The sequence below is a fragment of the Pseudomonas sp. NFACC37-1 genome (assembly GCF_900101575.1).
In the GTDB taxonomy this organism is placed as follows: Bacteria; Pseudomonadota; Gammaproteobacteria; order Pseudomonadales; family Pseudomonadaceae; genus Aquipseudomonas; species Aquipseudomonas fluorescens_AA.
The window spans coordinates 1-47,782 of record NZ_FMUZ01000038.1 but is presented as its reverse complement, the minus strand read 5'-3'; the positions used below and the strand labels follow the sequence as shown (position 1 = coordinate 47,782).

Annotated in this window: 42 protein-coding genes; 15 read left to right on the top strand and 27 right to left on the bottom strand. The window is 62.0% G+C overall.

From position 1 onward, the window contains the following. Positions 1-392: 392 nt before the first annotated feature. Positions 393-1,061 carry a polysaccharide lyase family 7 protein gene (locus BLP82_RS26190; RefSeq protein WP_092175176.1) on the bottom strand — a complete coding sequence of 223 codons (669 nt, stop codon included), beginning with the start codon at positions 1,059-1,061 and terminating at the stop codon, positions 393-395. A 332-nt stretch (positions 1,062-1,393) separates the two neighbouring features. After that, on the bottom strand, positions 1,394-2,062 hold the full coding sequence (locus tag BLP82_RS26185) for a polysaccharide lyase family 7 protein (protein WP_060740254.1): 669 nt from the start codon (positions 2,060-2,062) through the stop codon (positions 1,394-1,396). Between the two features lie 321 nt (positions 2,063-2,383). Here BLP82_RS26185 and BLP82_RS26180 point away from each other — a divergent pair, with 321 nt between their 5' ends. The 3 genes from BLP82_RS26180 to BLP82_RS26170 are packed head-to-tail and all read left to right on the top strand — an operon-like array spanning position 2,384 to position 5,354. Continuing rightward, a complete protein-coding gene (locus tag BLP82_RS26180) occupies positions 2,384-4,507 on the top strand; it encodes a putative bifunctional diguanylate cyclase/phosphodiesterase (RefSeq protein WP_092175172.1) in 2,124 nt (707 codons plus the stop codon). A gap of 42 nt (positions 4,508-4,549) precedes the next feature. After that, positions 4,550-5,053: a M48 metallopeptidase family protein gene (locus BLP82_RS26175; protein WP_092175168.1), complete on the top strand. Its 504-nt coding sequence runs from the start codon at positions 4,550-4,552 to the stop codon at positions 5,051-5,053. Positions 5,054-5,057: 4 nt separating this feature from the next. After that, positions 5,058-5,354 carry a winged helix-turn-helix domain-containing protein gene (locus tag BLP82_RS26170; protein WP_092175162.1) on the top strand — a complete coding sequence of 99 codons (297 nt, stop codon included), beginning with the start codon at positions 5,058-5,060 and terminating at the stop codon, positions 5,352-5,354. 105 nt (positions 5,355-5,459) lie between these two features. Here the strand turns inward: BLP82_RS26170 and BLP82_RS26165 are convergent, their stop codons facing one another. After that, positions 5,460-5,912 (bottom strand): GNAT family N-acetyltransferase, encoded by a 453-nt coding sequence (locus BLP82_RS26165; RefSeq protein ID WP_092175159.1) that lies wholly within the window; start codon positions 5,910-5,912, stop codon positions 5,460-5,462. Positions 5,913-6,173: 261 nt separating this feature from the next. On the opposite strand from BLP82_RS26165, the gene BLP82_RS26160 reads away from it, so the two are divergent. Then, on the top strand, positions 6,174-6,911 hold the full coding sequence (locus tag BLP82_RS26160) for a substrate-binding periplasmic protein (RefSeq protein WP_092175155.1): 738 nt from the start codon (positions 6,174-6,176) through the stop codon (positions 6,909-6,911). A gap of 129 nt (positions 6,912-7,040) precedes the next feature. Here the strand turns inward: BLP82_RS26160 and yccS are convergent, their stop codons facing one another. The 12 genes from yccS to BLP82_RS26100 all read right to left on the bottom strand — a co-directional run bounded on the left by yccS (position 7,041) and on the right by BLP82_RS26100 (position 24,845). Then, a complete protein-coding gene (yccS, locus tag BLP82_RS26155; protein WP_092175151.1) occupies positions 7,041-9,224 on the bottom strand; it encodes a YccS family putative transporter in 2,184 nt (727 codons plus the stop codon). Between the two features lie 232 nt (positions 9,225-9,456). Further along, the gene (locus BLP82_RS26150; protein WP_092175148.1) at positions 9,457-10,635 is read right to left on the bottom strand and encodes a BaiN/RdsA family NAD(P)/FAD-dependent oxidoreductase; all 1,179 of its coding nucleotides are present in this window, start codon (positions 10,633-10,635) and stop codon (positions 9,457-9,459) included. Between the two features lie 143 nt (positions 10,636-10,778). Next, positions 10,779-12,116, bottom strand: coding sequence for an ATP-dependent RNA helicase DbpA (dbpA, locus tag BLP82_RS26145; protein WP_237140825.1), 1,338 nt, complete (start codon positions 12,114-12,116; stop codon positions 10,779-10,781). Positions 12,117-12,455: 339 nt separating this feature from the next. After that, entirely contained in the window at positions 12,456-13,883 is a 1,428-nt protein-coding gene (gene mdtD, locus BLP82_RS26140; protein ID WP_092175145.1) for a multidrug transporter subunit MdtD, read from the bottom strand. Positions 13,884-14,076: 193 nt separating this feature from the next. Next, positions 14,077-15,414: a TldD/PmbA family protein gene (locus BLP82_RS26135; protein ID WP_092175141.1), complete on the bottom strand. Its 1,338-nt coding sequence runs from the start codon at positions 15,412-15,414 to the stop codon at positions 14,077-14,079. Beyond that, entirely contained in the window at positions 15,414-16,856 is a 1,443-nt protein-coding gene (locus BLP82_RS26130; RefSeq protein ID WP_092175137.1) for a TldD/PmbA family protein, read from the bottom strand. The genes BLP82_RS26135 and BLP82_RS26130 overlap by 1 nt, the downstream gene beginning before the upstream one ends. Positions 16,857-17,227: 371 nt before the next feature. Then, on the bottom strand, positions 17,228-18,931 hold the full coding sequence (gene betA / locus BLP82_RS26125; RefSeq protein ID WP_092175133.1) for a choline dehydrogenase: 1,704 nt from the start codon (positions 18,929-18,931) through the stop codon (positions 17,228-17,230). Between the two features lie 207 nt (positions 18,932-19,138). Then, positions 19,139-20,611 carry a betaine-aldehyde dehydrogenase gene (gene betB, locus BLP82_RS26120; protein ID WP_092175129.1) on the bottom strand — a complete coding sequence of 491 codons (1,473 nt, stop codon included), beginning with the start codon at positions 20,609-20,611 and terminating at the stop codon, positions 19,139-19,141. A 79-nt stretch (positions 20,612-20,690) separates the two neighbouring features. Continuing rightward, a complete protein-coding gene (betI, locus tag BLP82_RS26115) occupies positions 20,691-21,311 on the bottom strand; it encodes a transcriptional regulator BetI (protein ID WP_092175126.1) in 621 nt (206 codons plus the stop codon). Between the two features lie 494 nt (positions 21,312-21,805). Then, positions 21,806-22,984: a choline ABC transporter ATP-binding protein gene (gene choV / locus BLP82_RS26110; protein ID WP_072405847.1), complete on the bottom strand. Its 1,179-nt coding sequence runs from the start codon at positions 22,982-22,984 to the stop codon at positions 21,806-21,808. Then, positions 22,981-23,826 carry a choline ABC transporter permease subunit gene (gene choW, locus BLP82_RS26105; protein WP_014340605.1) on the bottom strand — a complete coding sequence of 282 codons (846 nt, stop codon included), beginning with the start codon at positions 23,824-23,826 and terminating at the stop codon, positions 22,981-22,983. The genes choV and choW overlap by 4 nt, the downstream gene beginning before the upstream one ends. Before the next feature lie 71 nt (positions 23,827-23,897). Beyond that, a complete protein-coding gene (locus BLP82_RS26100; protein ID WP_072405846.1) occupies positions 23,898-24,845 on the bottom strand; it encodes a choline ABC transporter substrate-binding protein in 948 nt (315 codons plus the stop codon). A gap of 425 nt (positions 24,846-25,270) precedes the next feature. On the opposite strand from BLP82_RS26100, the gene BLP82_RS26095 reads away from it, so the two are divergent. Both BLP82_RS26095 and BLP82_RS26090 read left to right on the top strand, forming a co-directional pair. Then, positions 25,271-26,647 (top strand): L-serine ammonia-lyase, encoded by a 1,377-nt coding sequence (locus BLP82_RS26095; RefSeq protein ID WP_092175123.1) that lies wholly within the window; start codon positions 25,271-25,273, stop codon positions 26,645-26,647. A gap of 567 nt (positions 26,648-27,214) precedes the next feature. Then, complete coding sequence (locus BLP82_RS26090; RefSeq protein WP_060740272.1) at positions 27,215-28,318, top strand: choline metabolism transcriptional regulator GbdR; 1,104 nt, start codon at positions 27,215-27,217, stop codon at positions 28,316-28,318. 143 nt (positions 28,319-28,461) lie between these two features. On the opposite strand, the gene BLP82_RS26085 is transcribed toward BLP82_RS26090, so the two are convergent. The 6 genes from BLP82_RS26085 to BLP82_RS26060 form a co-directional block, all read right to left on the bottom strand. Continuing rightward, positions 28,462-28,722, bottom strand: coding sequence for a hypothetical protein (locus tag BLP82_RS26085; RefSeq protein ID WP_092175120.1), 261 nt, complete (start codon positions 28,720-28,722; stop codon positions 28,462-28,464). A gap of 327 nt (positions 28,723-29,049) precedes the next feature. After that, positions 29,050-30,213 (bottom strand): gamma-butyrobetaine dioxygenase, encoded by a 1,164-nt coding sequence (locus BLP82_RS26080; RefSeq protein WP_092175117.1) that lies wholly within the window; start codon positions 30,211-30,213, stop codon positions 29,050-29,052. A gap of 19 nt (positions 30,214-30,232) precedes the next feature. Next, positions 30,233-30,709, bottom strand: coding sequence for a thioesterase family protein (locus BLP82_RS26075; protein WP_092175113.1), 477 nt, complete (start codon positions 30,707-30,709; stop codon positions 30,233-30,235). Between the two features lie 162 nt (positions 30,710-30,871). Continuing rightward, positions 30,872-31,837, bottom strand: a complete 966-nt coding sequence (locus BLP82_RS26070) for an L-carnitine dehydrogenase (RefSeq protein ID WP_092175109.1) — start codon at positions 31,835-31,837, stop codon at positions 30,872-30,874. Positions 31,838-32,019: 182 nt separating this feature from the next. Beyond that, positions 32,020-32,907 carry a 3-dehydrocarnitine:acetyl-CoA trimethylamine transferase CdhC gene (locus BLP82_RS26065; RefSeq protein ID WP_060740277.1) on the bottom strand — a complete coding sequence of 296 codons (888 nt, stop codon included), beginning with the start codon at positions 32,905-32,907 and terminating at the stop codon, positions 32,020-32,022. A 71-nt stretch (positions 32,908-32,978) separates the two neighbouring features. Continuing rightward, positions 32,979-33,923, bottom strand: a complete 945-nt coding sequence (locus tag BLP82_RS26060; RefSeq protein ID WP_072405839.1) for a choline ABC transporter substrate-binding protein — start codon at positions 33,921-33,923, stop codon at positions 32,979-32,981. 192 nt (positions 33,924-34,115) lie between these two features. Here BLP82_RS26060 and BLP82_RS26055 point away from each other — a divergent pair, with 192 nt between their 5' ends. Next, positions 34,116-35,075: a GlxA family transcriptional regulator gene (locus tag BLP82_RS26055; protein WP_072405838.1), complete on the top strand. Its 960-nt coding sequence runs from the start codon at positions 34,116-34,118 to the stop codon at positions 35,073-35,075. A gap of 68 nt (positions 35,076-35,143) precedes the next feature. Next, a complete protein-coding gene (locus tag BLP82_RS26050) occupies positions 35,144-36,322 on the top strand; it encodes an AAA family ATPase (protein WP_092175106.1) in 1,179 nt (392 codons plus the stop codon). A gap of 183 nt (positions 36,323-36,505) precedes the next feature. On the opposite strand, the gene BLP82_RS26045 is transcribed toward BLP82_RS26050, so the two are convergent. The 5 genes from BLP82_RS26045 to BLP82_RS26025 form a co-directional block, all read right to left on the bottom strand. Further along, the gene (locus BLP82_RS26045) at positions 36,506-36,922 is read right to left on the bottom strand and encodes a DUF3010 family protein (protein WP_092175102.1); all 417 of its coding nucleotides are present in this window, start codon (positions 36,920-36,922) and stop codon (positions 36,506-36,508) included. An 87-nt stretch (positions 36,923-37,009) separates the two neighbouring features. Then, on the bottom strand, positions 37,010-37,288 hold the full coding sequence (locus BLP82_RS26040) for a hypothetical protein (RefSeq protein ID WP_256576680.1): 279 nt from the start codon (positions 37,286-37,288) through the stop codon (positions 37,010-37,012). Positions 37,289-37,489: 201 nt separating this feature from the next. Beyond that, positions 37,490-37,813, bottom strand: coding sequence for a helix-turn-helix domain-containing protein (locus BLP82_RS26035; RefSeq protein WP_060740283.1), 324 nt, complete (start codon positions 37,811-37,813; stop codon positions 37,490-37,492). After that, entirely contained in the window at positions 37,797-38,051 is a 255-nt protein-coding gene (locus BLP82_RS26030; RefSeq protein WP_060740284.1) for a type II toxin-antitoxin system RelE family toxin, read from the bottom strand. The genes BLP82_RS26035 and BLP82_RS26030 overlap by 17 nt, the downstream gene beginning before the upstream one ends. Positions 38,052-38,153: 102 nt before the next feature. Continuing rightward, a complete protein-coding gene (locus BLP82_RS26025) occupies positions 38,154-38,555 on the bottom strand; it encodes a lysozyme inhibitor LprI family protein (protein WP_092175099.1) in 402 nt (133 codons plus the stop codon). A 235-nt stretch (positions 38,556-38,790) separates the two neighbouring features. On the opposite strand from BLP82_RS26025, the gene BLP82_RS26015 reads away from it, so the two are divergent. From BLP82_RS26015 to BLP82_RS25985, 7 genes are all read left to right on the top strand, one after another. Then, a complete protein-coding gene (locus BLP82_RS26015; protein ID WP_030139307.1) occupies positions 38,791-39,768 on the top strand; it encodes a dipeptidase in 978 nt (325 codons plus the stop codon). 79 nt (positions 39,769-39,847) lie between these two features. Next, the gene (locus tag BLP82_RS26010) at positions 39,848-40,378 is read left to right on the top strand and encodes a DUF5943 domain-containing protein (RefSeq protein ID WP_025215877.1); all 531 of its coding nucleotides are present in this window, start codon (positions 39,848-39,850) and stop codon (positions 40,376-40,378) included. A 15-nt stretch (positions 40,379-40,393) separates the two neighbouring features. Further along, entirely contained in the window at positions 40,394-42,454 is a 2,061-nt protein-coding gene (gene dgcA / locus BLP82_RS26005) for a dimethylglycine demethylation protein DgcA (RefSeq protein WP_092175091.1), read from the top strand. A 157-nt stretch (positions 42,455-42,611) separates the two neighbouring features. Next, positions 42,612-44,561 carry a dimethylglycine demethylation protein DgcB gene (gene dgcB / locus BLP82_RS26000; RefSeq protein ID WP_092175087.1) on the top strand — a complete coding sequence of 650 codons (1,950 nt, stop codon included), beginning with the start codon at positions 42,612-42,614 and terminating at the stop codon, positions 44,559-44,561. Then, the gene (locus BLP82_RS25995; protein WP_092175082.1) at positions 44,561-45,781 is read left to right on the top strand and encodes an electron transfer flavoprotein subunit alpha; all 1,221 of its coding nucleotides are present in this window, start codon (positions 44,561-44,563) and stop codon (positions 45,779-45,781) included. The genes dgcB and BLP82_RS25995 overlap by 1 nt, the downstream gene beginning before the upstream one ends. 13 nt (positions 45,782-45,794) lie before the next feature. Beyond that, positions 45,795-46,565 (top strand): electron transfer flavoprotein subunit beta, encoded by a 771-nt coding sequence (locus BLP82_RS25990; RefSeq protein WP_092175078.1) that lies wholly within the window; start codon positions 45,795-45,797, stop codon positions 46,563-46,565. A gap of 313 nt (positions 46,566-46,878) precedes the next feature. After that, positions 46,879-47,445, top strand: a complete 567-nt coding sequence (locus BLP82_RS25985; protein WP_092175074.1) for a GNAT family N-acetyltransferase — start codon at positions 46,879-46,881, stop codon at positions 47,443-47,445. Positions 47,446-47,499: 54 nt separating this feature from the next. Here BLP82_RS25985 and BLP82_RS25980 read toward each other — a convergent pair. After that, positions 47,500-47,782: transposase (locus BLP82_RS25980; RefSeq protein ID WP_139197923.1), on the bottom strand; the 283-nt coding region annotated here is incomplete at its 5' end.

Below are 47,782 nucleotides of genomic sequence, written 5' to 3'. Positions count from 1 at the left end.
CGGAATTATTAGGCCAGTTCAAGCTCGCTCCCACAATTGGATCGGAGTACGACCGTGAGAGCCAGGCCGGCTGGCAGGCCGCCTCGCGGTGGACGTTGATCTCGGCGCCCCGTTAACCACGCTGGCCGAACGCAGGCATTGTGGAGTGGGCATCCCGGCATGGATGCCGGGATAGCCGCGCTGGGCCATGGATGGCCCTTCGCGGCGGGCCCACGGAGCAATGCCGGAGTGAGGGCACACCGAGCCTAGGCGAGGTGCCGAGTGGTGGGGCATAAAGCGTTTTGGTTACTTTTGCGCTTCTCAAAAGTGACCCGCCGTAAGGGCGGAACCGTAAGCCGCCGTTACCGCAGCAACGGATATACACACGGTATCTCTCTATCGAAAGCCCACAATCAAGTGTTGTGATCGATATCCAACTTGCTGAACGTCACCTTCCCACCCTCGCTGGTATAGCCACTGTTGTCCTGCACATACACACCAGCCTTGAAGTACAACGGCTTGACCTTCCATTTGGAGCTGATGGTGGTGTACCAACTACGACCCGCCGCAGTAATACCCAAGTCACCCGTACGATCAAGGTGGAGCCGATAACTGAAGGATTGAGCCAGCTTCACGCCGGACGCGACGGTGATAACCCGACCCTCATCGTCATCGGGGCGCATGCGGACCTTGGCAACGATGTCGCCAGTCTTGCCGTCATCCTTGTACTGGTACTCCAGTTTCACCATGGGTTTGCTGCTGTCCTTGGCATGAATCTGCCCGATCACGATCTTGCCACTGCTGGGCACCTGGTTGACCACCAGGGTCGCGCTCAATTTATTGTCGGCGTCAGGGTAGACCCAGTTGCGCAAGGTGCCGTCCTTGTAGGTTTCCCGTAATTCACTGCGCGGGTAGATCGCGTTTTCAGTCTTGGTGCCGGTGACAGGCGACCAGAAGTACACCGTGCTGCCTTCTGAGTTGAAGTACTTATCCTTGAACCCATTCACCAGTCGAGGCGTTTCGATGGTTTTTGGTGGGCTGCCTTCGGGGATGCTCAGGTTCCAGGTTGCAAGATCGACCATGTTCGGATCCTTTCTGAGAAGAAGAAATGATTTACGCCACAGCCGGAGGGCTCTAAGACGCGCTTTTGCTGAGGCCAAAAGGGGGCGCGAACGCGTATTTGGCACGTTCGTACGGCAGAGGGTTGGCGTCAACAGTCCGTCAGAGTTGCGTTTGCCGGTTTGGTGCCCGAGATAGACGACCGTTAGTCGGCTAGTAGGAATTTTTCGGGAACATGGCGATATGGCATCTGTCTATGGCGCCCTGTTGTAGGGCGTCAAGCAGCGGATAGGGGGTTTTTGTCGCACGAGCCAAGCAGCGTTCCCTGCCGCTATGGCGCTACTAGAGGGCGCAATCACAGGTTGTGATCGATATCCAGCATGCTGAAGGTCACTTTCCCGCCTTCGGTGACGTAGCCGGTGTTGTCTTGCACATATACGCCGGCCTTGAAGTACAGCGGCTTGTCGCTCCAGGTGTTGCTGATGTTGGTATTCCATTGGTACCCGGCGCCGTTGATGGTCAGGACGCCGGCGGGGCTGAGGTGAATCAGGTAGGAGAACGACTGGTTCAGCTTGATGCCCGTGGCGATGGTGATGACCTGGCCCGATTCGTCATCGGGGCGTATGCGGACCTTGGCGACGATGTTGCCGGTGGAGCTGTAGGTCTTGTACTGGTACTCCAGCTTCACCATGGGGCTGGTGCTGTCCTTGGCGTGGATCTGGCCGATCACGATCTTGCCGCTGCTGGGCACCTGGCTGACGGTCAGGGTCGCGGCCAGTTTGTTGTCCGCCGCCGAATACAGCCAGTTGCGCAATGTACCGTTGCTGTAGGTCTCCCGCAGTTCGCTGCGCGGGTAGATCGCGTTTTCCGTCTTGGCGCCGGTCACCGGTGCCCAGAAGAACAGGGTCCCGGTTTCGGAGTTGAAGTATTGGTCCTTGAACCCCTGTACCAGTAGCGGGGTTGAAATGGTTGCCGGTGGGCTGCCCTCGGGGATGCTCAAGTTCCAGGTGGCGAGATCGATCATGTCCGGATCCTACGTAACGAAGCGAAAAAAGTTGGAGCCCTGGCGCGGGCTCTAACTCGCGCGTTGTGGGCGTGTTGATCACGCAGGATGGGTGTTTTTCGACAGCCGCCCGGCGGATGATTGACGTCAATTGTTCGTCGCTGGTGTCTTTGCAGTTTTTGTGCCCGAGGTGGGTGACCGTTAGTCGGCTATTTCGAGCTTTGTCTGGGTGATGGCTTGATGACACCTACTGCTTTTCAAAATCCCGGTCTAGAGTGAGGGGACAGTATTTGTCCGCTTTGCTACGTAAAAACGGACGTGGCGCCCGATAAGAGAAGCAGCATGGAATGCGCGCAACCAACGCCCGGCGAAGACAGCTCTGTCCTTTTGATTGTTGATGATTACCCTGAAAACCTGCTCAGCATGAGGGCCTTGTTGCAGCGGCAGGATTGGCAGGTGATGACCGCGTCCTCGGGGGTCGAGGCGCTTACCCTGCTGCTCGAACACGACATCGACCTGGTGCTGCTGGATGTGCAGATGCCCGACATGGACGGTTTCGAAGTGGCGCGCCTGATGCGTGGCAGCCAGCGCACGCGACTCACGCCGATCATTTTCCTGACCGCCAACGAGCAATCCCAGGACGCGGTCATCAAGGGCTACGCCAGTGGCGCCGTGGATTACCTGTTCAAGCCCTTCGATCCGCAAATCCTCAAGCCCAAGGTCCAGGCATTGCTCGAGCACCAACGCAATCGCCGGGCCTTGCAGCGCCTGAGCCAGGATCTCGAGGCGGCCAGGGCCTTCAATGCCTCGGTGCTGGACAACGCCGCCGAAGGCATCCTCGTGGTGGATGAGAATGGGTGTATCCGCTTCGCCAACCCGTCGACCTGCCGTTTGCTCAATGCCACCGCCGACCAGTTGCAGGGGATGCCGTTCCTGGATTTCCTGCAGAAACCCCATATTCCCGAATGGGCCGATTCCGATATCCATAATGCCTATCGGCGTGGTGAAACCTGGCGGTTGCATGACGCGGTGCTGCGCACGGCACCCGGCCAGCAGGTGTCGGTGGCCTTGTCCTGCGCGCCGCTGCCCTCGGAGCAGAAGGCGATGGTGGTGACGCTGCAGGACATGTCCGTGGTTCGCCACTTGCACCAGCAGCTCGAATACCAGGCCGTCACGGACCCGCTGACCGGCTTGCTCAACCGCCGGGGCTTCTACCAGACCGCGGAAAACCTGTTGATGCGCAGCGAGCGGCTGGAAAGCAATTGGGTGCTGCTGTACCTGGACCTCGATGGCTTCAAGCGGGTCAATGACTCGCTGGGGCACGACGCCGGAGACCGGGTCTTGCGCTGGGTGTCGGAGCAGTTGAAGGCGTGCCTGCGCCCCTTCGATATCCTGGCGCGGCTGGGCGGTGACGAGTTCACGGCCCTGCTGGACCTGGAGTTTCCCGAACAGGCGGCCAAGATTGCGGAGAAACTCATCGAGCGTGTCGCGATCTGCCAGCAGATCGAAGGCATGGACGTGGCGCTCGGCGCCAGCATCGGCATCGCGACGTACCCGGACTGTGGCGCCAACCTCGATGGCTTGCTGCGGGCCTCCGACATCGCCATGTACGAAGCCAAGCGTGCCGGTCGCCAGCAATACCGTTTCTACGACCATGAAATGAACGGTCGAGCCCGTTCACGGCTGATGCTGGAAGAGAGCGTGCGCTCGGCCATCGAAAACCGCGACTTCAATATGGTCTACCAGCCGCAGGTGAGCATCGTCGACGGGCGGATCCGTGGGTTCGAGGCGCTGTTGCGCTGGCAGCATCCGAGTGTCGGCGATGTGCCGCCGGGCCTGTTCCTGCCGTTGCTGGAAGAGGCGCGATTGATCAGTCGGCTGGGCAGTTGGATTTATCATCGCAGCGCGGCCCAGCGCAAAGTCTGGGAGCGTTTGTTCGCTGACGACCTGGTGTTGGGGGTAAGCCTGAGCAGCACTCAGTTCGGCATGCCGAACCTGGTGACCGAGTTGCGCCAGGTGCTGGAGCGCCACGCCTTGAAGCCTCGGCAGTTGGAGGTCGAGGTGACCGAGGATGCGCTGATGCGCAATCCCGATGAAACCCAAAAGCAATTGCGGTTGCTGCGTCAGCTCGGGGTGCGCGTGGCGTTGGATGACTTCGGGTCGGGCCCGTGTTCGCTGACGCATCTGCGCGACCTTGAACTCGATACTCTCAAGCTGGATCGACACTTGATCGCCCGTCTGCCAGGGTCGCCCCGGGACGCCGCGCTGGCCGCCTCGGTCATCGACCTGTGTACGCAGTTGGGCTTGCGGGTCATCGCCGAAGGGGTGGAGACCCGCGAGCAGTATCTGTGGCTGCATGCCCACGGCTGTGAGTTCGTGCAGGGGTTCCTGGTGGCGCGTCCGTTGATGGCCGAAGACACCGATGTCTTCGCCACGCCCTTCGACTGGAGCGCGGTGCAGGCCTGAATTCGCTACACTGGCGGCCTCTTGTGACTGTGTTGCCTGCCGATGACCGCGCTCAAATACCTCCAGGCCTACCCCGCCGCCTTGCAAGCCCAAGTGCAGCAATTGATCGCCCAGGATCGCCTGGGCGATTACCTGCAACAGCGCTACCCGGGCCGGCATCCGATCCAGAGCGACAAGGCCCTGTACGGCTATGCGCTGGACCTCAAGCAGCAATACCTGCGTAACGCGCCGGCCATCGACAAAGTGTTGTTCGACAGTCGCCTGGACCTGACCCACCGAGCCCTTGGCCTGCACACCGCGGTGTCGCGGGTGCAGGGCGGCAAGCTCAAGGCCAAGAAGGAAATCCGCATCGCGGCGCTGTTCAAGGACGCGGCGCCCGAGTTCCTGAAGATGATCGTGGTGCACGAGTTGGCCCACTTCAAGGAGTCGGACCACAACAAGGCCTTCTACCAACTCTGCGAACACATGCTGCCGGGTTATCACCAACTGGAATTCGACCTGCGGGTGTACCTGACCTGGCGTGACCTGCAATCTCACAAGGACTGACCGGATGGACGTGAGCAAGACCAAGACCAGTTTCTACCGTCGCCTGTACGTGGCTTACCTGATCGACAGCGGCCTGGCCAGCAACGTCCCGGCGCTCACTGAAGTCACCGGCATGCCGCGCCGCACCGCCCAGGACACGGTCGCGGCCCTGGCTGACCTGGATATCGTGTGTGAGTTCGAACAAGAGGAGGGCGCTCGCAACCACGCCGGGCGCTATCGGATTCGCGACTGGGGGGCAATTGACCGGGGGTGGATCGAGGCGAATCTGCCGCGGATCAAAGCAGTGTTGGAATACCCGTAGGCGCTGCGTAGGAGCTGTCGAGCGAAGCGAGGCTGCGATCTTGCCCCAGACAATTGAGTCCTGAGCGAAAGATCAAGATCAAAAGATCGCAGCCTTCGGCAGATCCTACGGCCGATGCATGCCAATGTGTGGAATCCCATCCTCCAGGTATTCCACACCCACCGCTTCAAACCCGTACCGCCCGTAATACCCCTGCAAATGCGCCTGGGCCGACAATGAGATTGACGTTCCGGGCCAATGTTTCTCGGCCTGCTTGAGGCCTTGCTCCATCAGTGTGTGACCCAGCCCCTGCCCGCGGGCCTGGGGGGCGATGATCACGCGTCCGATCACTACGTCGCTGTTCTGCGAGTGCGGGTCGAGCAAGCGCAGGTAGGCCACCAGGTGGTTGTCGTGCCAGGCCATCAGGTGGCAGGTGTCGCCCTCCAGGTCCAGCCCGTCGACATCCGGGTAGGCGCAGTTCTGCTCGACGACGAACACGTCGGAGCGCAGTTTGAGGATGGCATACAGCTGTTCCTTGCTCAGGTCACTGTGATGTTTGCAGACCCACTCGATTTCCATTTTTTGAATTTCCTGAAGAACCTGCTGCCGATATTAAGCGTGGTTGGCTCGGAAGTCTCTTGCTCGCGCGACCGGAAAATCTGTGACAAAGACCAAAATGCCATCATTCCTTTGTCGCGGTGCTGTCGTCTTTGTGTAATCTTCGTGACAGCCCTGCGCAGCGGTTTCAATGAGCTAATGTTAGGACCGGGTGTCTGAGGATGCCTGTTGAGTTTCGGCTAAAAAGAAAACCGGGCTTTGAACCCGTCAAGGACGTTTGGCATGCCGCGATTGCATCGAGCTCTTGCATTGATCGGGTTGCTGTTGCTGAGCTACGAGGCTTGCGCGCAGAAGTTGCGCCTGGTCGCCGATGCCTGGCCGCCCTTTACCGACTCCACCTTGATCAATGGCGGCCTGGCGACCGATATCGTCAGTACCGCCCTGGCGCGGGCCGGCTACGCCACGGACTTCGAACAGGTGCCCTGGGCCCGAGCGATGCTGGGCATCGGCGAGGGCCGCTATGACGTGCTGATCAACGCCTGGTACAGCGAGGAGCGCACCCATATCGGCCGGTTCTCGGCCGAATACCTGATCAACCGCGTGCGCTTCATCAAGCGCAAGGACGAGGCGATCCAGTTCGACAGCCTGCAACAGCTGCGTGCCTATCCCATCGCTGTCGTGCGCGGTTATGCCTATTCCAAGGATTTCGATGAAGACCCGCAGATGCAGAAAATCCCGGTGCATAACTTCGCCATGGCGGTGCGCATGCTGGCTGCCGACCGCGTGAAGTTGACCCTGGAAGATGAGTTCGTCGCCCGCTATTACCTGGCCCGCGAATCGCCCAAGGTGCGCAGCGCCGTGGAGTTCCTGCCCAAACCCTTGAGCGAAAACAGCCTGCACATCCTGGTCAGCCTGAAGAACCCGGAGCATGAGCAGATCGTGGCCGGATTCGATCGGGAGATCGCGGCGATGAAGGCGGATGGGAGTTATGAGCGGTTATTGAAGGCGCATGGGATGTAAGGTGTCTGGGCTGGCCCCATCGCGAGCAAGCTCGCTCCCACAGGGGTATGTCGTCCATCCACAGGGGGAGGCATTCCTAATGTGGGAGCGAGCTTGCTCGCGATGAGGCCCGCTTGGACACCACACCCCTCAAGCCTCGCCAGTGTCTTTGATCAAATGCGCCGCCAGCGTGCGCAACGGCCCCAACTGTCGACAGATCAACCCCAGTTGCGTCTGCACCAGGCGCTGTCCTTCGTCGATTTCATCGGGCATCTGCTCAAGCTCGCTGGCCAGGGCTTCCTCTTCGTCGCTCTGGATCGCGATCGGCTGTTTGCTCGCCAGGCCCTGGGCGATTTCGTCGATGCTCGCTGCCAGTTTCACCCCTGCACCGTCGATCAACTGTTCGCGCACTTCGGTCGGCAGTTCGGTGCCCCGGTGGGCGCCCAGGCCGGACAAGTAACTGAGCAGGGTGTGGGACAGCACCAGGAAGCGGAACCCCACATCGGCTTCCTTGCGGAAGTGCCCCGGCTCCATCAGCATGTTGGCCAGCGTGGTGGACAGCGCGGCATCGGCGTTGTGGGCGTTGCGTCGGGCCAGGCGGTAGGCCAGGTCGTCACTTTTGCCAGCGGCGTATTGCTGCATGATCTGGCGCAGGTAAATGCTGTTGCAGGTCAGCGTGTTGGCTAGCACTTTGTTCAGCCGCCGACCTTGCCAGTCGGGCAGGAACAGGAACACCGCCAGCCCGGCGATCAGGCTGCCGAGCAAGGTATCGAACAGCCGTGGCAGCAGCAGGCCATAGCCGTCGCCCACCTGATTGAAGCAGAACAGCACCATGATGGTGATCCCCGCCGTTGCCAGGGTGTAGCGGGTGGTGCGGTTGGTAAAGAACACCACCCCGGCGGCAATGGCGAAGCACGACTGCACCAGCGGATTGGGAAACAGGTCGAACAACGCCCAGGCCACCGTCAGGCCGATGGCGGTGCCGATGATCCGCTGGCCGAGCTTGCGCCGGGTCGCGCCGTAGTTGGGTTGGCACACGAACAGCGTGGTCAGGATGATCCAATAGCCCTGGGACGGGTGGATCATGTGCACCACGGCGTAGCCCACGCTCAGGGCGAGGGGCAGGCGCAGGGCATGGCGGAACAGCAGCGAGGTGGGTGTGAGTTGGGTGCGCAAGCGCAGCCAGACATCCTTGAGGCTGCGCGGCGAGCGGTCCAGCAGGCTGCTGTCGGTGGCGTCGGCCAGGGCGTCGGGGTTGCTCGCGTCGCTGAGCAGGCGGTCCAGGGTGCCCAGGTTCGCCGCCAGCGCCCGTAACGAACGCAGCAAGCCACGCCAGGCCGGGTTGCTCTGGATGCGCAGGTGCTCAAGGGACGCGTGCAGGTCGTTGAGGGCCTCGGCGAAGGTGTCGTCGTAGACGAACGGCTGGCGCAGTTGGATCGACTCGGCCAGCGCCTGGCAGGCCTTGCCTTGCTGGCGCAGCAGGCGCTGGCAGCGGAACAGCACGTCGCTGTGGAAGAACGCTTCGGCCAGGGCGTTGTAGGGGTAGTGGGAAGAGCTGGCGCGTTCGTGGATGTCCTGGGCCAGGAAGTACAGTTTCAGGTAGCGGCTGACCTTCGAGCCCGGCCGGCCGTTGCCCACGCGGTGCAGGATGATTTCCTTCGCGCTGTTGAGTGCGGCGACCACCCGGCCATTCTGCTGGGCCAGTTCCAGGCGGCGGGCTTCGATGTCGAGTTGGCGGATCGGCTCCAGGAGCGACGATTTGAGTTTGAGGTAGCGTCCCAACTCGCGGAACAGCCGCGCCAGGCTTTGCTGCACCGGTTGGTTGGAAAACAGCGCTTGCCACAGCACCGAGAGCAGGCCGTACCACGTGGCGCCCGCCACCAGCAGCAGCGGCTCATGCCAGAAATCGGTGACCGCGCCGCCGCGCTGGTCCACACCGATCATGGTGTAGACCGAAAGAATCAGGGTGGCCGAGGCAATCGCGCCATAGCGTTCACCCAGGGCTCCGAGCATGGTCAGGCCGAAGCTCGCCAGGGCCAGGGCGATGATGAACAGCACGGGATATGGGAACAACAACTCCACCGACAACGCCGCGACGGTGAAACACACCAGGGTTACGGCCAGGGCGTTGAGGCGGCCCTGCCAACTGTCGTCGGTTTCGGCCAGGGCACTGGCGATGATGCCCAGGAAGAGGGGAATCAGCAGCGCCATCTCGTCGAGATACCAGCACAGCCCCATGCTGCCGGTCAGGGCGATGAAGACTCGCACGCTATAACTGAACTTATCCAACGCCCAAAGGCGACGCAAAGACTGGCTAAACGAGTTCGATGACATGAAGTGCACGGGCCTGACGGGCAATGACGCTAAATTGAGGCAGTAATGACGCCGACGCAATGGCGGCGATCACATCTGACAGCAAAAAGTGTTCCGGGAGCCGCCACCAGTCCCTGTGGGAGCGAGCTTGCTCGCGATGGCGGCAGTCCTGTCACATTGATGTTGACTGAACCAGCCCTATCGCGAGCAAGCTCGCACACAGGGTTACTGCTCACATTCAAATCATGCCGGATCAGACGTACTGCGCCGCCGCATACCCCGAAGCCCACGCCCATTGGAAGTTGAACCCGCCCAGGTGCCCGGTGACGTCCAGCACTTCGCCGATGAAATACAGGCCAGGGCTTTTCAACGATTCCATGGTCTTGGACGAAACCTCCCGGGTGTCGACGCCGCCCAGGGTGACTTCGGCGGTGCGGTAGCCTTCGGTGCCGGCGGGGACGACGTTCCAGCTCGCCAGTTTCTCGGCAATGTCCGCCAACTCCCCGTGGGTGTACTGCTTCATGGGTTTGGAGACGAACCAGGTGTCGGCCAGCAGGTTGGCCATCTTCTTGGTGAACAGCTCGCCCAACAGGGTCTTGAGTTCGCTGTTGGGGCGTTCGGCCTGCTGTTGTTGCAGCCATTGCGGCACGTCGTGGTCGGGCAGCAGGTTGATCTGCACCGTGTCCCCTGGTTCCCAGAACGAGGAAATCTGCAGGATCGCCGGACCGCTCAGGCCGCGATGGGTGAACAGGATGTTCTCGCGAAAACTCTGGTCGTTGCAGCTCACCAGGCAATCCACCGAGGTGCCCGACAGCTCGGTGCACAGTGCCTTGAGCTGATCGGTGATGGTGAACGGCACCAGCCCGGCGCGGGTCGGCAGCAGCGCATGGCCAAACTGTTTCGCCACCTGATAACCGAAGCCGGTCGCCCCCAGGGTCGGGATCGACAGCCCGCCCGTGGCGATCACCAGGGATTGGCAGGTGAGGGCGCCGAGGGTGGTTTGCAGCAGATAGCCGCCGTCGGTTTTTTCGATCTGGGTGATCGACGTGTCGAGGTGCAGGTTGACGCCGGCCTGGTCGCATTCATCCAGCAGCAGGCCGAGGATGTCACTGGACTTGTTATCGCAGAACAACTGGCCGAGTTTTTTCTCGTGATAGGGCACGCCGTGCTTGGCCACCAACGCGATGAAATCCCACTGGGTGTAGCGGGCCAGGGCCGACTTGCAGAAGTGCGGGTTCTGCGACAGGAAGTTGCCCGGCTCGGTGTACATGTTGGTGAAATTGCAGCGTCCACCGCCCGACATGAGGATTTTCTTGCCGGCCTTGTTGGCGTGGTCCAGCAGCATCACCTGCCGCCCGCGCGCGGCCGCGGTCAGCGCACACATCAACCCTGCGGCGCCAGCGCCAATGATCACGACTTCGGTAGAGCGCAAAGCGGTGTCCTCTCAGCTTTCTTACGATCGTTCCCACGCTCTGCGTGGGAATGCATCCTGTGACGCTCTGCGTCACGCTTGACAGAAAGGGACGCAGAGCGTCCCGGGCGGCATTCCCACGCAGAGCGTGGGAACGATCATCGTCAGAGGATCCGCACCCGCAACGAGCGGCCCTTGATCTTGCCATCGTTCAGGCGTTGCAGCGCCTGTTTGGCGATGCCGCGCTCCACGGCCACATAGGCCTGGAAATCGAAGATCGCGATCTTGCCGACCTGGGCGCCGGGAATGCCGGCTTCGCCGGTCAAGGCGCCGAGGATGTCGCCGGGGCGGACCTTGTCTTTACGCCCGGCGCCGATGCACAGGGTGCTCATGGCCGGCAGCAGCGGGCCGCCGCCCTGGGGCTTGAGGTTGTCCAACTGGTCCCAGCTCAGGGGCGATTTCTGCAGTTGCTCGATGGCCTGGGCGCGGTGGGCTTCGGACGGCGCCACCAGGCTGATGGCGATGCCTTTTTCACCGGCGCGACCGGTGCGGCCGACACGGTGGATGTGAATTTCCGAGTCCCGGGCCAGTTCGACGTTGATCACCATGTCCAGGGCATCGATGTCCAGGCCGCGGGCCGCCACGTCAGTCGCCACCAGCACCGAGGTGCTGCGGTTGGCGAACATCGCCAGCACCTGGTCGCGGTCGCGCTGTTCCAGGTCGCCGTGCAGGCCAACGGCAGAAATGCCCTTGGCGCTCAGGTGGTCGACGGTTTCCTGGACCTGCTGCTTGGTGAAGCAGAACGCCACGCAGGAGGCCGGACGGAAATGCGCCAACACCTTGACCACCGCGTCCATGCGCTCCTCGGGGGAGATTTCGTAGAAACGTTGTTCGATCTGCGCGTCGGAGTGAAATGCCTCGGCCTTCACTTGCTGCGGATTACGCATGAACTTGGACGACAGTTGCTTGATGCCCACCGGGTAGGTGGCGGAGAACAGCAGCGTCTGGCGGCGTTCCGGGGTCTGCTGGATGATGTCTTCGATGGCGTCGTAGAAGCCCATGTCGAGCATGCGGTCGGCTTCGTCGAGGATCAGCGTATTGAGCCCATCGAGCACCAGCGAACCCTTGCGCAGGTGCTGCTGGATACGCCCTGGCGTGCCGACGATGATGTGGGCGCCGTGTTCGAGGGAAGCGATCTGCGGGCCGAAGGACACGCCGCCGCACAGGGTCAGGACCTTGATGTTGTCTTCGGCGCGGGCCAGGCGACGGATTTCCTTGGCGACCTGGTCAGCCAGCTCGCGGGTCGGGCACATCACCAGTGCCTGGCAGCCGAAGAAACGTGGGTTGATCGGGTTCAGCAGGCCGATGCCGAAGGCGGCGGTCTTGCCGCTGCCGGTCTTGGCTTGGGCGATCAGGTCCATGCCCTTGAGGATCACCGGCAAGCTTTGCGCCTGGATCGGCGTCATCTGGGCATAACCGAGTGATTCGAGGTTAGCCAGCATGGCGGCGGACAGCGGCAAAGTATTAAAAGCGGTGGCAATGGTGGTCACGGGACTGGCCTGCAAAACAAAATGTCGCGCAGTGTAGCAGCCTCGTGCCACTTTCTTCGAAAGTTCTGGACGAGCGTGGTTTTCTCAGGACGATCACAACGGTGCTGATTGTTTGTGGCAGGGGACTTATCGTGGCGAGGGGATTTATCCCCGTTGGGCTGCGAAGCAGCTCCCAATCTGTCAGCTCGGTGAGCCAGGCTGATCGCATTCAACCTTTTTGGGGCTGCTTCGCAGCCCAGCGGGGATAAATCCCCTCGCCACAAAAGCTCACCGAAGCCATTCAAGCTCGGTTTAATGCTCGATATGCTCATCGGGACGTTTCTGTCGCCGTCCATCCTGCTTGGACAACTGGGAAAAAATCGTCGCTGCCAGCATCGCCATGATCCCCACCGTCACGAATGTCAGCTGGAACGCGCCGAGCACGGTGTCCACTCCGTCGTTGCCCACCTGGGCGGTAAAGCCGCCGAGCAGGGCGCCGGCGCAGGCCACGCCGAGGCTCAGGGACAGTTGCGCCACCACCGACAACAGGCTGTTGCCGCTGCTGGCGCTGGCGTCGTCCAGGTCGATCAGGGTCACCGTGTTCATCGCGGTGAATTGCAGCGAGTTGATCGCCCCCAGCACCGCCAGTTGCGCCAGCAGCAGCCAGTACGGCGTCTGTTCGCTGACCAGGCCCATGCTCGCCAGCATCACCCCCAGGGCCACGGTATTGCCGGTCAGGACGATGCGATAGCCCAGGCGTTCGATCAACGGTCGGGCCACGGACTTGGCGACCATGGCTGCCGCCGCCAGGGGTAGCATGCTCATGCCGGCTTGGGAGGGTGAATAGCCGAGGGCGACTTGCAGCAGCAACGGCACCAGGAACGGCAAGGCGCCGCTGCCCAGGCGCGCGAACAGGTTGCCGAGGATGCCCACCGCGAAGGTGCGGGTCTTGAACAGCGACGGCGGGAACAGCGCGTTCTCGATATGCCCGGCCCGCAGCCAGTAGGCCGCCAGGCAGGCCATGCCGCCGAACAGCAGCAACATCACCCGCAGGTGCGGCAGGTGCAGTTCGCCCAGGCCCTCCATGGCGATGGTGATCAGCACCATCGCCGCGCCGAACAGCAGGAACCCCAGCCCATCGAACCGGGTGCGCTCGCTGCCACGCAGGTCAGGGATGAACTTCCACACGGCATAACAACCGATCACGCCCACCGGCAGGTTGATGATGAAGATCCAGTGCCACGTCAGGTACTCGACCATCCAGCCGCCCATGGTCGGCCCGATCAGTGGGCCCAGCAGGCCGGGGATGGTGATGAAGCCCATGATCCGCACCAGTTCCGAGCGCGGGTAAGCCCGCAGCACCACCAGCCTGCCCACCGGCAGCATCAGCGCACCGCCCAGGCCCTGGATGACCCGGGCGCCGATCAGCATGCTCAACGAATTGGACAGGGCGCACAGCAGCGAGCCGAAGCTGAACAGCAGGATCGCCCCGAAGAAGATCTTCTTGGTGCCGAAGCGGTCGGCGATCCAGCCCGAGGCCGGGATCAGCAGCGCCACGGTGAGCATGTAGGCAATGATCACGCCCTGCATGCGCAAGGGGTTTTCCGCCAGGTCGCTGGCCATGGCGGGCAGGGCGGTGTTGAGGATGGTCCCGTCCAGGGACTGCATGAAGAAGGCGATCGCCACGACCCATGGGAGCCAGCGGGCGGTGACGGCGTCGAGCGGTGCGCGGTTGGGCATGGGACCTCTTGTATGGCGTGTTGATCAGGAACAGGTGCCGCTGTTGTGGCGAGGGGATTTCTCCCCGCTGGGCTGCGAAGCAGCCCCAGAACTGTCGCCTCGGTGAGTCAGGCAGGACGCATTTACCCTTTGGGGGTCGCTTCGCAACCCAGCGGGGATAAATCCCCTCGCCACAGGTCCTGTGTTTGGTTGGTTACAGCGTCAAGGTCAATCGCTTGACCAGCGCCCCCGGTAATAGCATCGAGGCCGTTGCTCGCTGGCTGTAGGTGCTGGCCGAGAGCAGAAGTTCCCGCTCTTGGGTCAGGCTTTCCAGTTGTGAGCCGAGCAGGCTGTAGACGCTGTCGTCGAAACGCATGGTGCTGACCGGCGCGACGATCTGGCCGTTCTCGACCCAGAACGTGGCGAAGCGGGTCATGCCGGTCAGGCGCGCCGCCGGTTGGTCCGAGTAGTTCAGGTACCAGAGGTTGCTGATGTACAGCCCGGTGCCGAGTGCTTCGAGGATGTGTTTTTGCTCCAGTTGTCCGCCCCGCATGTCCAGCGCCGTAGGGTATTCGTAGCTGCTGGCGCCATTGGCCGCGAGGTCATATTCAGCGGCGCTGCGGGAGTTGACCAGTCGCGCATTGGCCGTGCCCTTGGCGATCAACCCCAGGTCATCGCGGGGATAACCTTCGTCGGAAAACGCCGGGCTCAAGGAACCGCTGACCTGCTCCGCCAGCCACACGTTGGGGCTGAAGTGGGCTTCGCCAGCGTAGAACTTCTGCAGCGGGCTTTGCTTGCTGGCGATTGCACGGGCCGAGAACCCGCCCCAACTGAGCATGCCCATGATCTCTTCCAGAGCGGCCGGCGCCAGGTAGGCGCGATATTCGCCGGGCGGTAACGTGCGTAGCGGGCGGCCGAGAAACTCCAGTTGCTCGCGGGCCTGTTCGAAGCGCCGGGCAAATCCGTCACTGCTCCATTCATGCCCGGCGTAGCTGGCTTTCACCGCCTGGCCATTGTCATGGAACAGGCTGAAGTCGAAGTTGAAGCTGTTGGCCTGATGCCAGCCGAACGCCCCCGAAGAACTGGCGAAACCACGGCTGATGGGCCCGGCGGCATAGAACCCCACCAGGTCCAGGCCTTCGGCGGCGCGGGTGATTTCGGTAACGGCCTGTTCCGTCTCGGGCAATGGATGGTCCTGCACATTGTTGCTTTGCCAGGGGGCGGGATTGAGCAGCAAGTAGGGATCGGCGGGCAGCAGCGGCAAGGTTTCGCGCAGTTGTTGCAGGCCTTCGGCCAGGCGTTGCAGGTCCGTCTCGAGGTCGCCGGACAAGGTGATCTGCAAATCGGCGTGGCGCCCGTCGTCGATCAGTTTGAAACTGACATTGGCTTGCTGCACCTGGCCGGCCTGGCGGACCTTGCCATGGTTGAAACGGACGAAGGCCGAAGACTCGGCGGCGTAGCCGAGGGTGAACTGTTCAGGTTCATGCAACGCATCATGCAGCCAGTCGACCAACGCCTTGAACGCCCCGGCCTGACTATTGACGGTACTCATCAGGCATCTCCCCCAAATACATCAATGTTGCTGAACACACAGGCGGGCGACGCATGGCCGACGCGGATGACCTGGTTCGGTTCGCCCTTGCCACAGTTCGGCGTGCCCAGGACCTGGAGGGTGCTGGCATCGCCCACTGCGCGCAGGCTCTTCCAGAATTGCGCGGAAATGCCCCGGTAGTTGGGGTTCTTCACCACGCCCTTGAGCTCGCCGTTCTCGATCAACTGGCCCCACTCGCAGCCGAACTGGAATTTGTTGCGGGCGTCGTCGATGGACCAGGAACGATTGGTGCGCATCAGCACGCCATGTTCGGTGCCCTGGATCAGTTGCGCCAGGGACTGGTCGCCGGGTTCGATGTTCAGGTTCGCCATGCGGTCGATGGGTGGCCGATTCCAGCCGCAGGCGCGGCTGTTGGCGACACCGTCGAGGCCGGCGCGGAACTGTGACAGCGCGCCGCCCAGTGGACGCAGCAACAGGCCTTCGCGAATCAGAAACTGTTTGCTGGCGGCGCTGCCGTCGTCGTCGTGGCTGTAGCTGGCCAGTTCTTCGGGAATGTTCGGGTCGAAGGTCACGTTCAACAGGCCAGAGCCATATTGCAGGTGGCCGAAATCGCTGGCCTTGACGAAGCTGGTGCCGGCGTAATTGCGTTCGTCCCCCAGGATGCGGTCCAGTTCCAGCGGATGGCCGATGGACTCGTGGATCTGCAGCATCATCTGGTCGGGCATCAGCAGCAGGTCTCGGGGGCCTTGTGGCGTGTTCGGCGCCATCAGCAACTGCAGGGCCTGGTCGGCGATTTTCGGCCCGGCACCGATCAGGCCGCAGCGGCTGATCACATCGAAGCCGCCTTGCTGGCCGAAGTTCTCCCGGCCCAGGGTACGGGTCTGGCTGTCGTTTCCGTCGAAGGCGGTGACTTCCAGGGCTGGGTAGATGAAGCGTTGGGCCTGGCGCAGTTCAGCGCCGGCACTGTTGAGGTAGATCTGCTCGACCTGGGTCAGCCCGATGCTGGCCTGCCAGTTCACCAGGCGCTCGTCCTGGGGCACCGCAGCCGATTCGTCGCCGAGCAATTGGTAGCAGTCGCTCAGGGGCGGGAAGGCCTGGTCGAAATGTGGCGAGAAGTAGTCGGCGCGGTCACTGGACACGGCTTGTTCGCGCAGATCGAGCAAGGCATGGGGCTTGAGCTGGCGAGCATGCTGCTCGGCGCGTTCCAGTGCCGCTTGCAGGCCGGCCTGGGACAGGTCGTTGGTGGCGGCATATGCCTCGACACCGTTGACTCGCGCGGTGAGCATCGCACCTTCATCACGGTTCAGGCTGGGCGGTTCGGCGACGTTCTTGCGCACCGACAAATGCTGGCCGGATTCGCGCACGTAACGCAGGGAAAAGAATTCAGCGCCCGTGCGCAAGGCAGCAAAACGCTCCTTGAGCCGGGGGTGGAAGTCGAACATGAAACCTCCTTGTCTGGAGTGGCGATGCAGCGAGGTGCGGCGCATTGACGCGGCGGCTCTAGATTAGGCCTGGGGTGGGGGTGGGATCAAGGTAGAAGGGGATACTGAGGTTGTCAGGGCGGACGCTTTCGCGAGCAAGCCCGCTCCCACACTGGATCTTCGGCGACCACGGAATCCGTGGCTGGCCGTCGTGCCTTTGTGGGAGCGGGCTTGCCCGCGAAGACGGCGGTACATCCGACATTGATGCAAGCCAATCCACCGCCATCGCGAGCAAGCTCGCTCCCACATGGGCCTTTCGGCGAGCACAAGATCTGTGCCAGCCACCGTGCCCTTTGTGGGAGCGAGCTTGCTCGCGATGGCGGTCCTGAGTCTTACTGAGCCATTGGCCCAACTTCCCGCAGTGGCTTGCCGCGCACCGGCGCGTCGCCGGCCACGTAGTACGGGGCGGTGCTGCGTGGCAGGGGCTTGCGGCCGCGGATCTTGTCGGCGATTTTCTCGGCGATCATGATCGTCGGCGCGTTCAGGTTGCCGGTGGTGATGATCGGCATGATCGAGGCATCCACCACGCGTAGCCCTTGCATGCCATGCACGCGGCCTTCGCCGTCCACCACGGCCATGTCGTCGGTGCCCATCTTGCACGAGCAGGACGGGTGGAACGCGGTTTCGGCGTGTTCGCGGATGAACTGGTCCAGTTGCGCGTCCGTCTGCACCTCGATGCCCGGGCTGATCTCGCGACCCCGGAACGGGTCGAGTGCCGGTTGCTGCATGATCTCGCGGGTCAGGCGGATGCCGTCGCGAAATTCCTGCCAGTCCTGCTCGGTCGCCATGTAGTTGAACAGGATGCTCGGGTGTTGGCGCGGGTCCTTGGACTTGGCCTGGATCCGGCCGCGGCTTGGCGAGCGCATGGAGCCCATGTGCGCCTGGAAACCGTGTTCCTTCACGCCGTTGCTGCCGTTGTAGTTAATCGCCACCGGCAGGAAGTGGTATTGGATGTTCGGCCAATCGAAATCCGGGCGGGTGCGGATGAAACCGCCGGCCTCGAATTGGTTGCTGGCACCGATACCGGTGCCGTTGAACAGCCATTCGGCACCGATGGCCGGCTGGTTGTACCAGAGCAGCGAGGGGTACAGCGAGACCGGTTGGGTGCAGGCGTATTGCAGGTACAGCTCCAAGTGATCCTGCAGGTTCTCACCGACCCCCGGCAGGTCATGGACCACCGGGATGTCGAGGCTTTCCAGCAATTGGGCCGGGCCGACGCCGGAGCGTTGCAAGATCTGTGGCGAGGCGATGGCGCCGGAGCACAACAGCACTTCCTTGCGTGCCCGGGCTTCGACACGTTCTTCAGCCGCGCCCACCAGGTAACGCACGCCGACCGCGCGTTTGCCTTCGAAGATGATCTTGTCGGTCAGGGCGTGGGTGACGATGGTCAGGGTCGAGCGCTTCTTGGCGACATCCAGGTAACCGCGGGCGGTGCTGGCCCGACGGCCGTTGGGCGTGACGGTACGGTCCATCGGGCCGAAACCTTCCTGCTGGTAGCCGTTGAGGTCTTCGGTACGCGGGTAACCAGCCTGCACGCCGGCTTCGACCATGGCGTGGAACAACGGGTTGTTGCCGGCCTTGGGCGTGGTCACGCTGACCGGGCCGTCGCCGCCGTGGTAGTCGTTCGGGCCGATGTCCCGGGTCTCGGCTTTTCTGAAGTAGGGCAGGCAGTCCAGGTACGTCCAGTCCTCGAGGCCAGGCAGTTTTGCCCAGTTGTCATAGTCCAGGGCGTTGCCGCGGATGTAGCACATGCCGTTGATCAGCGAAGAACCGCCCAGGCCCTTGCCGCGACCGCATTCCATGCGGCGGCCGTTCATGTGCGGCTCCGGGTCGGTCTCGTAGGCCCAGTTGTAGCGCCGGCCTTGCAGCGGGAATGCCAGGGCGGCAGGCATTTGCGTGCGGAAGTCCAGGCGATAGTCCGGGCCGCCGGCTTCGAGCAGCAGGACGGTGACGCCCTCGTCTTCGGTCAGGCGGGTGGCCAGGGTGTTACCGGCCGAGCCGGCACCGATGATGATGTAATCGAATTCTTGGGACATGAAATGCACCCTCTTTTTGAATTGGGTTCAGGTCGCGGTTGCCTTTGTGGCGAGGGGATTTATCCCCGCTGGGCTGCGAAGCAGCCCCGGAACCTGGTATCTCGGTGTATCAGGCAGAATGAGTTCGCAGCTTTTGGGGCCGCTTCGCGGCCCAGCGGGGATAAATCCCCTCGCCACAACAGCGTTCACTCAAGGCCTCATGTCCAATCAGAACACCGACGCGTAATCGCCCAGTTCGACCTGTACCGACTTGATTCGCGTGAAGTTGTTCAGCGAACTGATGCCGTTCTCACGGCCCACGCCCGATTGCTTGTAGCCGCCCACCGGCATTTCAGCCGCCGATTCGCCCCAGGCGTTGATCCAGCAGATACCGGCTTCGAGCTGGTGGATCACGCGGTGGGCGCGGTTCAGGTCGCGGGTCACGACGCCGGCGGCCAGGCCGAAGTCGGTGTCGTTGGCGCGGCGGATCACTTCTTCTTCGGTGTCATAGGTGAGGATGCTCATCACCGGGCCGAAGATTTCTTCACGCACGATGGTCATCTCATCGGTGCAATCGGTGAACACGGTCGGAGCGACGAACGCGCCCTTGGCGAATTCGCCTTCAGTGAGGCGACCGCCGCCGCACAGCAGGCGCGCGCCTTCGGCTTTGCCTTTCTCGATGTAGCCCAGCACGCTTTCCATGTGGGCGAAGCTCACCAGCGGGCCGAAATTGGTGTTTTCATCCTCCGGGTTGCCAACGCGGATGCGTGCCACACGCTCGGCGATCTTGGCTTCGAAGGCGGCCTTGAGGTGGCTCGGTACGAACACGCGGGTGCCGTTGGTGCAGACCTGGCCGGAGCTGTAGAAGTTGGCCATCATCGCGGTGTCGGCGGCGCGATCCAGGTCGGCGTCGTCGAAGATGATCAGCGGCGACTTGCCGCCCAGCTCCATGGTCACGTCCTTGAGCGAAGAACTCGAGGCACTGGCCATGACTTTCTTGCCGGTGTCGGTGCCGCCGGTGAAGGAGATTTTCTCGATGCGCGGGTGCTCGGTCAGCCAAGTGCCGACTTCACGACCGCTACCGGTCAATACGTTGAACACACCCGCTGGAACGCCGGCTTCGGTGTAGATCTCGGCCAGTTTCAGGGTGGTCAGCGAGGTGACTTCGCTCGGTTTGAAGATCATCGCGTTGCCAGCCGCCAGGGCCGGGGCGGATTTCCACAGGGCGATCTGGATCGGGTAGTTCCACGCGCCGATACCGGCCACCACGCCCAGGGGCTCGCGACGGGTGTAGACGAATGAGGTGGTGCGCAGCGGAACCTGCTCGCCTTCGATGGCAGGCACCAGGCCGGCGTAGTATTCCAGCACGTCGGCGCCGGTGACGATGTCGACGTAACGGGTTTCGGAGTAGGCCTTGCCGGTGTCCAGGGTTTCCAGGGCGGCCAGTTCATCGTTGCGCTCGCGCAGGATGTCCACGGCGCGGCGCAGGATGCGCGAACGCTGCATGGCGGTCATGGCGGCCCAGACTTTCTGGCCCTTTTCGGCGCTCACCACGGCGCGCTCGACGTCCTCGAACGTTGCGCGCTGCACCAGGGCGAGTACTTCACCGTTGGCCGGGTTGATGGCTTCGAAAGTGGCGTCGCCGCTGGCATCGCTGTACGCGCCATCGATGTAGAGTTTTTGCAGTTCGAAACGGGCCATAAAGTCCTCGCAAGTGCATGAGTGGTTGGCTGGCCACCGAGCGTGTCGTTTATAGCTGACTACGCGCTGCGGTGGGGGTTCAGGAGTCGAGCGGTTCTGTGTGCTCTGGCGCCCCTGCCTTGGCCAGTTGGAAATCCATGTATTCGTAAGCGATCTGGTGCGCCTGGGCGGTATCGAACGCGTCTCCCGACAGCGCTCCGCGCAGCCACAAACCGTCAATCAGCGCGGCCAGGCCCCGTGCCGCGCTGCGTGCCTGATCAACGGGCAACAGGCGGCGAAACTGGCAACACAGGTTGGAATACAGGCGGTGATCGTTGATCCGCTGCAACCTGTGCAAAGACGGGTGGTGCATGCTGGTGGCCCAGAAGGCCAGCCAGGTTTTCATTGCCGGGCCATTGACCTGGCTGGCATCGAAGTTGCCTTCGATGATCACCTTCAAGTGCGCCCGCGGGCTGGTGTCCTCCAGTGCCTGGCGACGTGCGGTGACGTTTTCGCTCAGGACAGTCATCAGGTACTGGGCCGTGGCCGCGATCAGGCCGTTCTTGTCCTGAAAGTAGTGACTGATGATGCCGTTGGAGACACCGGCCAAACGGGCGATCAGCGCAATGCTGGCGTCCCCCATTCCGACCTGATCGACCGCTTGCAATGTGGCTTCGATCAATTGTTGGCGGCGGATGGGTTGCATACCGACCTTGGGCATCTAGCACATCTCCTTAGGCCTGCAGGCGGACGAGTGCAGTCCGTCCTGGCGAGGGCCAGTCTATTTTGTTTTGATTGAACGTTCAATCAACAAAAACAAAGTTCTATGACAAGTCGTCGCTGCTTGTCGGGATTCCATGTGTAAATGGCGCCTGAAGGCACATGGGAAACCGCCGCGCGCGGGGCGAGGACTTTTTCGGGATGTCTTTATAACACTCGTCGGTCGGTGTGAAGGCCTGACGCCGATTGATAGCTGGAATACTGTTGTGGCGAGGGGATTTATCCCCGTTGGGCTGCGAAGCAGCCCCATAGCCAGATGTCTCGGTGTGTCAGGTGGAATGAGTTCGCAGTTTTTGGGGCTGCTGCGCAGCCCAGCGGGGATAAATCCCCTCGCCACAGTTGTTTGCATTCCAGGTCAAGCTTGTCAGCAGTCAGCAGTCAGCAGTGCACAAACAAAAACGCCGCGATCATCTCGCGGCGTTTTTGTGCGTGGGCTCAGCCCAGGTTCTTGCCGAGCAATGCGTGGTACAGCTCGCTGTCGCCCAGGATCCCGACGACTTTCTGGTTATCGTGGAGCACCAGTTTGTTGCCGGTCTGGTAGCGAATCTGCAACGCGTCGCGCATGCCGATGTTGGAATCCACCAGGGTCGGACGCCGGCCCAGGTCTTCCACTGATTGGCCCGGTGCCCAGTTTTGCAGGTCCAGGGCTGCGCCGTTCTGCCGGGCGCCCTTGATGGTGTTGCCTTCGGCCAGGTCGAGCCAGGAGTCGCCGCCCGGATCCAGGCAGACCGAACCGTTGATGCGCTTGCAGTTGTCCAGGGTGCGCATCAGGCTGCGACCGCAGAGCACGTTGAGTGGGTTGGTGTGGGCGACGAAGGTGCGCACATAGTCGTCCGCCGGGTTCAGCACGATCTCTTCCGGCTTGCTGTACTGGATGATCTTGCCGTCTTTCATGATGGCGATCCGCGTGCCCAGTTTGAGGGCTTCGTCCAGGTCATGGCTGACGAACACGATGGTCTTTTGCAGTTTGCGTTGCAGTTCCAACAGTTCGTCCTGCAAGCCCTGGCGGATCAGCGGGTCGAGGGCCGAAAATGGTTCGTCCATCAGCAGGATGTCGGCGTCCATCGCCAGGGCGCGGGCCAGGCCGACCCGTTGTTGCATACCGCCGGACAGCTCGTCGGGCTTCTTGTTGCGCCACTGGGTCAGGCCCACCAGCTCGAGTTTTTCATCCACCAGCTTGCGCCGTTCCTTCTCGGGACGGCCCTGCATTTCCAGGCCGAAGCTGATGTTCTCGCGCACCGTCAGCCAAGGCATCAGGGCGAACTTCTGGAACACCATGGCGATGCGCTTGGTGCGCATCATCTTCAGTTCGGCGGGGGAGCAGGAGGCGATGTCGATCTGCCGTCCTTCATGCTCGACGAACAACTTGCCACGACTGACGGTGTTCAAGCCGTTGATGCAGCGCAGCAGGCTGGATTTGCCTGAGCCGGAAAGGCCCATCAAGACGCAGATCTCACCCTTCTCGATGGATAGGCTGGCTTTTTCCACGCCGACGATCAGGCCGGTCTGCTGCAGGATCTCGGGGCGCGAAAAACCCTTGTCCAGCAGGTCCAGCGCGGCCTTGGGGCGGTTGGAGAAAATAACATCGACGTCTTCGAAACGAATGATGCTCATGCGTCACCCCCTACTTTAGCGTCGGGTTGTTTGCAGATTCGGTCGAGCATGATCGCCAGCAATACGATCGCCAGGCCTGCTTCGAAGCCCAGGGCGATATCGGCGGTGTTCAGTGCGTTGACCACGGGTTTGCCCAGGCCATCGGCACCCACCAGCGCGGCGATCACCACCATCGACAACGACAGCATGATGCACTGGGTGATACCGGCCGCGATGCTGGGCATCGCATGGGGCAGTTCGATGCGCGACAGGAGTTGGCGACGGGAGCAGCCGAAGGCTTTGCCGGCGTCCATCAGTTCGTCCGGAACGTCGCGGATGCCCAGGTAGGTCAGGCGGATGGGCGCGGCAATCGCGAACACCACCGTGGAGATCAGGCCCGGGACCACACCCAGACCGAAAAGGGTCAGGGTAGGAATGAGGTAGACGAAGGTCGGTACGGTCTGCATCAGATCGAGTACCGGCCGCATCATTGTGTAGAACATCGGCTTGTGCGCGGCAACAATGCCCAGCGGCACGCCGATCAGCACGCAGACCAGGGTCGCGAACAGCACCTGGGCGAGGGTTTCCATGGTTTCTTGCCAGTAACCCAGGTTGAGAATCAGCAGGAAGGACGCGATGACAAATACGGTCAGGCCCCATTTGCGCTGGATGAAGTGCGCCAATAGCGCGATGAGGCCGATCAGGGCCAGGGGGTTGAACCAGGTCAGCGCAAACGTCACGCCGTGAATCATCGTTTCCAGAAACAGCGCGATTGCGTCGAATGTGTTGGCGCCGTTTTGCGTCAACCATTCGACAAAGCCCGCGATGTACTGGCCCAAAGGTATTTTCTGATCAATAAGCATGGTAGTGAACGTCCGCATGCAAGGGAATAAACAGCCCGGGCGAGCGAACTCGCCCGGCATAACATAAGCAGTTATTGCGCAAGCTTGGCTTTCACGGCTTCCAGGCCAGGTTTACCGTCAATGGTGGTCACGCCAGCGAGCCAGGTATCGAGTACCTGTGGGTTTTTCTTCAGCCAGGCCTTGGCGGCGGCCTCAGGTTTCATCTTGTCGTCGAGCACGTTGCCCATCAGCGTGCTTTCCATGTCGACGGTGAACTCCAGGTTTTTCAACAGTTGGCCAACGTTGCTGCATTCCTGGCTGTAGCCCTTGCGGGTGTTGGTCGCTACGGTAGCGGCACCGAAGTCGGGGCCGAAGAAGTCGTCGCCGCCGGTCAGGTACTGGATCTTGAAGCGCGTGTTCATCGGGTGTGGCGCCCAGCCAAGGAACACCACGTCGGTGCCACGCTTGGAGGCGCGGTCGACCTGGGAGAGCATGCCCGCTTCACTCGACTCGACGACTTTGAAGCCGGCGTCCTTCAGGCCGAAGGCGTTCTTTTCGATCATGCTCTGGATCAGGCGGTTGCCGTCGTTGCCCGGTTCGATGCCGTAGATCTTGCCGTCCAGCTCTTTCTTGAATTTGGGGATGTCGGCGAAGTCATGCAGACCCTTGTCATACAGGGCCTGGGGCACGGCGAGGGTGTATTTGGCGCCCTTGAGGTTGGTGCGCACGGTTTCCACGGTGCCGGCTTCGCGGTAGGCCTTGATGTCGTTTTCCATGGTCGGCATCCAGTTGCCGAGGAATACATCCATGTTCTTGCCATCGGCCAGGGACTTGTAGGTCACCGGCACGGAAATCATGGTGGTCTTGGTCTTGTAGCCCAGCGCGTCCAGCACCACGCTGGTGGTCGCCGTGGTCACGGTAATGTCGGTCCAGCCGACATCGGAGAAGTTGACGGTGCTGCACTTTTCGGGTTCTGCAGCGTTGGCCAGCATCGGAAGACTCAGCATGGCGGCCAACAACAACGGCTTGGAACCTTTCATGGGTGGACTCCTGGTGTTTTATCGGCGGTGTCCGGTCAGGACAACCACGCTTAATTGGATGTTGCGGTTGGTGGCGCGTGGGCACTCTCTGACACGCGGCCTTGCAAACGAGCCGTAACCGATCATGTACCAGTGCAAATCTGACGCCTACAGGGTGGGTCGTATCCAGTACAGGGATGGTCGCATCCAGTGTCGGTGACGTCGTTTACAGATTTTTTCCGCCCCTGACGGGCCTCTGACACGCAGAAAAACGCCGCAGAACCGGGGTCAGGGACGGGCGGCGCTGGTGGGCATGATTGCGTCGGTGTCAGACGTCGGGCGCCAAGGCAAAAACCGGATGATGCGGCCATCCCGGCGTTGAGCGTAGCAGCTCCGTCACCGGACGCTCCTGCGCCCGGATGTGCCTGTTCTGGAGGTTATCGGCAATGGCAATCAGCGTTTTCGACTTGTTCAAAATCGGTATCGGCCCGTCCAGTTCCCACACCGTGGGCCCCATGCGTGCCGCGGCGCTGTTCGTTGAAGCGCTGAAGGCAAAGGCCCTGCTCAATGATGTGCGCCGGGTCGAGGTGCAATTGTTCGGTTCGCTGTCGGCCACCGGCATCGGCCACGGCAGCGACAACGCCGTGATCATGGGCCTGATGGGGGAGTGGCCGGACGCAATCGACCCGTCGCAGATCGGCCCGCGCATCGAGCTGCTGCGTGAAACCCAGACCCTGTTGCTCGACGGTCGCCTGCCGGTGCCGTTCGTATGGTCCCGGGACATGCGCCTGATCGACGAGAACCTGCCATTCCATCCCAATGCGATGACGCTGGTGGCCGAGGGCGCCGGCGGCGAGTTGCACCGTGACACTTATTACTCGGTTGGCGGTGGTTTTGTCGTCGATCAGGCCCAGGCCTCCAGCGGCGTGGTGGATCTGGACAACACTGAGCTGCCTTACGATTTCTCCAGCGCCGAAGAGTTGCTTGAGCTGTGCCGTACCCACAACTTGCGGGTAGCCGAGTTGATGCTGGCCAACGAAAAGGTCTGGCGGTCCGAAGAAGAGATCCGCAGTGGCCTGATGAAGCTGTGGCGGGCCATGCAGGATTGCGTCGAGCAGGGCCTCAAGCACGAAGGCATCCTGCCGGGCGGTTTGAATGTGCGTCGGCGGGCGGCCAAGTTGCACCGCAGCCTGCAAGAGCTGAACAAGCCCAATGTCATCGGCTCGACCCTCAGCGCCATGGAGTGGGTCAACCTGTTCGCCCTGGCGGTCAACGAGGAGAACGCGGCCGGCGGACGCATGGTCACGGCGCCGACCAACGGTGCGGCGGGGATCATCCCGGCGGTGCTGCACTACTTCATGAAATTCAGCGAAGCGGTCACCGACGCCAACGTCGTGGATTATTTCCTCGCTGCGGCGGCCATCGGGATCCTGTGCAAAAAGAACGCATCGATCTCCGGCGCCGAGGTCGGTTGCCAGGGCGAGGTGGGATCGGCTTGCGCCATGGCGGCGGCGGGCCTGGCGGAAATCCTCGGGGCCACGCCGGAGCAACTGTGCAACGCGGCGGAAATCGGCCTGGAACACAACCTCGGCCTGACCTGCGACCCGGTGGGCGGCCTGGTGCAGGTGCCGTGCATCGAGCGCAATGCGATCGCCGCGGTCAAGGCCATCAACGCCGCACAAATGGCCCTGCGCGGGGACGGCCAGCATTTCATCTCCCTGGACCGGGTGATCCGCACCATGCGTGACACCGGTGCCGACATGCATGACAAATATAAAGAAACCTCGCGCGGCGGCTTGGCGGTCAGTGCGGTGGAGTGCTGACCTGAGGTTGCTCATTCACTGTAGCGAGGGGATTTATCCCCGCTGGGCCGCGCAGCGGCCCCCTACGGTCTTTCTGATACACCGAGGCGTTTGAGTTTAGGGCTGCTTCGCAGCCCAGCGGGGATAAATCCCCTCGCCACAAGGACCTCAAGTTGCTCGTAAAATGAACACCCATTCGCAAAAGCGCCACCTTTTAGCGCGTCGCAAACAGACAAGGCCCCCGTTGTCGAGCCAGCCGCTCAATCGCGCTCGACCGTCCGTCACCCGCACCTGTGGTGCTACTCCTTGCGCAAGCCGCGCAGCCCAGTTCCCACAAGTGCTACCGAACTGCTCACAGCCTTCTGTGGTCGGTACCTGCCGCCATTGACGGCGCCTAAAACCTGGACTCGATGCACGCCTTATATAGACAGGCCGCGATGTCGTTTTCAGGATTTATTGAACACACATTCAATTTTAGGCATGGCAATTGCTCTATCCCGATAAAGCCCTGTCTCGCGCAAGAGAACGTGGCAATAACAAGAGCCTCCGCCTGAGGCCATCACCCGCTTTGTGTGAGGAGATACCGCGATGACGACGTCCAACTCCGGGGCCCAACCCCAGAACCGTGCGCCTCAATCCATCGGCTTTTTGCTGCTGGACAATTTCACGCTGATTTCCCTGGCGTCCGCGGTGGAACCGCTACGCATGGCCAACCAGCTATCCGGTCGCGAGCTGTATCGCTGGACCACCCTCACGGTCGATGGTGGCCAGGTCTGGGCCAGCGACGGTTTGCAGATCACCCCCGACGCCTCCATGCACAAGGCGCCGCCCCTGGACACCGTCATTGTCTGTGGTGGTATTGGCATCCAGCGCACCGTGACCCGTGAACACGTGTCGTGGTTGCAGAGCCAGGCCCGCCAGTCCCGTCGCCTCGGCGCGGTCTGCACCGGCAGTTGGGCCCTGGCCTGCGCCGGCCTGTTGGACGGTTTCGATTGCAGCGTGCACTGGGAATGCCTGGCGGCGATGCAGGAAGCGTTCCCGCGGGTATCGATGAGTACCCGCCTGTTCACCCTCGACCGCAACCGCTTCACCAGCTCCGGTGGCACCGCGCCGCTGGACATGATGCTGCACCTGATCAGTCGCGATCACGGTCGCGAGCTGTCGGCGGCGATCTCTGAAATGTTTGTCTACGAGCGTATCCGCAACGAGCAGGATCACCAGCGTGTGCCGCTCAAGCACATGCTTGGCACCAACCAGCCGAAGTTGCAGGAAATCGTGGCGTTGATGGAGGCCAACCTCGAAGAACCGATCGATCTGGACGAACTGGCGGTGTACGTCGCCGTGTCCCGGCGTCAGCTGGAGCGGTTGTTCCAGAAATACCTGCACTGCTCACCGTCGCGCTACTACCTCAAGCTGCGGCTCATTCGTGCGCGGCAACTGCTCAAGCAGACGCCGATGTCGATCATCGAGGTGGCCTCGGTGTGCGGCTTCGTTTCCACCCCGCACTTCTCCAAGTGCTACCGCGAATACTTCGGCATTCCGCCGCGGGACGAGCGCGTCGGTTCCAACACCACGCAACAGGTGGCGATGATGCCGCTGCCGCAGGCGTTGGTGCTGTCGCCATTGTCCGGGCCGCTGTCGGCGCTGAGCCAGGCGCGTAATGAATCGACGTTCGCCAGTGTGAGGCTCTAGAAGGGAGCTTGCCCCCGCAGGGCCTGCAGGCGCTGTGTAGGAGCTGCCGAGCGAAGCGAGGCTGCGATCTTTCTCCAGACATTTGAGTCCCAAGTGAAAGATTAGAAGATCGCAGGCTTCGCCAGCTCCTACAGGGACCAGGATCAGCTGTGGTTTTGCTGGTAATTCATCAGCGCCGGCAACAGCTGCTTGTCGATTGCCTGGCGCACGGCCGGCAGGATGGTGGCGCTGCTGGTGTACATGTCCTTGACCATCCGCCGCAGTTCATTGGCGCGGGCCTGGTCCAAACCCCGCACAGCGCATTCGCATGCCTGCTCGGCAGTGGAGCCGCTGGGTATTTGCAGTCCCAGGGCCTTGAGATGGCCCAGCAGGTCTTCCTGGTCGATCAAATCGGCGTGCATCATGACGCTTTTCCTTGTTCAGGGATTGGGGTCGTGTCTCGATTCTGGTAGCCACCCGAAGCGGCGGCAAGGGCAAATGGTCGCAATGTCACGAATGACTATGGAGGCGTCGTTTTCGGTTAACTTGCCCAGGCCTGGACTGGGCACACTGGCCCCAAGCTGAATCACGATGGTTTGGTCACCCTCGCGCAACAGCTCCTCCAGTAACGCAACCTGCCCCGATCCTGTCACGGCTTGATCGGGGATTTTTTTGTCTGTGACAATCAGGGAGTGATGGGTTGTTCGTCAGGACGCTATCGCGAGCAAGCTCGCGATGAACGATGACGCGGTCTACCTCTGCAACACCAGAATCCGCGACAACAACTCATCCCGATCCACATAGCACCCCTGGAAATGCCGGGCCCCGGAGGCGGGATCGAAGGCGTTGCGCGCGTGAAGGGTGCGGCGGTTGTCAAAGCACCAGAGCTGGCCGGGTTCGAGGCGCTGCACCAAGCGAAAGCGTGGCTCGCGGGTCAGGGCGATGAAGCGGCGGTAGGCACGGTAAAGTTTGGGCATCTGCTCGACCGAGGTGTCGAATGGCCCACGCAGGAAGTTCGCCATGCGGATCTCCGAGACTTCTCCGAGGGCGTCCAGGGCGATGATCGGCGCCAGGCAGCGGTAGTCGCTGCGGCGGTCCTTGTTGCGAAATTCCACCGGAATCCGGCACAGGGCGTCGAAGGCCTCGGGGTCTTCCTGGCGCAGGGTTTCGGCAATGGCAAAACCGTCGACAAAAATGCTCTCGCCACCGTCGGCGTCATTCACCAGGCAATGCAAGAACTGCAGCCCCGGCTGCAACTCCCGGGTCGGCAGGTCGGTGTGCAGCGGCAGGTTGAAAGCGGTGTAGGCGTTGCTGTCGGCATCGGCCTTGGACTGCACGTTGAACAGCACGCCGAAGTTGCTCTCGCGGATGAAGGCGATGCGTTGGGCCACCCGTTTCAGCGAACCGGGTTCGGTGGGCACGCCGCGCACTTGGGTCAAGCCGATGTCGCGCAACGCCAGCAACCATCGCAGCAACGCGTCGGTATCGTCCATCAGCGCCGGATAATCGAACACCGGCAGTGGCAGGTCGTGCCGCCACAGCTGGCGCCGGAGCTTGTTCGCCAGGCGCTCGGCCCGGGATTGGTCATCGTAGGCATGGGCGCGCAACCAGCCCGGGTCAAAACGGCTCTGGTGGCCGTCCTGCCAGTCCACGCATAGGCAGCCTTCGTCGTCGAGGCGAATCGCGCCGGGGGCCATGTCCTCAGCGACATCGACGATTTCCAGCACCTGCTCGCGGGTGACGCTGTAGACGCATTGGGGGCAAGGGCAGTTGTCCCGTAACCATGGGTGATGAAAGGGGCTGGTCCGGCCATCGGCCCATGTGACTTGCACCCGGTCGGCCAAGGGGGTTGCGGCGGTCAACGCGAAGATCAGGGGATAACGGCGGAAGTCGGCAAAAGCGGCGGCGGTGTTCATGCGATCTCCTGTGGGAGGCTTACCGGGCGGGGGGCAGGGCGATGACCCGGCCGATGTAGGCTGGGGGCGGCAGGTCGGCTTGCTCGTCCAGCAGGGCGTCGAGCCGGGATAGGGTCTGCTCCGTGAAGGGCGCCGAGCGCGGGCCGGCCAGGTCGACGTGCAGGAGCATCTGTTCATTGCCGGCCAGTTCTTTATCCCCACCAACCAGATGCAGGCTGTGGTAGAGGTGCAGGCGTTTGGCGTCGTGGCCGATGATCTGCGTGTGCACTTGCACCTCGGCCCCGAGCTTCACTTCGTGCAGGTAGTTGAGGTGCAGCTCGAGGGTGAACAGCGAGTGACCGCTGGCTTCGCGGTTCTGGCTGTCCAGGCCGAGCCGGTCCATCAGCGCGTCGGTGGCGTAGCTGAAGATCAGCAGGTAGAAGGCATCGCGCAGATGGCCGTTGTAGTCGACCCATTCGGGGAGGATGCGGGTTTGGTAGGTGGTGAGGGTGGGCATGATTCAGGTCCGACAATTGGGGTGACTGGGTTGGCGCTATCGCGAGCAAGCTCGCTCCCACAGGGATCTTCTGGGGAAATAAAGAGCGTTCACACCGCGAAATCCTTGTGGGAGCGAGCTTGCTCGCGATGGGGCCAGGCCTGCTGGCCCCAAAACCAGGGTTTACTCTTCGAAAGCCATTCCATGCTTGGCCTTGGTGGTCTTCACCGCCTCCAGCACCGCCAGCAGGCAATCATCACGATAGCGCTCCAGGGCCGAGATGCTGTGGCTGCCCAGTTGCTCCCTCGTGCCGTCCACCACATCATCGATCAGCTTCTCGGTCAGCTCCGGCGCTGGCAGGTAGGTCCAGGGCAGTTGCAGCGCTGGACCGAACTGAGCCATGAAGTGCCGCATGCCGGCATCGCCTCCGGCCAGGGTGTAGGTCAGGAACGTGCCCATGAATGACCAGCGCAGGCCGGCGCCAAAACGGATGGCATCGTCGATTTCCCCGGTGGTGGCGACGCCGTCGTTGACCAGGTGCAGGGCTTCGCGCCACAGTGCTTCGAGCAGGCGGTCGGCGATGAAGCCGGGTACTTCCTTGCGTACGTGCAGCGGCCGCATGCCGAGGGATTCGTACACCTGCATTGCCGCTTGCACGGCTTCGGGGGCGGTATTTTTGCCACCCACCACTTCCACCAGCGGCAACAGGTAGACCGGGTTGAACGGGTGTCCGACCACGCAGCGTTCGGGGTGAGTGCAACCTTCGTAGAACTCGCTGGGCAACAGCCCCGAAGTGCTGGAGCCGATCAATGCATTCGGCTTGGCGGCTGCGCTGATCTGGCCGTGCAATTCGAGCTTCAGTTCCAGGCGCTCGGGGGCGCTTTCCTGGATGAAATCGGCGTCGCGCACGCATTCTTCAATGGTCGCGACAAAGCGCAGCCGATCCTGCGAGGCGCCAGGGGCCAGGCCTTGTTTTTCCAGCGCGCCCCAAGCGTTGGCGACGCGTTTGCGCAGTGTCGCCTCGGCACCCGGCGCCGGGTCCCAGGCGACAACGTCGAGGCCATGGGCCAGGGCGCGGCTGACCCAGCCGCTGCCGATCACGCCGCTGCCCAGGGCGGCGAAGGTCTTGATGTCGGTGATAAAGCTCATGGTGATTGTCCTGAGTAATTCGCTGATTCCCTGTGGGAGCGAGCTTGCTCGCGATGACGGTATTCCAGGCGCAGCAAATGCACTGGAGGCGCCGACGCTATCGCGAGCAAGCTCGCTCCCACACTTGATCTTGGGTGGTCTTGAGATCTGCAGTCACTGCAGATCCAATGTGCGCGTTCGGTTCAGCCGCGCTGGGCCAGGCCCATTTTCTTGCGACCTTCAGCCGGGGTGAGCACGCGCGCCCCGAGGCGGCTGAGGATTTCGCCAGCGCGCTCCACCAACTGGCCGTTGGTGGCGAGCACGCCTTTGTCCAGCCAGAGGTTGTCTTCCAGCCCGACCCGCACGTTGCCCCCCAGCAGCACCGCCTGGGCGGCCATCGGCATTTGCATGCGACCGATGCCGAAGCCCGCCCACACCGCGTCGGCGGGCAGGTTGTCGACCATGGCCTTCATGGTGGTGGTGTCGGCCGGCGCGCCCCATGGGATGCCCAGGCAGAGCTGGAACAGCGGGTTGTCCAGCAGGCCTTCCTTGATCAGTTGCTTGGCGAACCACAGGTGCCCGGTATCGAAGATTTCCAGCTCGGCCTTGACCCCCAGCTCGGTGATCCGCTTGGCCCCGGCCCGCAGTTGCGCCGGGGTGGAGACGTAAATGGTGTCGCCGTCGCCGAAGTTCAGGGTGCCGCAATCCAGCGTGCAGATTTCCGGTAGCAGCTCTTCGACGTGGGCCAGGCGGGTCAGCGGCCCCACCAGGTCGGTGTTGGGGCCGAATTCCATCGGTCGTTCGCCCGCACCGATTTCCAGGTCACCGCCCATGCCGGCGGTGAGGTTGACGATGATGTCCACGTCCGCCTCACGGATGCGCTCCATCACCTCGCGGTACAGCGCCACGTCGCGGCTGAACTTGCCGGTCTGCGGGTCGCGGACGTGGCAGTGGACCACGGTAGCACCGGCCTTGGCGGCTTCGACGGCTGCGGCGGCGATCTGTTTCGGGGTGACCGGCACGTGAGGGCTCTTGGCGGTCGTGTCGCCAGCACCGGTGAGTGCGCAGGTGATGATGACGTCGTGGTTCATGGTGCGGATTCCTTCAGGCGTGGTGAGTCACCGCGCAGCCGTGTGGTGCTGCGCAGAGGGAGAACGGTTGGTCAGTTGCTGGTGAGTTTCAGGTTGTCGGCGGCCGGCTTGCCGTCGAAGGTGGTTACACCTTCGAGCCAGCGCTGCTTGTCTTGCGGATGATCCTTGAGCCATTGCCGGGCCGATTCGAGCGGATCCTTGTGATCGAGCAGCGGCTGCATCATCCGGCTCTCGTCTTCGGCGGTGAAGGTCAGGTTGCTCAGCAAGCGACCGACGTTCGGGCATTGCTCGGCGTAGTTCGGCGCGGTGACGGTCCAGACGGTGGCCATGCCTTCGTTCGGGCCGAGGGCGTCGTCGCTGCCGGTGAGGTAGGTCATTTGCACGTTGACGTTCATCGGATGCGGCGCCCAGCCGAAGAACACCACGGCTTCCTTGCGCCGTACGGCGCGGTCCACGGCGGCGAGCATGCCGGCTTCGCTGGACTCCACCAGTTGGAATTTGCCCAGGCCGAACTGGTTCTTGGCGATCATCGCCTTGATCTGGGTGTTGGCGCCGGAGCCGGGTTCGATGCCGTAGATCTTGCCCCCCAACTCTTTTTCGAATTTGGCGATGTCGGCGAAGGTCTTCAGGCCCTTGTCGGCCAGGTAGGTCGGCACGGCCAGGGTGGCGCGGGCGTCCTTGAGGCTGGGTTGTTCCAGGACCTTGACCTGCTTGGCTTCGACGAATGGGGTGATGGTCTGGGTCATCAGCGGGTTCCAGTAGCCCAGGAACAGGTCCAGGCGTTGGTCACGAATGCCGGCGAAGATGATTTGCTGGGAGGCGCTGGTCTGCTTGGTCGTGTAGCCGAGGCCGTCGAGCATCACTTGGGTCAGGGCGCTGGTGGCGATGACGTCGGTCCAGTTGACCACGCCCAGGCGCACGTTCTGGCACGCGGCGGGTTCAGCGGCCATGACGGCGCCATTCATTAAGGTGGTACCGCTGAGTGCAAGAACGCAGGAGCTGATCAGTCGTTTCATGTCGGGTTCCTCGGCAGCTTATTGTTATGGGGCCCGGTGTCTGTGCGCCGGTGATGCCAAGTTACGCAGCCCGAAGCGCGGCAAAACGCACAGCGGCGACGTGCTCTTGCACTGCAGCGACCTGCGCTCTTGAACGACGCTTGCAACTGGCGTATCAAGGTCCGCACGCTACCCGTCGACCGAGTGCGCTTCATGTCCCAGGATTTCTACTTCTTGTTGATGCCGGGCTTTTCGGCCATCGGTTTCATCTCGGCCATCGAGCCGTTGCGGGTCGCCAATCGTTTTCGTGGCGAGCTGTATCGCTGGCATGTGTTGAGCGTCGATGGCGGGGCGGTGCTGGCGAGCAATGGCATGTCGGTCAACGCCGATGCCGCTCTGGAGCCGTTGAAGAAGGGCGCGACTCTTTGGGTGGTGGCGGGGTTCGAGCCACTGAAGTTCGCCACCCCGGCCCTGGAGCGCTGGCTGCATAGGTTGGACAACGAAGGCGTGATCCTGGGCGGCATCGACACCGGCAGTGTTGTCCTGGCCGAGGCGGGGCTGCTGGAAGGGCATCGCGTGACCTTGCACTGGGAAGCGATCGAGGCGTTCAAGGAGTCTTATCCGCAGCTTGGCGTGACTCAGGAACTGTTTGAAATCGACCGTCGCCGCATCACTTGCGCCGGTGGCACCGCGTCCATCGACCTGATGCTCGACCTGATCGGCCAGGCCCATGGTTCGGAGCTGGCGATCCAGGTCAGCGAACAGTTCGTGCTCGGCCGCATCCGCCCGCGCAAAGATCACCAGCGCATGGAAATCGCCAGCCGCTATGGCATTCGCAACAAGAAGCTGGTGCACGTCATCGGCGAGATGGAAACCCACAGCGAACCGCCCCTGAGCACCTTGGCCCTGGCCGAGTCGATCAACGTCACCCGCCGGCAGCTCGAACGCCTGTTCCGCCTGCACCTGAACGACACCCCGAGCAACTTCTACTTGCGCCTGCGCCTGGAGAAGGCCCGGCAACTGCTGCGCCAGACCGACATGAGCGTACTGGAAGTGAGCATCGCCTGCGGCTTTGAGTCACCGTCGTACTTCACCCGCAGTTACCGGGCACGGTTCGCGCGTTGTCCGCGGGAGGATCGACGGCGGCAGGGGGATGGGCGGGAGGTGGTTTGACAGGCTTTTATACTCAATTATACTCGCGACTATAAATTATACCTGTCGCCATAATTGAGTATAAAACCATGTCCAAGCACCCCGGTTTTGTATTCCGGCGCCCTGATCTGGCCCGCAATATTGTCGATGGGCTGGTCGGCGCCGGGATCCAGGATTACACCTCAGGCCTGTTCCTGGCCGCTCCGAGACGTACCGGAAAAAGTACGTTCCTGCGTGAAGACTTGATTCCCGAGTGCGAAACCCGCGGCTGGCTCGCGGTCTACGTCGACCTGTGGGCCAACAAGGAGAAAGACCCTGCCGACCTGATCGCTTCGGCAATCACCGGGGCATTGGTGCCTTATGAAAAGGGGATCCGCAAGCTGGCCAAATCCATGGGCATCGACAAACTCAGCTTCTTGCGCACGTTGTCCTGGGATTTCAGCCTGCCGCAACTGCCCGAAGGGGCGACGCTGACCCAGGCGCTGGAGTTGTTGCACAGTGCGGCCGGTAAAACCGTGGTGCTGGTGATCGACGAAGCCCAGCATGCGTTGACCACCGAGGCCGGGGTCAACGCCATGTTCGCCCTCAAGGCTGCCCGCGACCAACTCAACCAAGGGCGCGAGGGTGATACCAGCGGCCTGCGCCTGGTGTTCACCGGCTCCAATCGCGACAAACTCGCGCACTTGGTACTCAGCCGTAACCAACCGTTCTACGGATCCAGCATCACCTCGTTCCCATTGCTGGGTAAAGAGTTCACCAAAGCCTACGCTGCCCATTTGAACGCGCATCTGGCCCAAACCAATCAGTTCAATGCCGATGACTTGGACCAGGCCTTCGAGTTGGTAGGGCGCCGCCCTGAAATGCTGCGCAGCGTCATTGGCGAAATTGCCTTGGAACTGGGTGAGGCGAGCCACTTGGGCGAATTGCTGCGCAACAGCGCGCAAATGCTCCGTGCTGGCGTCTGGACCGAGTTTGAAAGTGCCTGGAACGCCTTGACGGTGCCGCAACGAGCAGTGCTGCAGGTCATGGCCGAGCGCTCGCAAAACAACGAACCCTTTGCGCCCTTCACCGATTCAACGCTGGACGCCGTGGGCAAGGTGCTCAGGAGCATGGGGAGCGAAGTCGTGCCAGGCACCCAGACCATCCAATCCTGCATCGACGCGCTGCGTGACAAGGAACTGGTGTGGAAGTCCAATCGTGGTGGTTATGCACTGGAGGACAAGGCGTTTGCGGATTGGTTGAAGGGGTATCGCAAGCAGAAAGACTGATGCCACCTCCAATGAACTGTCGAACAAAGACTTGTGGCGAGGGGATTTATCCCCGCTGGGCTGCGCAGCAGCCCCGATAATAGCGATTCAAGCTATATGAGAGACCCAGTTACCAGGTTTCAGGGCCGCTTCGCGCCCCAGCGGGGATAAATCCCCTCGCCACATCAAGTATGGGTTGGCAGCTTACTTCTTTACCAACGCCGAGCATGCCGCCTTGTACGCCTCGTGCTGATACTTGTTCAGCGTCGCCGGCAAGGCGAAGTCATGTTTCTTGTGCTGCGCGTTGAGGGTCTGCGGTGACAGCAGTGTCACCTCGCAGCCTTCCAGCAACTGGAAAACCCCTTCAATCTTGAACGTGGTCGGTCCGCCGGCGAACTCGCCTTTCTTGCTGCGCTTCTTGATGGCGATGCGTTCGATGCCATGTTCAGCCACGAACGCCCGTACCTGAGCGGCAAACGCCTTGACGTTGGCGGCGTCGTCATCGTCGTCCAGGGCGATTTTCTTGGTATTCAGGGCGATGTGGGTCAGCGTCTGCTGTTCCAGCGAGGCAACGGCGATGATCGCTTCGCTGCCTTTGATTTCGATGCCGCAAATGATCATTGGAACCCTTGATGCCTGGAGGTGTGGAATTGCAGTTTATCCATCTTGGTCTGGAACGCCGCTCTGATTTTTTCATCTGCGGCCCACTCAGTTCATGCTTTGGCGCAGGTCGAGCATGATCTTGTCGAAGTAATCGACTCGGATCACGCCAAAGCGGGGGTATTCGAAGTCCAGGATCACATACAGCACGCAGACCATGACCGCCGCGTAACCCAGGCTGTGCAGCCAGTTGCGCCGCTTTGCACCGGCCATGCCATAGCCGATCAGCAGGGCGCTGATCAGGGCCATGGTCACCAGCATCAGGTAGATGACCAGCGGTGGGTGGGTTTCATGGGCCACGGCGCGGGTGGTGGTGATATCGATCATTTCATTTTGTGCCTGAAAATAGCTAACCCATATAAAGGCAAGGCGGTAAGAGAGAGCATATGAAAATCCCTTGATAGGCAATAACACCGACTAACGTGAGTGCCTGTCATGAGCTGATCCTAAGCCCCTCCTTTCGCTTCGGATACTGTCAGAGTTAACAGTATCCGAAGCCTAATGTCTGTTGGGATATCCCCCGTAGGCCTACAGTTCCAACTGATCAGCATGGATACCAAAGGCAGCGGCAATTTTCTCTCGGGTAGCCCGGCGAGGCTTTGCGACCGATTCCTGTTGGGCAAACGCCGACTGAGAAATACCCAGGCGCCTGGCGACTTCATCCTGAGTCAGATTCAAGTGTTCGCGCCAGGCGCGGATAGGCGTAGCGCCGTCGACGATACGGCTGACCACTTCATGAGGAATCAGATCGGGCTCCAGTTTTTGCGCAACGTATTGCGCGTACGGAATGACCACAAATGCCGGGTTTCCGTCTGCATCGTTGATGATCTGAATATCAGTAGGTGCGTTCATCGCGTTTCTTGACCTCTTGAATGCTGACGACCTTGATCGCCCCGTCCCAATCGAACATGACTCGGTAGTTGCCTACCCGCAGGCGGTACGCATAGTCATGACCGACAAGCGCTTTGACGTTGACCACGTCAGGCATCTGGGCGAGCGCCGTAACGGCATCCCGAACTTGGGCCTGATGGGCTGAGTGCAATTTCAGAAGCTGCTTAACGGCTTTTCTGGTCCAGTGGATAGTGTTCATGGAAAGAATATAAGTCTTTTATAAGATTTGCGAATCCTGACTTATATTCTTTCCGGGGCCAACGAGTGAACGATGTCTGGATATTGCTCCGTGGATAACTCTTTACTCCTGCCCAATCGACTCCAAAAACTCCGACCGATCATCGCTCACCTGGGCCATGCAGTCGTTTTCGGCGATTTTGTAGGCTTCGCTGCCGGGTTTGGCCGGGAAGGCGGCGATGGCGCAGTCGGCGTCGCGCTGTTTTTGCCACAGTTGTTGGGCGGCCTTGATCTTGGCGGTGATGTCGTTGAGCTGGGCCTTGTCGCTGGCGTAGCGGGTTTGCAGGCGCTCAAAGAGGCTCTGCAGGTTTTCGTTGAGCAATTGCTCGGCGGCGGTTTTGCCATAGGCCGAGCAGGCCAGGGTCTGGACATCGTTTTCAACTTCGTCGCAGGGATTGGGCTCGGTGTCTTCGGTTGCGTGTGCCAGGGTGCTGATCAGTGCCAAAGCCAGGAAGATTGATTTCATCGCGTTGCCGCTCAAGTCCAGTGAAAACCAGTGATGCGGCGGATTCTGGCGCAACCGTCGGGTAAAGAACAGACGGGCAGGGCGGGCCTGTCGTAGCCCATTGTCGTGGATTGACGCTTTCGGCAATTCCCCTGTCGTTTTTGCACCGGGTCGCGACGGCCCTCAGGCATATGCTGGCCCCAAAGCGCCGGCACACGATTCGGCGCATGAATCGCTGACAAAAGGGGACTGCCTGATGAGCCCAGCCGAATTGCACGCCGACAGCATCGTTATCGACGGGCTGATCATTGCCAAGTGGAACCGCGACCTGTTCGAAGACATGCGCAAGGGCGGCCTGACCGCAGCCAACTGCACCGTGTCGGTGTGGGAAGGTTTCCAGGCCACCATCAATAACATCGTCGCCAGCCAGAAGCTGATCCGTGAGAACAGCGACCTGGTGATTCCGGTGAAAACCACCGCCGACATCCGTCGCGCCAAGGAACAGGGCAAGACCGGCATCATCTTCGGCTTCCAGAACGCCCACGCCTTCGAAGACCAGCTCGGCTACGTCGAGATCTTCAAGCAGCTCGGCGTCGGTGTGGTGCAGATGTGCTACAACACCCAGAACCTGGTCGGCACCGGTTGCTACGAGCGCGACGGCGGCCTGTCGGGTTTCGGTCGCGAGATCGTCGCCGAGATGAACCGCGTCGGCATCATGTGCGACCTGTCCCACGTAGGTTCCAAGACCTCCGAAGAAGTCATCCTCGAATCGAAGAAGCCTGTGTGCTATTCCCACTGCCTGCCGTCCGGCCTGAAAGAGCACCCGCGCAACAAGTCCGATGAAGAACTGAAGTTCATCGCCGATCACGGCGGTTTCGTCGGCGTAACCATGTTCGCGCCGTTTTTGGCCAAGGGCATCGATTCGACCATCGACGACTACGCCGAAGCCATCGAATACACCATGAACATCGTTGGTGAGGACGCCATCGGCATCGGTACCGACTTCACCCAGGGCCACGGCCAGGATTTCTTCGAAATGCTGACCCACGACAAGGGCTACGCCCGTCGTCTGACCAGCTTCGGCAAGATCATCAATCCCCTGGGCATCCGCACCGTGGGCGAGTTCCCGAACCTCACCGAGACGCTGCTCAAGCGCGGCCATCCTGAGCGGGTGGTACGCAAGATCATGGGTGAAAACTGGGTCAACGTGCTGAAAGACGTCTGGGGCGAATAACCGCCGCCGCATCGCTAATCCTCTACCTGCGGCCCTCTGCGCCGCAGGCAATACCACGAATTTCCGGAGTCAAGTTTTCATGGCCAAGATCGCCCCGCAACTGCCTATCGAAGTCGACAGCGAAACCGGTATCTGGACGTCCGACGCCCTGCCGATGCTGTACGTACCGCGTCACTTCTTCGTCAACAACCACATGGGCATCGAAGAAGTGCTGGGCGCCGACGCCTACGCCGAGATTCTCTACAAGGCCGGCTACAAATCCGCCTGGCACTGGTGTGAAAAAGAAGCCGAATGCCACGGCCTGGAAGGCGTCGCGGTGTTCGAGCACTACATGAAGCGCCTGTCCCAGCGTGGCTGGGGCCTGTTCAAGATCCAGGACATCGACCTGGATAAAGGCACCGCCAGCGTCAAGCTCGAACACTCGGCGTTCGTCTATGTGTACGGCAAGGTCGGGCGCAAGGTCGACTACATGTTCACCGGTTGGTTCGCCGGCGCCATGGACCAGATCCTCGCCGCTCGTGGCAGTTCGATCCGCACCGTGGCCGAGCAGGTCTATGGCGGTTCCGAAGAAGGCCACGACGACGGCCTGTTCATCGTCAAGCCGTTGTAAGTCGAGGATCGCGCCATGGCTTTTGAAGCAATGTTCCAGCCGATCCAGATCGGCAAACTGACCATCCGCAACCGCGTACTCAGCACCGCGCACGCCGAGGTCTACGCCACCGACGGCGGCATGACCACCGACCGGTACGTCAAGTATTACGAAGAAAAGGCCAAGGGCGGCATCGGCCTGGCCATTTGCGGTGGCTCGTCGGTGGTTGCCATCGACAGCCCGCAGGAATGGTGGAGCTCGGTGAACCTGTCCACCGACCGCATCATCCCGCACTTCCAGAACCTGGCCGACGCCATGCACAAGCATGGCGCCAAGATCATGATCCAGATTACCCACATGGGCCGTCGCTCGCGTTGGGACGGTTTCAACTGGCCGACCCTGATGTCGCCGTCCGGCGTGCGTGAGCCGGTGCACCGTGCCACCTGCAAGACCATCGAGCCGGAAGAAATCTGGCGGGTGATCGGCAACTACGCCCAGGCGGCACGGCGTGCCAAGGCCGGTGGCCTGGACGGCGTCGAGCTGTCCGCCGTGCACCAGCACATGATCGACCAGTTCTGGAGCCCGCGGGTCAACAAGCGTACCGACGAATGGGGCGGCAGCTTCGAAGGCCGCATGAAGTTCGGCCTGGAAGTGCTGAAGGCCGTGCGCGCCGAAGTGGGCGACGATTTCTGCGTGGGCATGCGCCTGTGCGGCGACGAGTTCCACCCGGACGGCTTGTCCCACGAGGACATGAAGCAGATCGCCAAGTACTACGACGACACCGGCATGCTGGATTTCATCGGCGTGGTGGGCTCGGGTTGCGACACCCACAACACCCTGGCCAACGTCATCCCGAACATGAGTTATCCACCGGAGCCGTTCCTGCACTTGGCCGCCGGTATCAAGGAAGTGGTCAAGGTCCCTGTGCTGCACGCGCAGAACATCAAGGACCCGAACCAGGCCACGCGGATCCTGGAGGGCGGTTACGTCGACATGGTCGGCATGACCCGTGCCCATATCGCCGACCCGCACCTGATCGCCAAGATCAAGATGGGCCAGATCGACCAGATCAAGCAGTGCGTCGGTGCCAACTACTGCATCGACCGCCAGTACCAAGGCCTGGACGTGCTGTGCATCCAGAACGCCGCGACGTCCCGTGAATACATGGGCGTGCCGCACATCATCGAGAAGTCCACCGGGCCCAAGCGCAAAGTGGTTGTCGTCGGTGCCGGCCCGGCCGGGATGGAAGCGGCGCGTGTGGCCGCCGAACGTGGGCACGAGGTGACCCTGTTCGAGAAGAAAGAATTCATCGGCGGGCAGATCACCACCGCCTCGAAAGCCCCGCAACGGGACCAGATCGCCGGTATCACTCGCTGGTTCCAACTGGAACTGGCGCGGCTGAAAGTCGACCTGCGCCTGGGCGTGGCGGCTGACGCGGCGACGATCATGGACCTGCGTCCGGACGTGGTGGTGCTGGCCGTTGGCGGGCATCCGAACCTGGAGCAGAACGAACACTGGGGCGCCGCCGAAGGGCTGGTGGTCAGCAGCTGGGACGTGCTCGACGGCAAGGTCGCGCCGGGCAAGAACGTGCTGGTCTACGACACCATTTGCGAGTTCACCGGCATGTCGGTGGCCGACTTCCTCGCCGACAAGGGCAGCCAGGTCGAGATCGTCACCGACGACATCAAGCCGGGCGTGGCCATTGGCGGTACTTCGTTCCCCACGTACTACCGCAGCATGTACCCCAAGGAAGTGATCATGACCGGGGACATGATGCTGGAGAAGGTCTACCGCGAAGGCGACAAGCTGGTAGCGGTGCTGGAGAACGAATACACCGGTGCCAAGGAAGAACGCGTGGTGGACCAGGTGGTGGTGGAAAACGGCGTGCGGCCGGATGAAGAAATCTACTACGCGCTCAAGGAAGGTTCGCGCAACAAGGGCCAGATCGACGTCGAAGCCTTGTTCGCGATCAAGCCTCAGCCGTGCCTGGAGCAGAGCGGCGATGGCTACCTGCTGTTCCGCATCGGTGACTGCGTGGCCCAGCGTAATACCCACGCGGCCATCTACGACGCCCTGCGGTTGTGCAAGGATTTCTAGGTCGTTGAACTGATCGTTCCCACGCTCTGCGTGGGAATGCAGCCCGGGACGCTCTGCGTCCCCAAAGCGGACGCGGAGCGTCCATTGAGGCATTCCCACGCAGAGCGTGAGGAACGATCAGTGGCGTTTCTCCAGATGTATTGGTGGGAGCTTCACCATGTTGAACACCCTTCTTCCTATCCTGCTGTTCGCCGCTTTGGGCCTCGCGGTCCTCGGCGCCTTGCGGCGGGTGAACATGTGGCGCCGGGGACGACCGGCCAAGGTCGACCTGATCGGTGGCCTTTTCGCCATGCCCAAGCGCTACATGGTGGATTTGCACCACGTAGTGGCGCGGGACAAATACATCGCCAACACCCACGTCGCCACGGCCGGTGGTGCAGTGGCGTCGGTAGTGCTGGCGATCCTGGTCCACGGGTTTGGCCTGCATAACCGCTTCCTCGGCTATGCGTTGCTGTTGATGTCGGCCGTGATGTTCGTCGGTGCGATCTTCGTCTACCTGCGTCGGCGCAATCCGCCGGCCCGCTTGTCCAAGGGCCCGTGGATGCGCCTGCCGAAAAGCCTGCTGGCGTTTTCGGCGTCGTTCTTCCTGGTGACCCTGCCGGTGGCAGGCATCCTGCCGGAGAACTTCGGCGGTTGGCTGGTGGCGGCGGTCCTGGGTGTCGGTGTGCTGTGGGGTGTGTCGGAATTGTTCTTCGGCATGACCTGGGGCGGGCCGATGAAGCACGCCTTCGCCGGTGCCCTGCACCTGGCCTGGCACCGCCGTGCCGAGCGTTTTGGCGGCGGCCGTTCCACCGGTCTCAAGCCGCTGGACCTGAACGATCCCGCCGCGCCACTGGGCGTGGAGAAACCCAAGGACTTCACCTGGAACCAACTGCTGGGCTTCGACGCCTGCGTGCAGTGCGGCAAGTGTGAGGCGGCCTGCCCGGCGTTCGCGGCCGGCCAGCCGTTGAACCCGAAAAAACTTATCCAGGATATGGTCGTCGGCCTGGCCGGCGGCACCGATGCGAAATTCGCGGGCAGCCCATACCCGGGCAAACCTGTGGGCGAGCATGCGGGCAATCCCCATCAGCCGATCGTCAACGGCCTGGTAGACGCCGAGACCCTGTGGTCCTGCACCACCTGCCGTGCGTGCGTCGAGGAATGTCCGATGATGATCGAGCATGTCGATGCCATCGTCGACATGCGCCGCCACCTGACCCTGGAAAAAGGCGCCACGCCGAACAAGGGCGCCGAGGTGCTGGAAAACCTCATTGCCACCGACAACCCTGGCGGCTTTGCCCCGGGCGGGCGGATGAACTGGGCGGCGGACCTGAACCTGAGCCTGCTCAGCGAGAAGAAATCCACCGACGTGCTGTTCTGGGTCGGCGACGGTGCCTTCGACATGCGCAACCAGCGCACCTTGCGCGCCTTCGTCAAAGTGCTGAAGGCGGCGAAAATCGACTTTGCCGTGCTCGGTCTCGAAGAACGCGACAGTGGCGACGTGGCCCGGCGCCTGGGTGATGAAGCGACGTTCCAGCTATTGGCCAAACGCAACATCCAGACCCTGGCCAAATACAGCTTCAACCGCATCGTCACCTGCGACCCCCACAGCTTCCACGTGCTGAAAAACGAATACGGCGCCTTCGATGGCAACTATTTGGTGCAGCACCACAGCACCTACCTGGCGGAGATCATCGACGCCGGTGCGCTGAACCTTGGCCAGCACAAGGGCGACAGCGTGACCTATCACGACCCGTGCTACCTGGGCCGCTACAACGGCGAATACGAGGCGCCGCGCCAGGTGCTGCGTGCGCTGGGTATCGAGGTCAAGGAGATGCAGCGTTCCGGTTTCCGTTCGCGTTGCTGCGGCGGTGGTGGCGGTGCGCCGATCACTGACATTCCAGGCAAGCAGCGGATTCCTGACATGCGCATGGACGACATTCGCGAAACCGGCGCTGAGCTGGTGGCGGTGGGTTGTCCACAGTGCACCGCGATGCTCGAAGGCGTGGTCGAACCGCGGCCAATGATCAAGGACATTGCCGAGCTGGTGGCTGACGCACTGCTGGAAGACGCAGCCCCGAGCAAGCCCGTGGCCCCAGCCAAACGTGAACCTGCGGAGGTGCATTAATGAGCGACATCATCCGCCGCGACCCGCGCGCCGAGTGGATCGCCCGCAACCGCCTGCACCCGCTGCACGCGGCCATGCAGCCGGTCCAGCACAGCTGGATGGGCCCCAACGGCGTCATTCGCAAGAATGTCCATGGCATCGGTTTCATCGGCCCCAACGGCATCAAGCGCATCGACCGCAGCGGTGCCCAGCAGGGTGGCGCGACCAAGCGTACCGCCGCGGCCGAAGTGCAATTGCCGCTGCATCAAGTAGCGCAACCGGCGTTCTACATCAGTGTGGTGCCGGACATGGTCGGTGGTCGCCTCAGCAGCCACGACCGCGATCTGCTGGGCCTGGCCCATCAGCTTGCGGGGACGGACGGCGCGGTGCTGGCCGTGGTCTTCGGCGAGCACAAGGAAAACGCCTTCGCCACGGCCGGTGTCGACCGCTTGCTGGTACTGGAAGGTGAGGCCTTCAGCGGTTATGCACCGGAACAACGGGTCCAGGGTCTGCGGGCTGTGGATAACCAATTCAACCCACGCCATTGGCTGTTGCCCGACAGCCGCACCGGTGGCGGTGAATTGGGCCGGCGTTTTGCCGCAGCCCTGGGCGAGCGCCCGGCCACGCGGGTCTGGCAGGTCAAGGGCGAAGAGTGCATTGGCCGCGCCGGTGCGGGCCTGCAAGACTTGGCCCGGCCATTGGCGCGCTTGATCCTGGCAGCGGCCGAATGCGCCGAACCGGTCAGCGAAACCCGCCACGAAGCCTTGCCCGTGGAGTTATCCACAAGCGTGGCCCGCAGCTTGTCGCGAATCGAAGATCTCGGTGCGGTGGCGGTGGACCCGGGGGCGATCCCGATGGCAGAAGCCGAGTTCATTTTCTCTGGCGGCAACGGGGTCAAGGACTGGGCGCTGTTCCACCAGACCGCCGCAGCCCTGGGCGCCACCGAAGGCGCTTCCCGGGTGGCTGTGGACGACGGCTTCATGGCCCGCGACCGCCAGGTCGGTGCGTCCGGGACCTGGGTCACGGCACGGGTCTATGTGGCCGTGGGGATTTCCGGGGCGATCCAGCACCTGCAAGGCATCGGTGCCTGCGACAAGGTGGTGGCGATCAACCTCGACCCGGGCTGCGACATGATCAAACGGGCGGACCTGTCGGTGATCGGTGACAGCGCGGCGATTCTCCAGGCCTTGATCGCGGCGGTAGAGGCTTACCGCAACGAAGCCAAGCGCGATGCGGCTTAAGAAGGATAAGTTGATGAGTACCCAAGTGATCAGCCTCGTGTCCATTGGCGCGCACCCCACTTCCGGTCGGCCCCGGCGCGCCGAACAGGACGCCCGGGCCGTAGAACTGGGCCTGCAACTGGCCGGCAACGACTTGCAAGTGCTGCACGCCGGTGATGTGGCCGAACCGGCCTTGCGCGCCTACTTGGGCATGGGCCTGGATGAACTCCACGTCCTGGAAAATCCCGAGGGGGCCGACGCCCTGCCGGCCCTGACCGACTACCTGCGTGACGCTGGCGCCCAAGTGGTGCTCGCCGGCAGCCAGGCGGAAACCGGTGAAGGCTCGGGCATGCTTCCCTTTCTGCTGGCGGAAAACCTCGGTTGGCCGTTGGTGGTGGGGCTGGCCCAGGTCGAGTCCATCGACAACGGCGTGGCCCTGGTACTGCAAGCCTTGCCCCGCGGCCAACGGCGCCGTCTGAAAGTGCGCCTGCCATTCCTGGCCACTGTGGATAACGCCGCGCCAAAACCTCGGCAAAGCGCCTACGGTCCGGCCCGGCGTGGGGCATTGCATGCCGAGGAAGTCGAAGTGATCGACGACACCTTGCTGGCGGTGGCGACCCTGCAACCGGCCAAGCCACGCCCCAAGCGCTTGAAAGTGATCAAGGCCAAGAGCGGCGCCGACCGCATGAAAGCCGCCACGGCCAAGGCCAGCGGCGGAGGCGGGCAAGTGCTCAAGGGCGTGAGCCCGGAAGCGGGGGCCGAGGCCATTCTCAAGCTGTTGATTGAGGAAGGGGTTGTTCGCTAAACCCAGGACACCTCAATTCCGGTGGGAGCGGGCTTGCTCGCGAAGGCGGTGTGTCAGCGACGAAAATGCAGCCTGACATACCGTATTCGCGAGCAAGCCCGCTCCCACAGGGGTCATGTGTTTGCCCAACATTGCTGTGCGCCTCTGTGGATAACCTGCTCGGCCCGCCGCAAACCAGGCCATCCAGGCCTGCGCTCAAAACACCCGCCTGACCTGCTGCAGCATCCGGCCATAAAACCGCTGGCCTGGCGGGTTGCCGCGTCCCAAGCCTGTGGGTGAAAAGGGTCGTTTCATCGCCAATGGAGTCCTATCAATGGAAGTAGCAATTCGCCCGGCCTTGCCCACGGATGCACGGGAGATCGCCCGTCTGTTCCGGATTTCCTCGGAGGGTGCGTCGGATTACATCTGGAGCCAGCTGGCGGAGCCTGGCCAGGATCTGCTTGACGTGGGCGCCGCGCGTTATGCCCGGGAGAATGTCGATTTTTCCTACCAGAACTGCCTTGTCGCCCAGGCCAACGGACAGGTCATCGGCATGATGCACGCTTATGTCACGCGTCATGATCCACAGGCGGCCCCAGTCACAGACCCGGTCCTGGCGCCCTACGCCGACATGGAAGTACCCGACACCCTCTATATCTCAAGCTTGGCCCTGCATGAAGGCTGGCGTAACAAGGGGCTGGGCGTTCGCTTCCTCGAACTGGCGCAACAGCGTGCCGATCAACTGGCACTCAAGGGCCTGAGCCTGATCGACTACGCCGCGAATACCGGCGCCCGGCGTTTTTATGAGCGTCACGGCTTTGGCATCGTCAAAACCTGTCAGGTCGTCCCGCATCCGTTGATTCAAGTAACGGGCGCGGCCTACCTCATGCATCGGCCGTAGCCGGTACAGCGGCCCTGAAACCCTGTGGGAGATTCTATGGTGCAGGGCTACCCCCTAAATGCCTTTCGGTAAGTATTCGCTCTGGTTCTTCAGCAGGGCGAATACCACTCGGGCAAGCTTGCGGGCCAGTGCCACTAATGCTTCGGTTGTGCTGAGTCCCCGGGCCCTTAGTGCCTCATAAAAACCCTTCCATGCCGCTGTGCGCCTCGCCGACATCGCGGCGTTATGCATCAATCGACGGGCCTCTGGGTCACCTCGCTTAGACAGGCAGCGGCGTCCCTTCTTTTTCCCTGAGTCCGATATACGCAGGTCTAGGCCCAGAAAAGCGATGAAGGCA

Bases quoted from the DNA above. Each gene is read 5' to 3' on its own strand.
- BLP82_RS26190 (WP_092175176.1), bottom strand. From the start codon at position 1,061: ATGGTCGATCTTGCAACCTGGAACCTGAGCATCCCCGAAGGCAGCCCA.
- BLP82_RS26185 (WP_060740254.1), bottom strand. From the start codon at position 2,062: ATGATCGATCTCGCCACCTGGAACTTGAGCATCCCCGAGGGCAGCCCA.
- BLP82_RS26180 (WP_092175172.1), top strand. From the start codon at position 2,384: ATGGAATGCGCGCAACCAACGCCCGGCGAAGACAGCTCTGTCCTTTTG.
- BLP82_RS26175 (WP_092175168.1), top strand. From the start codon at position 4,550: ATGACCGCGCTCAAATACCTCCAGGCCTACCCCGCCGCCTTGCAAGCC.
- BLP82_RS26170 (WP_092175162.1), top strand. From the start codon at position 5,058: ATGGACGTGAGCAAGACCAAGACCAGTTTCTACCGTCGCCTGTACGTG.
- BLP82_RS26165 (WP_092175159.1), bottom strand. From the start codon at position 5,912: ATGGAAATCGAGTGGGTCTGCAAACATCACAGTGACCTGAGCAAGGAA.
- BLP82_RS26160 (WP_092175155.1), top strand. From the start codon at position 6,174: ATGCCGCGATTGCATCGAGCTCTTGCATTGATCGGGTTGCTGTTGCTG.
- yccS (WP_092175151.1), bottom strand. From the start codon at position 9,224: ATGTCATCGAACTCGTTTAGCCAGTCTTTGCGTCGCCTTTGGGCGTTG.
- dbpA (WP_237140825.1), bottom strand. From the start codon at position 12,116: ATGCTGGCTAACCTCGAATCACTCGGTTATGCCCAGATGACGCCGATC.
- mdtD (WP_092175145.1), bottom strand. From the start codon at position 13,883: ATGCCCAACCGCGCACCGCTCGACGCCGTCACCGCCCGCTGGCTCCCA.
- BLP82_RS26135 (WP_092175141.1), bottom strand. From the start codon at position 15,414: ATGAGTACCGTCAATAGTCAGGCCGGGGCGTTCAAGGCGTTGGTCGAC.
- BLP82_RS26130 (WP_092175137.1), bottom strand. From the start codon at position 16,856: ATGTTCGACTTCCACCCCCGGCTCAAGGAGCGTTTTGCTGCCTTGCGC.
- betA (WP_092175133.1), bottom strand. From the start codon at position 18,931: ATGTCCCAAGAATTCGATTACATCATCATCGGTGCCGGCTCGGCCGGT.
- betB (WP_092175129.1), bottom strand. From the start codon at position 20,611: ATGGCCCGTTTCGAACTGCAAAAACTCTACATCGATGGCGCGTACAGC.
- betI (WP_092175126.1), bottom strand. From the start codon at position 21,311: ATGCCCAAGGTCGGTATGCAACCCATCCGCCGCCAACAATTGATCGAA.
- choV (WP_072405847.1), bottom strand. From the start codon at position 22,984: ATGAGCATCATTCGTTTCGAAGACGTCGATGTTATTTTCTCCAACCGC.
- choW (WP_014340605.1), bottom strand. From the start codon at position 23,826: ATGCTTATTGATCAGAAAATACCTTTGGGCCAGTACATCGCGGGCTTT.
- BLP82_RS26100 (WP_072405846.1), bottom strand. From the start codon at position 24,845: ATGAAAGGTTCCAAGCCGTTGTTGTTGGCCGCCATGCTGAGTCTTCCG.
- BLP82_RS26095 (WP_092175123.1), top strand. From the start codon at position 25,271: ATGGCAATCAGCGTTTTCGACTTGTTCAAAATCGGTATCGGCCCGTCC.
- BLP82_RS26090 (WP_060740272.1), top strand. From the start codon at position 27,215: ATGACGACGTCCAACTCCGGGGCCCAACCCCAGAACCGTGCGCCTCAA.
- BLP82_RS26085 (WP_092175120.1), bottom strand. From the start codon at position 28,722: ATGATGCACGCCGATTTGATCGACCAGGAAGACCTGCTGGGCCATCTC.
- BLP82_RS26080 (WP_092175117.1), bottom strand. From the start codon at position 30,213: ATGAACACCGCCGCCGCTTTTGCCGACTTCCGCCGTTATCCCCTGATC.
- BLP82_RS26075 (WP_092175113.1), bottom strand. From the start codon at position 30,709: ATGCCCACCCTCACCACCTACCAAACCCGCATCCTCCCCGAATGGGTC.
- BLP82_RS26070 (WP_092175109.1), bottom strand. From the start codon at position 31,837: ATGAGCTTTATCACCGACATCAAGACCTTCGCCGCCCTGGGCAGCGGC.
- BLP82_RS26065 (WP_060740277.1), bottom strand. From the start codon at position 32,907: ATGAACCACGACGTCATCATCACCTGCGCACTCACCGGTGCTGGCGAC.
- BLP82_RS26060 (WP_072405839.1), bottom strand. From the start codon at position 33,923: ATGAAACGACTGATCAGCTCCTGCGTTCTTGCACTCAGCGGTACCACC.
- BLP82_RS26055 (WP_072405838.1), top strand. From the start codon at position 34,116: ATGTCCCAGGATTTCTACTTCTTGTTGATGCCGGGCTTTTCGGCCATC.
- BLP82_RS26050 (WP_092175106.1), top strand. From the start codon at position 35,144: ATGTCCAAGCACCCCGGTTTTGTATTCCGGCGCCCTGATCTGGCCCGC.
- BLP82_RS26045 (WP_092175102.1), bottom strand. From the start codon at position 36,922: ATGATCATTTGCGGCATCGAAATCAAAGGCAGCGAAGCGATCATCGCC.
- BLP82_RS26040 (WP_256576680.1), bottom strand. From the start codon at position 37,288: ATGATCGATATCACCACCACCCGCGCCGTGGCCCATGAAACCCACCCA.
- BLP82_RS26035 (WP_060740283.1), bottom strand. From the start codon at position 37,813: ATGAACGCACCTACTGATATTCAGATCATCAACGATGCAGACGGAAAC.
- BLP82_RS26030 (WP_060740284.1), bottom strand. From the start codon at position 38,051: ATGAACACTATCCACTGGACCAGAAAAGCCGTTAAGCAGCTTCTGAAA.
- BLP82_RS26025 (WP_092175099.1), bottom strand. From the start codon at position 38,555: ATGAAATCAATCTTCCTGGCTTTGGCACTGATCAGCACCCTGGCACAC.
- BLP82_RS26015 (WP_030139307.1), top strand. From the start codon at position 38,791: ATGAGCCCAGCCGAATTGCACGCCGACAGCATCGTTATCGACGGGCTG.
- BLP82_RS26010 (WP_025215877.1), top strand. From the start codon at position 39,848: ATGGCCAAGATCGCCCCGCAACTGCCTATCGAAGTCGACAGCGAAACC.
- dgcA (WP_092175091.1), top strand. From the start codon at position 40,394: ATGGCTTTTGAAGCAATGTTCCAGCCGATCCAGATCGGCAAACTGACC.
- dgcB (WP_092175087.1), top strand. From the start codon at position 42,612: ATGTTGAACACCCTTCTTCCTATCCTGCTGTTCGCCGCTTTGGGCCTC.
- BLP82_RS25995 (WP_092175082.1), top strand. From the start codon at position 44,561: ATGAGCGACATCATCCGCCGCGACCCGCGCGCCGAGTGGATCGCCCGC.
- BLP82_RS25990 (WP_092175078.1), top strand. From the start codon at position 45,795: ATGAGTACCCAAGTGATCAGCCTCGTGTCCATTGGCGCGCACCCCACT.
- BLP82_RS25985 (WP_092175074.1), top strand. From the start codon at position 46,879: ATGGAAGTAGCAATTCGCCCGGCCTTGCCCACGGATGCACGGGAGATC.